Below are 48,883 nucleotides of genomic sequence, written 5' to 3'. Positions count from 1 at the left end.
ATCCCCGAACGCGACGACCAGATCGCCAACCGAGCCCGCAAAGGCTCAGCCGGCGGCCGACCGCCCGCCTTCGACGCCGAGGCCTACAAACGCCGGAACGTGGTCGAACGCTGCTTCAACAAGCTCAAACAGTTCCGCGCCATCGCCGCTCGGTTCGACAAGCTGGCCAGCCGCTACCGGGCAGGGCTACTGCTGGCCATCTCATCTTGTGGCTCCGCCACACCGAATTGTCAGACAGGACCTAGCCCCGCGCCCGATCACCACCCCGGCCGACGAGGCGGCCATCGCAGCACGAGCGGGCCTCGCAGCGCCGAGCAACCAAGCCCGCTGTCACGTCGTCGACCAGGCCCGCGCGATCCACCGCGCGGGCCTTTCGCGATCTACCCCGGACACATGAAACACTGGCGGGTCCCTGGCGATGGCGTGCGAGCAAGTGTCGGCTCTTTAGCGAGCAGGGCTCGGCCCCTCGGGGTAGAGAAGTCAGCGGACGCGAGGTCTGGGGCTGTTTGCTCCTCGTTTGCTCGTATGTCGCGGCACGGTCCGGCAGCACCCGGTACGGCATCGGGCTCATCCACCGGAGTTGGTACGGCGAACGCGGACCAAACGGCACGTACCGGCAGTGCGGAACACGGTACGGTACCGCCATTTTGGCGGAGCTGTGGACTTTTAATCCGCAGCTTTGAAGCTTCAGGTGGCGGCGCGCGTACGAATAAAGACATTTGGAAAGCTGCATGTCAGACGCTTGGTGAAGCGTATGCGCGGCTTCTTCAAGACGGGATCGTCGGCCGTGGCCGATCGGGGGCCACAGCGGCTTGGGCGCTTCATAGGCGATCGATTGGCAGATGCCTGCGCCCGCCCTGTGCCTACGTTCTGCCTAGGCCGCTCGGTTGCTGGGTGCCGCCGTTTCGCGGACCGGTGTCGCCCTGCTCGGGCCAGCAGCGAGAAGCCACCAGTTCCGAGTTCCCGATGATCGGACAACCGCGCCATCCTCAGAGACCAGGCGAACGAGCGAACGCACGGTTGAAGAGCTGGAGGATCCCGGCCAAGCTTCGCTGCTATCGCACCACAGATCAATTCGCCAAAACCATCCACGCCTTACAGAGCTGCGAGGCTTGCACGCGGCGAAAGAGCACCAATTCAGAAACACTCATTAAATTAGCGTGTTGCACCCGTCTGCAAATTCGCACCACGACCGGATAATCTCCATCATTCCATTAGGGGTGTAGGAAATCGCTTCGCCGCCTTGAACCCAATTTTCCCACAAGCCGCCAGGGCGAGTAAATTTTGTTGAATAGTTCGCATGCAACTTAGAATCTATTAGCATTAGCGCTCCCAACGCCCATGGTTGCGCCAGGACATGGCCAAGATGAGGTAGGTATTCACACAGGTACCGATCCAAAATCTCAGCATCGGCGATTTCGCCGAAGCGAGCAAGCGCAAAGGAGTATCCTTTTCCCGCGAACCGTTCGCCTTCCAATATGAGACGCGCAATTACGGGTCGGAACTCAATGCGCTCCGCAAAGCCTACCAGCCAAGCCGCCGTTAGGCGCTCCCTCCAGTCTCCAGCAAAAAGCTCATCTAGCTTTTCGCTGGGTATAGATCGCGCATCGCATGCGAGCGCCTTCCCGAACTCTTCGCGCTCCCCCTGCTGAAGCTGCATAAAGTTTCCGCCCAGCAGCTTTTTGTACCGATTGCCAGGTAGCGCGTAGCGCCCGAAGGCGTCTGCCCGCGACGCCAGACCATCGGGATTTTGCGGCATTTTGCTCCTCATTTCATTCCGGAATTAGTTTGCTATGGTGCCCTGAATGGTCCACCGTTGCAGCTAACCTCGCAGCCTGCTACGGGGCCCCATACTTGGATTTCATACTCCTCGAGCCCTCTATTCCCGGCCACAACCATCCGCTCTTGAGGAATAGAGTCATACGGGACCCTGAGCACAAGATTCGGCCGTGAGCCGAAGCCTTCATCTTTAGAGAATTCCTGCGCTGTTTCGAGATCCGGAGTCCATGATGTCATTCCGCTATTGGTGTCGCCGCCTTGATGAGCCGTCGGTTCCGCATGACCGCCCAAAGGAACAGCCTTCCCTTCAGTAGCTTCGCCATATTTCCAATGGTTGTGAGAGTGTATGCCGCTCTGCGTCGCACGTGATCCAGGCCAGGGCCTCCAGACACTGCGCGATACCGAGGTGATCGTTGTGGGCCGCCTTGAACTTGATCGCTTCGCGAATCATCATCTTGGCGGCGGCGGGATGACCCTGCCGCCATTCGTCCAGTCCGGAAACCCACAGCGCATACGACCGCAACCACGGCAGCTTCTCGCGCTCGCAGATGCTTACGCATTGCTCGCAGAGGGCGGAGGCGCCGGGGTCATCGTTGAAGACGGCCGCCATCGCCAGCTGGAACAAGGTGATCCAGGCACGGTCGGCCTGTCCGATCTGCCGGTGCCGTGTCAAGGCGTCCCGCAACAGGTCGGTTGCGCTGTCGAAATCACCGGCCAGGAGAGCCGCGAAACCACGGATCTGGACCGCGCAGGCCAGCTGCCCTTCGTCGCCGAAACGACGGCAGAGCGAATAGCACTCTTCGAGGAGCGGGGCTGCGGCGTCGGGATCACCCAGCAAAAGCAAGAGCCAGACGTCCACTCACAGCGCTTTGGCCCGAACGGCACCGGGCGACCGGGCGAGCGCGAGCGCTCGCGCCAGCCGCTGATGGCCCTCGCTCGGTGATCGCCACGACATCCGGTGGCTCCACAGCGCTGCGGCGATCTCCAGTGCCGTCGACGCCTCACCAGGCTCGTCCTGGCAGAACTCCAGCGCCGCGGAAAGATTAGGTTGCTCGGAGCGCAAACGAAATGCCCAGTCCAACTGCTGCTCACCGAACCATTCAGCCTCAGCCCGCAACGCCAGGCCACGGCACCACTCGCCGTGTCGGCGCCGCAGCCGCCGCTCTTGCCCGGAGGCCGCCAGCCGGTCCCGGCCGTACTGCCGCAGTGTCTCGAGCATCGCATAGCGGTCGACGCCGTCATGCAGTTCGTGCCGCATGATGGACTTGAGTACCAGGCCGGTCATGGCGTCCAGCGTGTCTTCGGGGGCGATCGGATCCCCGACACAGACTCGTTCGGCCGCGTCGAGTGTGCAACCACCGGCGAAGACGGACAGCCGCTGCCACAACGCGCGCTCTTGGGGTGAGCACAGCTCATAGCTCCAGTCGATCAATGCCTGGAGCGTTTTCTGGCGATCGACGGCGACCGGGCTCTGGGTGCGTAGCAGACGAAACCGATCATCAAGACGGACGAGCAGCTGCTGCGCGGTCATGACCCGCATCCGCACCGCCGCCAGTTCCACCGCCAGCGGAAGCCCCTCTAGCTGCCGGCACAACTGGATCACGGCTGCGACGTTGCTGGGGGATAACCGGCAAATAGATCTAAAACTTAATGCTGATCGCGGTGCTGGGTCCCGGCTTCAACGGCGTCGCATCACTGGAATCCTGATGCCTCCGATCACCGAGAGAGGCACAGGCGTCCAGGGGCTATCCCAATCCCCAGAGTTCCGCCGCAAGATGGTGCATCTGATCAGGTCGGGACCGCCGGTGTCCAGTGGCCGCGGATCGGCAGATGCCCAGCCGAACCATCTGTGTGGCTCAAGCAAGACCGGGATCGACGTCGGACTAATAGCGCTTTGTCACGTTTGTGATCTCGGTGGCGATGATCTTGTGTGAGGTCGCTGAGGTCGCCGTGGTCCGGTCGCGGTTGGAGCAGTTCGCCGCGCAGCTCTTCCGAGCGTGACACGCTCGGGCGGGCGCGTCACGGTCTGCGATCGGTAGTTGTGTGGTCATCTGCGATCTTGGACGCTCGATGGGTGCTCGTAGTGCGCCACGAGGCGCCTGGTTGTATCCCCGGCACAGCCGGGAGGAACTCGGAGGGAGGTTGAGCGTCTGCAGTGCGGCGAGTATCGCGTCGACGTCTGCGTCGGGCATGCCAGGAAGCATCTGTGGCAGCGCCGGTTCGGCGTCTCGGCTCCTGAGGTGCCTCCTCTCGCCCGAACCCGCGGATCAAGAGGTGCGGGTTCGTGCCGGCCTGGAACTCGAGCCGCTACACGCCTGCACTGCACGAATATGAGGATCAGTGAGAGCGGATTCTGCTTCGACCCTGGTGGAACCGTTTCGATCCGACCGGGTCCCCGCTCGGTGTTCCCGCGGGAACATGGTGCCGTCATATCCCTATCGAACTTGCGCGTTGTCGGCTCGGTCTCGTGTGGCGGTCTCGGGGTTCGCGAGTTTGCCGCGGATGACGAGGGCCATCCCGGCCAGGGTGAGTGCCATGGCGGTGAGCTGCTCGGCGGCGGGGGCGCCGGCCAGGTGCAGCAGTGCGGAGGTGACGCCGACCAGCGGGGGTACGGCGAGGCCGAGGAGCGCAGCGTAGGACGGCCCGGCGACCAGCAGGATGCGGTGCTGTAGGAGGTAGGCCGGTACGTAGATGGCGATGCCGAGCAGGGCGAGCATCCCGATCGTCGTCGGCCGGACTGCTCCGCCGACCGCCAGGGACCAGGCGGCGAGCGGGGCCGTGCCGACCGCGAAGATCGGCAGGATGCGCGGCGCCATCGGGCCTCGGTAGCCGCGGTTGACCCGCTCGAAGTAGATCCCGTAGAACGCCATAGACAGCATGGCGGCCGCGGCGGTCACCGTCCCGAGGGCAGTGTCGTGTCCGGGTTGGCCCGCGAGTCGGGGCAGCGCATAGAGCACGGCCCCGGCGACCGCGGCGGCCGTGCCGGCGATGGTGCGTGTCCGGGGCCGTCGGCGCGTCATGATCGCTTCGGCGCACAGCACGACGGCCGGGGTGAGCGACAGGGCCAGGGCGGGCAGCGCGGGACCGGCGAGGTCGATGGCCACCGTCGACAGCACCGTGTAGGCGGTCACCCCGGTCAGCGCCAGGACGGCGACCTGCCACCACCGGTAGTGGGACGAGGCAGTCTCGGTGGAGTGCTTCTGCGCGGTGGGAGTGGTGCGGCGGGTCGACCATCGTGTGAGCGCTATGAGGCCGAGGACGGTGAATCCGGTGCGGCCCGCCGAGACTACGGGGGTGCTCGCCCCGCGCAGTGACACGTCCACGATCACCCAGGTGGAGGCGAGCAGGAGGACCAGCGCGGCGGACTGCCACACCAGCCGCACCGTCAGAGCCTGCCCGTTCTCGCCGGTCCCGGAACCGGTGCGGCACTCTCCTGGGCGTCCCGGGGCGGCATCTGCCTCCGTTGGCCTCCTGTCACCGACGCGGTTCACGGAGCGTGTCCTCGTATACGGCACAGGTGCGCTGCACCATCAGGTCGGCGGTGTACAGCGTGCGATACCGGTCGTGTGCACTGGTTCTGAGCCGTGCCGTGTGGTCCGGCCGCGTAAGGATGCCCAGGGTGGCCTCGGCCAGGTCCTGCCGGTCGTCCGGAGCCACGATCAGCCCATCGATGTCCTTGCGGATCAGCTCCGGGATGCCACCGACGTTAGTCGCCACGATGGGGATGTTCGACGCCATTGCCTCGAGCACGACCAGGTTGGCCGCATCGGCCCGCGAGGGCACCAGGAGCACGTCGGCCCCGAGCTGCGTGGTCAGCGCCCCTGACACGCTGCCGTAGAAGTGGACGCTGCCGGCGAGGCCGAGTGCCGAGACCATTCTGCGGAGAAGTGACTCGTCGGGGCCGGTTCCGATGATGTGGAGCTGTGCATCGGGCGTGGAGCGGAGGATTAGCTCGAACGCGAGTACGGCGGTGTCGGCGCCCTTCTCCGGCGAAAGCCGTCCGCAGTACAGGAGGTTCGGGCTTGATGAGCTGTTCAGCTCGAATCCCGATGGTTCGGGGATGTCTACTCCGTTGGGCACGTGGCGTACGCGCGCCGCATCGCCGAAGAACTTGCCGATGGTCTCCTCGGCGAACTTGACGACCGTGATGACCGGGAACTGCGCATTCGCGGCCGAGGCGGCGCGGAGGAATGGATCGATGGGGTCGTACATGTGTTGGGTGTAGAGCAGGGGAACCTCGAGGGCGGAGGCCAGCTCGTGGCCGCGGAATCCGGCGTGCATCAGGTGTGCGTGGATGAGGTCGGGGCGCCATTGGGACCCTCGTTCGTGAAGGGCCTGAGGGTCGTTGGCCTCAGCGGGGTCCGCACCCGTTGGCAGCAGTGTCGGATCGACGAAGACATCGGCGCCGGCCTCGCGGCACCGCTCGGTGAGGACACCCTCGCTGGCGGCGACCACCCCCACCCGCAGTCCCCGGCGGATCTGATGGGTGACCTGGGTGGCGACATGGCTGACCGTCCCTCCGGTGGTCGGCCCGCACTGCACAAGATGCATGACACGCATGACCATTGAGTCCTAATCGCTGAGTGGGGGGAACCGGTCACTTCGGCGTGCCGGCATCGGTATCTGCGGTCAGTTTCCTTCGACAGAACGTGCCATCACGGAGTTTCCCGCGGTCAGCCCTCCGTCGACCGTCAGCACCGAGCCGGTGATCCAACTGGCGCTGCCGGAGGCGAGGAAGCAGATGGCTGCCGCGACGTCCTCGGGGGACCCGATCCGCCCGAGTGGATACCACTGGGTGAGCGCGTCGAAGACCGCGGGATCTTTGGCTTCCTGCTCGGCCCAGGCGGGTGTGCGGATCGTGCCCGGATTGACCGCGTTGGCGCGAATCCCGAAGGGGCCGTACTCGACGGCAAGGCTGCGGGTGAACGACACCAGTGCCGCCTTGGCCGCGCTGTAGGACGGATGCCCGTAGAAGGCAAAGGCGTTGACCGAGACGACGTTGACGATCGCTCCGGCGCGCCTTTCCATCATCGAGGGGAGGACCGCCTGGCAGCAGTGCACCGCCCCCTTGACGATCACGTCGAGGTCGGTGTTCCAGAGGCTGATCGGCGCCTCGTGCAGCTTCTGCGGAACCGGGCACGCCACAATCGCGTTGTTGATGAGCAGGTCGACATGCCCGAGGGTGCTCGCGGCGGTCGCGACCGCCGCGTCGGCGCTGTCCTTGTCGGTGACGTCTAGTGCGGTGCCCAGTGCCCTGTGCCCTTGCGCTGTCAGTTCATCGGTGAGTTCGTTGCACGCTTGCTCGTCGATGTCGGTCACGACCACCGAGGCGCCTTCGTCGGCCAGCCGCGCGGCTGTCACACGCCCGATGCCTCCGGCGGCTCCGGTGATCAGTGCAACCTTCCCAGCCAGGTTGAAGCGGTCCGCGGTCGTCATGGTGGTATCCACTCCCGTTCTCAGCGGGCCGCCGGGCTGGCCGCCCGCGACTGGCCGTTGTCGAAGTAGTCGAGCAGCATCGGGTCCGGCGCCGGGACCGCGAGCGGTACTCCCCCTCCTCTGAGGGAGCGGGTCGCAAGCTCGCCGGCCGCGACCGCCATCCGGGCCGCGATCGGGGAGGTGGTGGTGGGAACCCCGCTGCGGACAAAATCAACGAATTCCCCGATGGCCTTCAGATCGGCACCGTCGTGCCCTCCGACGCTGTCCGGGATGCGATACTCCGCGTCCCCCCGCTCGTCGTAGTTGCGGCGTCCCTTGTTCCATACCCTGATCGTTCCGCCAGGCCCGTCGTCAAAGTTCTCCACCCGTCCCTCGTCGCCGATGACGGTGAAGTTGCGCCAGTAGTCTGGGGTGTAGTGGCACTGCTGGTAGGCGGCCAGCACGCCGTTGTCCAGACGCATGTTGACCAAGGAGAGATCTTCGACGTCGACCGTGGGGTTGAGGTCGCGCTGCGCCAACGGCGGCCAATTGGCCCCAGAGAGCCAGCCGTCGGTCTTCGGTGCTCCGGTGGGGCGCCGAGGAAGTTTGCCGTAGATGGTCAGGTCGCCCAGCGCCTGCACCGTCTCGGCATATCCGCCGACTATCCAGTGCAGGGCGTCGAGGTCATGGGCGGCCTTCTGCATCAACAGGCTCCCGACCTTGGAGCGGTCGGCGTGCCAGTCCTTGAAGAAGAAGTCCCCGCCGTGGCCGACGAAGTGGCGCACCCATACGCTGCGCGGCCGTCCGATGTCGCCCCGTTGCACGATCTCCCTGATCAGGCGGACAAACTGCATGTGGCGCATGTTGTGTCCCACATACAGCGGTGAACCGGTTTCATGGGCGGCCTGGAGTATTGCGTCGCACTCGGCGAGCGTGACGGCCATCGGCTTTTCGAGGTAGACGGCCTTGCCCGCACGCAGGGCATCGATAGCGATCTCGGCATGGGTGTGATCGGGCGTCGCGACCAGGACCGCGTCCACGTCCGTCCGCTTGAGTAGTTGCCGGTAGTCGGTCTCGGCGGCCGCGCCGTCGAACGAGTCGGCGGCCTTCCGCGCGGCGGCCTCGTCCAGATCGGCAACCGCGGTGACTCGCGATCCCTGGCCCGGCGGACGGTGCGCCGTTTCGGCGAGAGTGCGCCGAAGCCCAAGCCCGATTGCTCCGATTCGTAGATCATCCATGACTCTGCGCGCTCCCGTGATATATCGCGGTTTGGATGGACGTGACCGGACTTGGCCAGCCTCGCCAGCGGGTCGACGGTGGTCAGAGCTGCGACCCTGTTCCCCGGGCCGACAACGGATAGTTGCTGTACAAAGCAAGACTCAGAGCACAAATGAGCCACCATGCTCATCACTTCGATCGCGGCGGTGGCGACGCTGTGGTTCGGTCCCGCGCCCCGGTTCTCCTCCCGGCCCAGCGTGTTTGCCGGCGAGCCCGCTCCGGGTATGCGCCCGGACCGAGTAAGGGCTGTTGCCGTGGCGGTCGAGGAGCGGCCGGCCACGATGGGGCTGGGCCGAGCCGCAGGCGCATGGAGGACCGTCCTCGTTCGTCTGGTGCCTCCTCGGGAGACGCTGGGCAGATAGTTCAGATTCATCTGAGGGAAACGAGGACTCGAGTCGCCTCAAGAGCGATGGTTGACCGCCCAACTGTCGCAACCGGATCACCTCTCTCAGGAGGGATCCTTGCCTGGTTGGCTACATCAAGTGTGCGGATCAATATCCCCAGCGTCAAGACGATAGATCAGATCAAATTCACGTCACTATAGATCTGATCAATCTCCTCATAGCGGCGACATATCAGGGCTGTGTTGCCGTACGTGGGAGCTGGTCCGTCTGGTTCGGGGGCTTGACCCGCGAATGGAGAGACGACAGGCCGCGCCGGCAGGGTTGCGTCCACGGACGTTGTGTACGAGTCTCCACTGATCAGAGGCGTGGCGTCGTGAACTGAGGTGGCGCTGGTTCCAGATCAAAGGTGCGGTCGAGGAGTTCTCGCCGGCAGGTCTGTACCCACCGTTCCATGATCGCGTTCATCCGGGACATCCGGACACCGATGAGCACCACCTCGATCCCCACATCGGCCACCACGGCGTCGAACACCTCGGGGAACTTCCCGTCCCGGTCCCGGATCAGAAACCGGGCCCGGTAGCTTGCCGAGCCCGGGCGCAGGCGGCACACCAGGTGCTCGTCGGTGTTGCCGCAGAACACCAGCAACGGGTCCAGGCCGAAGCCCTTGCAGTGCGGCTCGGCGCCCTCCTTGTCCGAGTGTGCGGACACGAAGGAAGCGTCGACGATGCCGTGCTCCCGCGCTGCGGTCAGGTCGTGCGTCACGCAGGGAAGCCTGGGTGAGGCCCACGGCACCGTCCAACGGGGTCGGCAAGCCTGGCCAGCGCGAACGCTACGAACAGTCAAACGTTGCGAACTTATCGCCTCAAGCCAATGATCACTGATCTGATCTGATCTAAAGTCTTGACGATCGCCCTCATATGCGTACACTCTTGCCCATCTAGTAGAGGATGTTTCAGATCTATATCCTCGGGGTGCGTCTCTCGCAGGCTGTGGCATGGCGCAGGCATCGATCCGAAGCTTCCACCGCAGGAACACAGACGCGAGGATGGTTTCAGGATGATCGACAGGAGACACTGCCTTTTTCTGCTAGCGGCCGCCGGAGTCGGCACGAGGATCGCTCTCGAACCGACGATCTCGCGAGCCCAATCGCTCGACGCAGGGGTTGCCGGAGCAGGTGGCCAAGCTGCCGAATTGAGCCGTTCCCTGCGCGAGTTGCACGGCTCCCTCCAGGTGTCGATTCGGAAATATGAGGGCACGACACTGCGCCAAGTCCAAGAATTTGACGGCGACACGCTGACCGACGGGCCGCGGCAGTGGCAGCTGAAGCGGGAGACGCGACGGGTGCCCGATAATAACGGATGGGAGGTCACCCTGACATGCACTCTGGAGAAGGGGGAAGCGGAGCAAACCGCGATCTCTGTCGATTTCCCATTCGAGAACTGGGAGACCGCGAACTATGTGATGATTCCCGGAATAGTCTACAACGGCAATCGCTATCGCACCATCGGCAATGGATACAATCCAGACTATCCGGCCGACATGTACTACAATCCTCGGACGCCAGTGACGATATCGAATAATCCACGACTGGCCTCTGATGTCGCGACGCCTTCGCTGATCGAACTGGAAACCTGCAGTACTGCCGCCCCGGCGATGAGCTTCTTCTCACCTAAGTTCAGGAAGGGCTGGATCGTCCTCACGGAGCAAGGAACCCGACTAGGCAATAGCGGGCTCTCGGTTGAAGAGAGCGCGAACAGGACAAGCTGCGAATTCCGTATTTCGGCGCCCGTTGTGCGCCAGCAGGTGGCCGGTTTCGGCGACTTTCGGCCGAGCGAGGATAGGGCGTCGAACTGGACCCCCGGTGACGCGGTGTCGATTCGCTTCCAGGTCTTCACCTTCCATGCTGACGAAATTCCGGCAGTCCTCCAAAAATTCATGGATGTGCGGAAGTCGCTTACTGGCCCCACCATGCCTCGCAACCTGCTTCCGATGAGCAAGCTCGCGGAGCTTGGCACCGACATCTGCCGGGGCAATTTCACCGAAACCAAGGCTGGCAGATACTATCTGCCGGAAAATTCTAAGGACTTCCAATTGGGTTGGGTCAGTGGCATGATCAACACCTACCCCATGTTGGCCCTGAATGACCCGACGGAACGCGGCAGGGTCTCCGAGGAGCTTGACTTCGTCTGTTCCAGCATGAAGGGGCGAAGCGGATTTTTCTTCGGCTTCATCAATGCAGATGGCGCGCTCATCTCGGAGAAGGCTCACCCCGACTTTCCGGCTGTGCAGGCGATGGTGCGCAAGAACGGAGACGTACTCTTCTGGCTGGTCAAGCATTTGATGCTCCTGAAGGCACAAGGGCATGGCGGTGCCATCAAGGAATCCTGGGAATTGGCTGCGGGCGGCCTGGCCGCGGCCTTCGCCCGGACCTGGCGAGAGCACGGAGAATTCGGTCAGTACATCGTGCCCGAAACAGGCGATATCGCCGTCTACAACTCGACGGCCGGCGCCATCGCTCCAGCCGGGCTTGCCCTGGCAGCTGAATACTTCCATCGTCCGGACTGGTTGGCGGTAGCCGAGGAGGCGGCCGAATTCTACTATGAGCGCGACATCAAGTCCCGTGGATTCACCGGCGGAGGGTGCGGGGATATTTCACAGGACGCGGATAGCGAAACGGCATTTGGCCTCCTGGAGTCATTCATGGCGCTGTACCAGTACACCGGAAAGAGGGATTGGCTGAATCGCGCGAAAGTCCAAGCCGCACTGTGCTCGTCCTGGACGCTTGCGTACGATCCTCTGTTTCCGGCAGGCAGCGATATCGCACGACTGAATGGAAAGATGGCCGGCGCCGTTTGGGCAAGCAGCCAAAACAAGCATGCCGCGCCCGGTGTGTGTACATCCTCCGCAGATCACCTGTTCAAGCTATATCGAGCGACCGGGAACAAAAAGTACGCTGAACTCATCAGAGATATTCAGCATGCCCATGCCGAGGCCGTCAACATGCCGGGACATATAACAACCGACAACCTAATCGGTTCGAGCATGGAGCGGATCCAGCCCAGCGATTCCGAGGGCAAGGCGGCCGTCGGCATGTTCATCAAGACGAGAAACTCCTGGACGGAGACTGACGGCATCTTGATGACACTCGAACTTCCCGGAATCTACGTCCGGCCTGGGGAAGGAATCCTCTTTCCCTTTGACCATGTCGAGGCGGCATATGTCAGCGATAGCCGTCAAGCCGCCGTAGTCCGCTTGACAAACAACACGGCCTACGCAGCACGGGTGTCGGTGCTGGCGGAAACGGCCCACCAATCGGCCCGCCCCCTTGGGTACACGGCGTTCCTCGGTTGGCCGCGCGTCGAAGTCCCGGCCGGCGGGGTGGTCACCGTGAGGGTCACAAGTGATGGCAAGGTCACACGTCAAGCCTGATCCGGCACTGGCAACTCCCGACGCTACTGGCCGACGTCGGCTTCCAGGTCCTGCGTAATCTCGCCGATAACCGCAGTACCGATCTTCCCCGAGGCCGTGTCCGCCGGCCGACGGTGAACCAAACCATCGCCTGAGGCTACCGCTATCTTTCGTTCGGATACTCGAGGGCCATCTTCCCAGGTAGTGAACGCAGAGTGGGCGCCAGCCGTTCGGATGGCGCCCACTCTGATGTGTACCTCATCTGCTTGCGCGGACCCAGCTCAATGCTGCATCAAACGCAACTCGGCCCTTTGCCGACCTACGCCGGTCGGCGCCCCTAGCGAGGGAACGCCGACCGGGCATCGGTCACTGTGCGGGCGGCACGCATTCCATCAGTACGGCGCGGGTCGACAGTGCGGGGATCTCGACTGGTACGGCTCCGTCCGATCGCCGGGGCAGGGACTCTTTCGGGGAGCCGAGGTAGGTCGCCGAGCGAATCGCGGTCACTGGGAATCCGATCCGCAGATCGCTGGAGACCGGCTGTTCGGCAAAGGACTGCAGTCGTATCAGGATCGCTCCCGGACGGGGAACAGTTAGGCCCACGATGCGCACCCGCGGATCCTCGATCGTGAGGAGCGATCGCGTGGCGGGCCCGTCGCCGTACGGGCCGAGGGCTCGCACGGCGAGCAGGGGACGGCTGCCGGCCGCTGCGGTGCGCATGCCGAGTACCGTGCCCTGAACCTCGTGCGAGGCGGCGACGCTGTAGCGGAACACGAAGTCGAACGCCTGCTCGGACGGGAAGTTGGTGTCCCAGATGTTGTTGTGAACCCACGAGTAGAGCGTGCCCGGCTCATGCTGAGGGACGGTCTGCGGGTAGGGCAGGTACGGCAGGGCGATCCCGCCGTGCTGGACCAGTGGCGCGTCCTGTGTCGCCCAGGCCACGGTGAGATCTGCGGACTCCAGGGTCGCCCATCGGCGGATCGCCCGCATGTGAGGGGCCGAGCCGGGGACGACGGGAAGCCCGTCGCCGGTGACGCCGCCGGTCGCCTCCATGCGCACCTTCGGTGAGCTCATCGCGAACGGGAAGGCGAAGAACGCGCTCTCCTTGCCCATGGTCGCTGACTTGGCGAGACGGTTCTCCACGTCGAGCCGCGCCACACCGTGAGCGAGCCGCAGCGTGGTGCGGAGCCGGGTCGTCCCGGCCGGCACGCATTCATAGACGATCTGTTCTTCTGTCGCCGACGACTGCCGCGAGATGAGTGCGGCGGGCGGTGCCACGTCGCGTGCGGACAGCAGGTGCATCGAGTCGTCGGCCACGATCTTGCCTGACTGGTGGTTGAATCCGCCGGCGGTGGCGTACTGGTCGTAGATGTAGCCGTTGAAGCCGAAGACGGCGTCCTGCCGGACCAGTTCCCGGCCGGTGGCCTTGTCCACGATGGAGGAGATGCACGCCTGGGACAGGTCGACCCGCACGGCCAGATACTCATTCTCCAGCAAGGTCGGATCTGAGACCACCGTGGTAGGAGCGACGGCGGCCGAGTCCGTCGCGGCAACGACGTCCAGTCGCAGGGTTCCCATGGCGGGCACGTTCCGGATGAACACGGCCAGGTACCGCCCCGGAACATCGTGGTCCTCGTCGGTCGGCTTCTCTTCGGAGAATTGCAGGCGCTTTCCGTCGCAAACGACGGCGACCGGCTGATCTCGCGGAACGGTGCTTTCGGGCAGGAAGACCCGCACCACGTCGCTGCGTGACCAGCTACAGGTGTTCAGCACGTGGAAGGTCGCGAGGCAGCCGGGCGTCCGCTCCAACGCCTGCCCAAGCGATGCCGCGGCGGTGTCCAACTGCACCAGGGCTTCGTCGTACGCGTCGATCGCCTGAGCGTATTTCCAGTGCCACTGCCGTGCACCGGACTGCCGCCCGTGGTCGCCGTGCGTCCATGGGTCGGAGGCGCCCCAGGTGTGCTCGTTGAACATGGAGATCGACTCATAGACCGGAGTCGGCGAGAGCTCTGGCGAAGCACCCAGCGCGGTGGCGAAAGCGCTGACGGTCTGGGCGTCCGCGACACCGCTCTGCGCCTGCCGCGTTAGCGCCAGCGGCTCCGCGCCCGCTCCGATCCCGTCGACCCACCAGTCCGTCCAGTCACCGTCGAACGTGGCGATCGAGTCGCCGAGCCGTTCCTCGATGTCGGCGAAGAAGTCCTCGTTGCGGGACAAGCGGAGCCGTGGATAGGCCCATGTCTCGTTCCACTGTCGTACCGTTTCGGCGGCCAGCGAACGCGGCGGGCCGTTGTCGGAGAAGGTGCCGAGCACGCGCAGGTGCAGCACGTCCCAGGGGTACGGTTCGCGGTCGACGGAGGCGCCGAGCACCGGATAGCCGGGGATGCCCTTCTCTGGGAACGGATATGGATTGGTCGCCAGCGCCGTCAGGTACGCCGGCAGCAGGTCGTCCACGTCCTCGTACGACTGGTGGAAGCCGAGGAACGCCCCCTCCATGTACGCGAGGCCGTGCGGAGTGTCGGTCTGCCACACGAGCACGCTGGTACCGCTCGGGGCCCGCCAGCGGAACAGCCGCGGCAGGCGCGCGCCGCCCACCAGATGCGGTACGGCCCGCCCCGCCCAGTTGTGCGCGACCGACAGGTACCGCACGCCGAACGATGTCAGCGCGTCCGGCAGCCCGACCACCTGACCGGGGACATCGGTCTGCATGGCTGTGGCGAACGACACGCCGTACGCGTCCCGCACCCGCGCCGCGGGCCGCAGGAGCTCGTGCAGCTCATCGGTGGAGCATGCTTCGGTGTGCAGGTTGAACGGCAACGCGGTCAGTTCGAACCGGCCCTCACGCACCCGGTTGATGAACTCCTCGACTTGGGTGGCCGGTCGTGCCTTCGCCCAGCGTTCGAAGGAGGTCAGCGCCTCCACGGCCCACCGGAACCGGGCCTCGTCCGGCCAGTCGTCGGTGGCCCGCGCCAACTCCAGGCAGGTGTCGAGGTAGGTACGCCCCTGTGCGAACACCGTTCCCTGCAGGTCGGTGTAGCCGATGTCGAGATGCGACTGGTGAACCAGGTGGATCGTCCACCGCCGCTGCGGTTCGAGCCTCAGATCGACCTGCCGCCCCGGTTCCAGTTCCGGCAGCTCCACGAGCAATCGGGTGACGACGTCCACCATCGGTACCAGGAGGCGGACGGTCCCGCGCGGTGCCGGCAGGACGTCACAGCGCACCGCGGCATCGGTCTCGGTCCGTACCAGCGCGTGTGTGATCGCCGGCGTGTCCGAGCCGCTGATCTCGATCCGAATGGACTGCAGCAGGCCGGCGCCGCCGTCCGTTCTCAGCAACGGCTCCGCGTAGATCATGACATCCCGTCCGCCGAGGCGGATCTCGGCGGTCATGGCCGATCGCCGCAGGCCGTCGCGGGCCAGGTCGACGTCCCACCAGGAGGGAGCGGTCAACTTGGTCATGCAATCCTCCAGAGATCATGGGGTTTCCAGGCCAGGGCGGCGTAGATCTGGACCATCGCCGACTGCTCGAGGGTCTGCGCCGGGGCGGCCGGATCGTAGGCGCCGCCGCCGCTCGGCTGGAAGTGGAACAAGCCGGTGGCGGCGTCGCGGTTGGACGACCATTCCCGGTTCGCGTACTGCTCGATCATCGACCGGGCCTTGGGGTTCGGCCGCACCGAGTCGAGTAGCAGTAGGTTGTTGAAGAAGATCGCGTTGAAGATGGCGGGCTGGTTGTAGAGGTTGTCGCCCTGCGTCCAGTGGTCGAGCGCGCCGTTCGCGTCGGCCAGGGCGTTGTCCAGGTACGACCGGGTGCCCGTCGCCTGGTAGAGGAGCGTGGCGGCGCCGATCATCGAGCCGGAGTTGTAACTCCACAGCGTCTTGTCGACCGTGCCGTCGTAGCCGATGTCGTTCCAGTACAGCCCGGGGCTCTGCTGGAGGCACTTACGGTTCCAGGTGTAGAGCCGGGTGCCCCACGCCAGGTAGTCGCGATCGTGGGTGATCCGGAACAGGTGGGTGGCCAGTTCGGAGGCGAGCCCGGTGACGTTGGCCGCCCGGATGTTGTTGGCGGGGTTGTCCACCCAGGCCATGCCGCCGGGACACGGGCGGCTCGTATCGGTGTCCCACGCCCGGGTGTCGACGCCGAAAGCCTGCTTCGCGCGTTGGAGCAGCGTGCGGTCGCCCGACGCCTCGTATCCGCGGATGAGCTCCAGGCCGATGACCGCGTTGTCGTCGTAGTAGATGTCGCCGCCACCACCGAGCGGCGGCGGCAGGTAGGACTCATAGCCCGGCCGGGCGGAGTCGCCGTTCCAGTAGAGCTGCAGGGTGGCGAATCGGTTCTCCACGTCCTTGCGGTAGCGTCCGGATGTCTCCGCGATGGAGACGGTGGCCGCGGTCGCCTCGCGGAATGGCCAGACGTAGGAATGCTTCTGGTCGGCGGGTTGTTTCGGGTAGTTCTCCAGATATAGGCCGTGCTCGTCGGGTCCCTGATAGAGGTAGCGCTGCAGTGCCTCATACGATTGGCGGGCACGTGTTCCGGCGTCGGATGCCTGTGCGGGAGTGGCGGCTCCGAGAATCGCGGTCGCCGCCGCCAGCGAACTGGCGAGGAACTTTCTCATTTTTTCTCCGTCAGAGGTTGAGCTTGAGGCTTGATACGAAGAAGCGCTGGGCGACGAAGAACAGGATGACGGTGGGCAGGGAGACCACCAGTGCCCCGCCGAGCGCGACCGGAGGAGCGGTTCCGGCGTAGGTGCCCTGCAGGTCGGCGAGCGCGGCCATGACCGGCCGGATGTTCGGGCTGGTGGTCAGGGCGATCCCGAACAGCAGGTCGTTCCAGACAGCGACGAACTGGAAGACGAACGCGGCCACCATCGCGGATTTGGACAACGGTACGTGTATCCGCCAGAACAATCGCCACCATGACGCGCCGTCGATACGCGCAGCCTCGGTGACTTCGCGGGGCACCGTGGCGAGGTAATTGCGCATGACGAAGTAGGCGAACGGGATACAGAAGGCGACGTAAATGATGATCAAGCCGAGTTGGGTGTCGTACAGATTGGTTTTCGCGTACGCCGAGTACAGCGGCTGGATGAAAACCTGAAGCGGTAGCAGGGTCCCGACGTAGATCAGCCAGAACCACAGGGCACGGCGCCTGACGGACATCACCACGGTGGCGAAGGCCGCGAGCGAAGCCACGATGACCGCGAGCAACCCGCCGATCAGCGCGTACAAGAGGCTGTTGAGCATCGCCGGGCCGAGGTTCGCGTCGGACCAGGCGGATTCGATGTTGCCGAGCAGACCGAAGCCGTTCGGGAGCCATTGGGGACTGCCGGAATACTTGTTCGCCGGTGTCGTCCCGTTGACGAGGAGGAGGTAGGTCGGCACGAACCACAGGACGGAAAGCGTGACGACCACGCTGTTACGCATCGCCCTTCGCATGTCGTCTCACGCACCTTCCGGCTGTAGCTGGCGGCGCAGGTAGGTCCATGAGGCGCCGAGCACGATGATGGTCAGGACCACCGCGATGGCCGAGCCCGCGCCCAGGCGCTGCAGCCCAAAGGTCTCCTGGTACATCGACGCGGCCAGCGTCTCGGTGGATCGGCCCGGGCCGCCCTGTGTGAGCACCCAGATGAGGTCGAAGGCCTTCAGCCCGTTGACCAGGCTGATGCCGACCACGACGATCATCACCGGCCGGAGCTGCGGCAAGACGATGTGCCGGAACCGCAGCCAGCCATCGGCACCGTCGAGCGAGGCCGCCTCGATCGTCTCGGGCGGAATGGTCTGCAGACCGACGAGGAAGAGGATGACGGCGACGCCGGTCGACTGCCAGGTGCTGGCGACAATGATGACGAGCGTGTTCCCCGGCCAGTTCAGCAGCCACCCGTGTGCCAACGACCCGAGGTGCAGCGATGTCAGCAGCGCGTTCAGGGCACCGTTCCTGGCCAGCACGAAGTTCCACACCACGGCGACGGCCGAACCGGAGATCGCGTACGGGATGACCACGGCGAGCCTGACGATTCGCGTCCATCGGGCGGCGTCGGTCATCACCGCGATGGCCAGGCCAAGGGCGATGGGCAGAACGAGGGTCCCGGTAACCCACAGGAGGGTGTTCTCAACAGACCTGATCAGCACCGGATCGGTGAAGAGCAACCGGTAGTTCCCCAGCCCAGAGAACCTCGACTGGACGTTGTCGCTGTAAAAACTCCGGTGGACGGTGACCAGGAACGGCACGATCAGGAGGATGCCGACGATGAGCACGGCCGGTGCCATGAACCCACCGGCGTACAGCCTCTCCCGCACCGATCCGTGCACGCGCCGATCCCGTCGTCGGGGCCGGGCCGCGACCCTGCTCACGAGATACCTTTGGACCAGTTGGCCCATTCGGTGGTGGCCCGGCTCGCCATGGACTGCACGATGCTCTGCAGCCTGTCGGGGTGGACCATGAAGGCACCCAGGTCCTGGACGTTCCCTTCGACCAGCGCCGGAGGGCTGGCCTCCCAGTAGCGCACGAGAAGTTCGGGCTTGGTGCGAGCGATGGTCTTCTGCAGCCCCAAGATGACCGGGTCGCTCGCCGGCACCGTCGGGTTGGCCGAGGCGTCCTGAAGGAAGTCCGACCAGACCCTTTGCACCCGCGGGTCCAGCCACGAACTCACGACCTTGATCGCGGCGTCATGCTTCGGACCGCGCACGGGAACGGTGAAGGCGCCCGATTCTGCGATCACCGACGGGCGGGCGGAGGCTTCCACGGTCGGCATGATGAACGCGTCGTAGTCCTCCCCCGACTTGAGTCCTCCCTTGGCGAAGCCCTGGGACTGCCAGGTCCCATGCAGGAACATGCCGACCTTTCCCGCCTTCATCTGGGCGGCTCCGGTCAACTGGTCGAAATCCGGCGGCGTCATCCAGCCCTTCTTGATGAAGTCCTGCCAGATGGTCATGGCGTGGATCACGGGCTCGTCCGTGTACTTGGCCTGGTTGTTCGTCAGCCTGGTGTAGAAGTCGGGGTCGATCTTGCTGAGGATCTCCTGGAACCATTCGAGTGCCGGCCAGACCCCGTTCGCGCTGGCGACGAACGGCGTGACGTTGTTCTTCTTCAGGACGGCCGCGTTGGAGACGAACTCCGCCCAGGTGGCCGGGACCCGCAGGCCGTACTTGGCGAACAGCGGCTTGCTGTAGAAGATCACGTAGTAGGACTCGGAGAGGGGAATCCCGTACACCTTGCCCTGGTAGGACATCGAGTCCTTGAGGCTGGGCTGGACCCAGCCCTTGGCCTCCATCTGCGCCCAGATGGAGCTCAGGTCCGAGATGCCCTTGGTCCTGGCCAGTGACTGCAGCCGGTAGCCGGACCACCATTTGGCGATGTCCGCAGCCCTGGACGTGCTCAGCGAGGCCTTGACCACCTGCTCGTAAGAGACGGTCTGGGCGGTGGACAGCGGCGAGAGACCCGATCCGGCGATCGACTTGAGCACATCGCCGGTCTTGATAAAGCCGCTCTTCCACGTCGGGTTGTCGTTGTAGAGGCTGACCGTGCCGGCTGATGATCCACCGGTCCCCCTGGCACAGCCGGTCAGCAGTGCGGCGCCGATCCCCGCGGCTCCGGTGAGGAATCCCCGTCTGCCGATCACGGCACTGGATGGGCTCACTGGACGCATCTCGTCTCCTTCGTCAGGGTGGGGTTACGTTAACGCTACCGAATCGGCACGGCAAGACCTGAGACGAAATCCCTGTTCATTCGGTCAGTCTCGGCTGGAAACCGCAAACCGCTGACGGTATCGTTAACGTAATCCGCACCGAGGAGCACGAATGATGACCTATGAGGCCAATCCCCGGTACGCCGCCGTCGGCGGCACAGCCGATCAAGGCTGGCCGCCGGCGATCGCCGCGCTACCGGCCGGCCCCATCGTCCTCGCCCTGGACGGGCCGGCCGTCCTCGACTGGAAGGCCGCGATCGACGGCGTCCGTGCTGCCGCCTCGGCGCGCGGCCGGACCGTCGAACCACTCGACTTGCGGACATACTTCACGTCCTGGGAGCGGATCCTGGCTCGCACCGCCTCCGCGGAACTTCCCGACGATCCCGACTTCGCCACGCTGGCCGGCGGCGCTCTCTCCGATCTCTTCGATGAGCTGCCCGACCCGCGGCCCGCCGATGATGGCTTGATCGTCGTGTACGGCCCGGGTGCTGCGCTCGTCCACCACGATGTTCTCTGGTATCTCGACCTGCCGAAACGCTATGTGGAAGCGGCGATCAACGCCGGCACCGGGCGGAACCTCGGCCAGCCGGAGGGCACCGGGCGGGGGACGACCAAGCGCCTCTTCTACATCGACTGGCCTCTCCTGGACCGGCACCGCGACACGATCGCCGGCCGGATCGACCGCTGGTTCGACCTGCAGGACTCGCGCCGGCCCACCTCGCTGTCCGGCGACACGCTACGCCGGACCATTACGGCCCTGGCTCGGCGTCCCTTTCGCACCCGGCCCACCTTCAACACGACCTCGTGGGGAGGGCACTGGGCCCAGCGCGAGCTGGGCTTCAACCCGGACGCTCCCAACACGGCCCTCGGTTATGAGCTGATCGCCCCCGAGTCGGGCGTACTGATCGGTGACGGACCGGGGAGACAGGTGGAGGTGCCCTTCCAAATGCTGGTCGAACGCCATCCGGACGAGATCATGGGCCGGGAGGCACGGGCGAGATTCGGCACCTCGTTCCCGATCCGGTTCGACTACCTCGACACCATGAGCGGCGGTAACCTCTCGGTGCACTGCCATCCGCAACCGGACTACATGCGCCGGGTGTTCGGCTGGCCCTACACCCAGCACGAGACCTACTACATCATGGTGGGCGGGACCGATCGGAAAGTCTTCCTCGGACTTCGGGGCGATGTCGATGTCGATAAATTCCACCGGCAGGCCCACGACGCCCATCACCACGAGGTCCCCATGGACATCGAAGAGCACGTACAGGTTCTCCCGGCCACCCCGCACCAGCTCTTCTGCATCCCGGCCGGTACGCCGCACGGCAGCGGCGAGGGCAACGTGGTCCTCGAGGTGAGCGCCACGCCGTACCTGTACTCGCTACGGTTCTACGACTGGTTGCGCCGCGACTCCGCCAACAGGCAACGCCCGGTCCACGTGGAGCACGCCTTCCGTAACCTCGACACGGACCGGCTCGGCGAGGCCGTAACCCGCGACCTGGTGCAGACCCCCCGGAGCGTGGACGAGGGCGACGGCTGGGCCGAAGAACTGCTCGGCGCGCTCCCGGAGATGTTCTTCCAGGTACGCCGGCTAGTGCTCGATCCGGGTGCACGGTTGCCCGCCGCGACCGGTGACCGCTTTCACGTGCTGAACGTCGTCGACGGTGACGGTGTGCTCGTCACCACGTGCGCCGGGGATGAGCACCATCTCTCCTACGCCGAGACTCTGGTCGTCCCGGCTGCGGTCGGCGACTACACGCTGCGTTCCCTGGGAAGCTCACCAGTCCGCGTCGTGAAGGCGCTGATCTCATGATCCTTCATCCTGCCCTCGAGATCGGCGGCTCCCATGTGACCGCCGCACTGGTCGACGCCTCCTCTGGCATGATCGCGGAAAGGCGGGAGCCACTGCGGCCGGACGGCACCGCGGACGAGATCATCAGCCGAATTCTGCGCTGCGCGCGGACGCTTCCCACCACAAAGGGCAGGTGGGGAGTCGCCGTGCCCGGCCCGTTCGACTACGAGCGCGGAATCGCTCTGTTCGAAGGTGTCGGGAAGTTCGACGCCCTCTACGGGACAGACCTTGGCGCCGCGCTCCTCGACGGCCTGCCCGGTCCCCCTTCATCGGTGACGTTTCTGAACGACGCTGTCGCCTTCCTGCTCGGCGAGTGGACAGCCGGCGCCGCCGCCGGTCATCGGCGGGCGTCCGGCATCACCCTGGGCACTGGGGTGGGTTCGGCCTTCCTAGTGGACGGCAGGCCGGTCACCGACGGTCCGGACGTACCGCCGGAAGGGCGTGTCGACCTCCTCACCTGGGAGGATCGCCCGCTCGAGGACACTGTGTCCAGCCGCGCCATCCGCGCCCGCTACACCGGCCGGCCGGCCGCCGACGTGGCGGAGATCTCCGATCGGGCCCGGGCCGGCGAAACGGCGGCACAGGCCCTCCTGACCGAGACGTTCACGGCCCTGGGACGGGTGCTCGCCCCGTGGCTCACCCGCTTCGGAGCGGAAGTTCTCGTGGTCGGCGGCTCGATGGCCGCCTCTTGGGACCTGCTCGCGCCACCGCTGACGGCCGGACTCGCGGCGGCAGGTTCCCACCCGGTCACGCTTCCCGCGTGTAACCCCCAAGGCGCTGCCCTGATCGGAGCGACCGTCTACGCAATGAAGGATGGAGAGATACCGTAATGACGGCGGAGCGACGATCGGCGAAATCCCCGCCGACCATCCGTGAGGTAGCAGCGCTGGCCAAGGTGAGCCCGATGTCGGTCTCACGGGCGCTCCGCGATCAGGAAGGCGTGTCCCGACAGACCCGCGAGCGGGTACTGGCCGCGGCGCGAACGCTCGGTTACCGGCCCAATGAGATCGCCCGCAGCCTTCGACCGGGCCACAAGACCGGGATGATCGGGTTGGTGGTCACCAACCTCGCCAACCCGTTCTACTCACAGTTGGCCCTCGGCGTGGAATCGGTCGCAGCTACGCGTGACATTCGGGTGCTGCTCACGAACACGAACGAGGACGAGCAGCGCGAACGTGACGTTGTCGGTGACCTCGCCGCCCGCCAGGTCGACGGCATGATCGTCGTTCCCGCCGGATTCGGCCACGACCATCTCGAATCCGAGGTTCCCGTCGTGCTGGCCGCCCGGCCACCGTCCGGCATCGAAGCCGACTGCGTTCTCGTGGACGACTTCGGCGGGGCGCGCGAGGCGACCACACGGCTGGTGGCCCAGGGGCACCGCCGGATCGGCTTCCTCGGCAATCCGCCCGCCGTCTACACCGGAGCCGAACGCTTCCGCGGATTCTGCGCGGCGCTCCAGGAAGCCGGTGTCGACCTCGACGAACGTCACGTGCGGCGGGCCCAGCAGGACGCCGCGTCCGCGGAGCGGGCCACCCTCGAGCTACTCGGCCTGAATGAGCCACCCACCGCGCTTTTCACCGCCAACAACCGGAACACGATCGGTGCACTCAGAGCGATCCACAAGACCGGCCGACGGCTCGCGGTAGGCGGCTTCGATGACTTCGAACTCGCCGACATGCTCGGTGTCCCGCTGACGATCGTCGCCTACGATGCCGATGAGATCGGCCGGCACGCCGCCCGGCTCTTGCTCGACCGCCTCACCGCCGATCCGGACGCCCCTCCACTCGCCGCCCGCCGCACCATCATCCCCACCAGGGTCATCGAATACGGCCACGCTGCCGACCTGGCGCGCCGTACCGAGGAGACATAGCTATGGGTGCCGATAATCGTGTCACAGGGCCTGATCTGGGGTTTTGTCGCGCTCAGCGGCTCGGCCCGGGCAGGATCACGGGATGGCTTTAGTACTGCAGCGACAGGTCGTGATGCCTGCGTCTCTTGTAGTGGCTGATGCGAGCGCGGGTTTGGCTGTCGGTCGCCAATTCGACCAGTGAACGATGTGGTCGATCGTGTAGGTCAGGGGTTCTGTGATCCGATTCCACAGGCGGCGGATCTCGTTGGCGGACAAGGGAATCAGCTCGTTGCCGCCGCTGGATGTAGATCCCCTTTTTTCGCGGGAGCTCACCCGCTACCGGGCCAAGCTGGTCGGTAAACGCACCGGTTACAAGGACATGGTGCATGCCGTGCTGGCCAAGCTCGGCATCGCGGCCGTGTGCTCGGATCTGTTCGGCCGGGGCGGCACCCAGTGGCTGGATGGCCTCAGCCTCCCGCAGCCCTACGCCGGCAAGGTCGCTTCGCTGCGGATGCTGATCGATGTCTGCACCGGGGAAATCGGCATGCTGGACGAGGTCATCGCCGACCTGCTCGCCGGCAACACCGGCTACACGGTGATCCAGCAGCTCTCGGGAATCGGCCCGGTCCCGGCCGCGGTCACCATCGCCGAGATCGGGGATGTCACCCGCTTCGGCCGGCCCGCCCAGCTGTGTTCCTGGGCCGGGCTGACGCCGCGGCACCGTGAATCGGACCTGAGGGTCGCCCGCGGGCACATCACCAAGCAGGGCTCGCCGATCCTGCGGTGGGCGATGATCGAGGCCGTCCAGCACGCCCGCAGGACCACATCAATGCAGGTCAGGCCATGCGCCTGACCTGCATTTCGGTTTCTGGCGCTAACGATCGGTCGGAATCGGGAGCAGATCGGGAGCAGGGTGCTCCACAGCTGATCGGTACTACTCATTCGGTAGGTCGGGGTCAGTACTTTTCGTGGGTCGGGGTCACCGGGAGCAGTGTTCCCGGTGATGCTCCCGGCCCTGCTCCCCCTCGGCACGAGATGGGTCGAGATCACGACGATTGCGTCCGGCGGGCGGTCAGGGTGGTCCAGCGTTGCTGGAGCCGGTCCCCCAGCTTTTGCCGCATAAGGTCGGTGACGTGACTGTAGACGCCGGCGATGCCGTGGCGCTCCATCAAAGGCATGCCGAGCTGGCGCTCCAGCCCGGCGATCTGCCGGGAGATGGCCGACTGCGAATGATTGAGTTCGGCGACCGCCGCCAACAGCGACCCGAGCCGGCACACGGTCACGAAGGTCCGCCACACCGTTAGTATCTGCGGCGCCGCTGAGCGCGGCCTGCGCGGACATTCCCCGGGCGATACGGACCGTGATCCCTCGCCGGTGGGGTGACCCTCACGCGGGGCCCACTGGTCAGGTGGCGGTGACCAGGCCCGTGCGGTAGGCGAGGATCACAAGCTGAACCCTGTCGCGGGCGTCGAGCTTGGTCAGCAGATGGCCCACGTGCGACTTGGCGGTCCCAGGCCCGATGTGCAGCCGCTCGGCGATCTCGCTGTTCGACAGGCCCTCCGCGACCAGCATCAGCACTTCGCGCTCGCGTTTGGTGATGACCGCCAGCACACCGGGTCCGGGAAGTGATGACGTGGCGGGCCGGGCGGCGAACTCCTTGATCAGCCGCCGGGTGATGCCGGGGGCGAGCAGCGCGTCGCCGCCGGCGATGACCCGGATGGCGGCGAGCAGTTCCAGCGGTGGGGTGTCCTTGAGCAAGAATCCGCTGGCCCCGCCGCGCAGCGCCCCATAGACGTACTCGTCCAGGTCGAAGGTTGTGAGCATGAGCACCCGTACGTCACTCGATCCAGGTGAGCCAGCGGTGATCAGGCGGGTCGCCTCGAGACCGTCCATGTCGGGCATCTGAATATCCATGAGCACGACGTCGGGCCGCTCTCTGCGAGCCAGTTCGGCCGCTTGGACGCCCGTAGCCGCCTCGCCGACCACTGTCAGGTCCGGTGCCGTGTCGACGATTCCGCATAGGCCGGTGCGGACAAGGGTCTGATCGTCGGCCACCACCACCCGGATGGTCACGCGACGCTCTCCGATGTCGCGGCGAGGGGCAGCCGGGCGGCGACCTGGAAACCGCCCCCCGGCAGTGGCGCGGCGCGGAACCAGCCGCCATACAGGTGTACCCGCTCCTGCATGCCGACGAGGCCATGGCCAAAGGCGTGGCCGTCTGCGGTCGGACAGCCCTGGCCGTGGTCGGTGATCTCGATGGCGAGTTCGTCCTCTCGATAGTCGATGGTGGTGCGGGCGCTGGTCGTGCCGGCGTGCTTCACGACGTTGGTAAGGGCCTCCTGCACGATCCGGTAGGCCGACAGGTCGATCCCGGTGGGCAGGTCACGGGGGCTGCCGATGATCGTGAGATCAACTCGTACACCCGCTGTGGCGGTCTGTGCGAGGAGCCGGTCCAGGTCGGCGAGCCCGGGGGCGGGGGCGAGCAGGGGACCCCCTTCCCTACGGTCGGAACCCTCCTCGCGGAGCACGCCGAGCAGCCGCCGCATCTCCCCGAGGGTCTCTCGGCCGGTGGTCTCGATGGCGCCCAGCGCGGCGCGGGCCTCGGCGGGCTTGTCGTCGATGACCAGATGACCGAACCCGGCCTGGACGGTGATCACGCTCATGCTGTGGGCGACCACGTCATGGAGCTCCCTGGCGATCCGCATCCGCTCTTCGGCGACACCTCGCCGGGCCTTGTCCAACTCGGCCTCGGCCAGCCGGGCATGGTGCCGCAGGAGTTCCTCGCTGTACCCGCGGTGCTGGCCGACCGCGTACCCGACCGTCCACGCGCTGATGAAGGCCAGCTCGAACGGGATGACGGCGCCCTGGTGGATCGAGAGCATCACCGCTGGCAGTACGCCCAGGGAGACGGCGAGCGCGGCGAGCGCGACACGCCGGCGGCAGGCGGCCGCCACCAGGTAGAGGACGTAGGCCAGAGGAGCCATCGCCATCACGCCCAGCCCCGCCGTCACCGGAGTCGCCAGCAGCGCCGTCAGCAGCGTCCCATACGCGGCAAGCGGGTGGCGACGCCGGAACCCGACCGGCAGGGCGAGGAGCGCGGTCCCGGCCAGGGCCAGTGGCAGACGGGCCGCGCTCTGGTGGTGGGCCAGCATGGCCAAGGTGAACACGGCGTACGCGACGGCGGCCAGGCAGTCCAACGCCAGCCAGTGGCCGGGCCGCAGCCGCTTGACCAGTGGAGGGCGCGGCTCGAGGTGCATACGCCCAAGGTAACGGCGTTCTCCGGGTGATTCATCGGCCCCGTGGCCTATGCCTGCAGGCATACGCCCGCTCCCGATCATGGCCGTGTGGGCTTCTGGGGAGAGCGCGGAAAGTGCCCTGCGGGGAGACGATTGCGACCCCGTACGTCCGGCAGCCTGAGGGCACAGCGCGCTTACCGGGCGAAAGTCCTGGAGGCGGGCGCAGCCAGCACCTCGAAGGGGAGTATCGGATGCACCTGTCCAGAAGAGGCGCGGTCGTCGCCGCCGTGGTCGCGGCCGCGGCCACGCTCTGTGCCAGTGTCACGACGGCGGTCGGAGGGACCGTGTCCACGCCGCCGCAGCACGGGTTCCAGTGCGCCCTCGACGCCGCCGTCCAACCGCCGGTCCCCGGCGCGATCCTCGACGTCAGCGGGCCGGGTACGCACTTCAACGGTGCGAGCGGAAGGTTCGCGTCGGGCGGCCGGAACCTTCGGCCGACCGACACCTTCCGCACCGCGAGCCTGACCAAGACGTTCACCGCCGCCGTGGTCCTCAAGCTCGTCGAACAGCACGAGCTGCGGCTCGACGACCGGATCGGGAAATACCTTGACGCGGGCCCGGTGAATCGCCTGAGCGTGGTGAACGGAGTCTCCTACGGCTCGCGGATCACCGTCCGGCAGCTGCTGAACCACACCGCGGGTTTGTACGACTACGCCAGCGACCCCCGATGGCAGGACGACGTGCTCGGCCACCCGCACAAGACCTGGGCTCCGCGGGAACTCGTCGAGTGGGCGATGGTCAACGGCACGCCGTACTCCCGGCCCGGCGCGGGCTACCACTATTCCGACACCGGCTACGTCCTCGCCGGATTCATCATCGAAAAGGTCACCGGCAGGCCGCTCGCACACGCCTACCGCACCCTGATACTCGATCCACTGCGCATGAGGGACACCTATCTGGAGCACTGGGAGAAAGCGCGCGGCGGCCCCTTGTCGCACCCCTACTGGGGCACGGTGGACACCCGCTCCTTCAACCCCACCTTCGACACCTTCGGCGGTGGCGGCCTCGTCTCGACCAGCGCGGACCTGACCACGTTCATGCGGGGCCTGTTCGGCGGCATGGTGTTCCGGCACCCCGCGACCCTGCGCACGATGCTGACCACCACCCCGCAGAGTCGCGGGACCTACGGGCTCGGCATCCAGACCGGCACCGGGGCCGGCGGGGAGAGGTTCTGGTTCCACAACGGTGCCTTTGGGGCGTTTCAGATGTACTCGTCGACCCGCCGGATCTCCATCACCGGCACCGTGAACCAGGCGGCTCCTCCTCACCCGCTTCTCCAGAACGCCTTCTCACTCGCCCTCGGCAAGCCGGTCCCGCCCTGCAGCGCGCCGTAGCCCCTCTCACCCCACGCTCGAGGAAAACCTGATGATCAAAGCTGAACAGCTCACCAAACGGTACGGATCGGCCCTGGCCGTCGACCAACTGTCCTTCGAGGTCCTTCCAGGGCGGGTCACCGGCTTCCTCGGCCCCAATGGGGCGGGCAAGTCGACCACCATGCGGATGATCCTGGGTCTGGACACACCGGCCGGGGGGCGGGCGCTGGTGAACGGCCGGCCGTACCGATCCCTGCGCAAGCCGCTGCGCGTGGTGGGGTCGCTGCTGGACGCGGGCGCGGTCCACGGAGGCCGGAGCGCGCGCAGCCACCTGGAGTGCCTCGCGGTGACCAACGACCTCCCGCGCAGCCGCGTCGGCGAGGTGCTCGAACGGACCGGGATGCAGAGCGCCGCCCGCAAACGGATCCGCGGGTTCTCCCTCGGCATGAAGCAGCGGCTGGGAATCGCCGCGGCACTGCTGGGCGACCCGGAGATCCTGATGTTCGACGAGCCCGTCAACGGGCTGGACCCCGAGGGAATCCACTGGATCCGCGGGCTGATGAGGTCGCTGGCCGCCGAAGGCCGCACTGTCTTCGTCTCCAGCCATCTGATGAGTGAGATGGCGCTCACCGCCGACCACCTGATCGTGATCGGCCGCGGTCGCCTGATCGCCGACACCGGCATGGCCGACTTCATCCAGGCCAGCGCGCTGAACGACGTGCTCATCCGTTCCCCGCAGAGCAGTCATCTCGCCGAACTGCTCACGGCCAAAGGCGCCGCCGTCGTTCCCGAACCCAACGGCGGACTGGCCGTCACCGGCCTCACGCCCGAGGCCATCAGCCGGCTCGCCGCCGCGAACGGAGTCGCCGTGTACGAGCTGGCCCAGCGGCAGGCCTCGCTGGAACAGGTCTACATGGAGCTCACCGAGGACGCCGTCGAGTACCAAGCGGCCACCCCCACCACCGACAACGAAAGGCACGACCGTTGATGACCGCGATCACCATCCCACCAGGCGTCATCGTCTCCGAATGGATCAAGCTGCGCTCGGTCCGCTCGACCTATCTGACAATGCTCGGCGCGATCCTCTTCGCCGTCGTCCTCGGAATGTTCAACACCTCCTCCGTCGCGAGCAACTGGGCCACAATGACCGCCCAGGACCGAGCGTCCTTCGACGCGGTGGGCGACTCCCTGGCCGGATTCCAGCTCGGCGAGCTCGCCTTCGGAGTGCTCGGGGTGCTCGCCATCAGCTCGGAGTACGGGACAGGCATGATCCGTGCGACGCTCACCGCCGTACCGCGGCGCGGGACCGTCTTCGCGGCCAAAGCGCTCGTCGTCGGTGCCATCACGCTGGTCCTCGGGGAGCTTTTCGTCTTCGCGACGTTCTTCCTTGGCCAGCTGATGCTGTCGGGCAAACACCTGGACGTGAGCCTCGCAGACCCCGGCGTGCTGCGGACCCTGGCCTCCTCCGGCCTCTACCTGCTCGTCGTGACGATGGTCGGGTTCGGGCTGGGCGCGATCATCCGGCACAGCACCGGCGCGGTCGCGGCCCTGTTCGGCTTGGTCTGGCTTGTCTACCCGGTCGGCAGAGCCCTGGAAAGCTGGTCGTACGTGCCCGACCGGCTGCTGCTGACGAACGCCGCAAATGTGCTCGGCCAGGTGAACACACCGGTGGGGAACGCGGCACTTCGCGTGCCGTCTCTCGGCCTGGCCTATCTGAACCTCGCGATGTACCTCATCGTGTTCCTCGGCCTCGGCGCCTGGCGCGTCTCCCAAGACGTCTGACCCTCGCATGCGGGCCCCATCGACCTGCTGGACATCTCGAAGTACGCCGAGTTCGACACGGACTTCATCGCCGAGTTCACCTCGGTGGCCACCAGCGGAAGTCGGTGTGCATCTGCTCCCCCCTGAAGTCCTGTTCGGCCTCCGAGGTCGCCTCGATGATCGAGGGACACCCTGCCGGCCGACGAGGAGGGCCTGACTGAACGCCGAGCGCAGCCCGCGAGGCGGAAACGGAGGTGGAGGCTCCGGAGGTGGAGGCGGAAGCGGCGGAGGCTCTGGTTCCGGCGGAGGCGGCGTCAGCCGCCCCAAACCACCGCCCCCGCCCGCCGACCCCTGCATCCACAACCACCACTGCAGCGTCCCCAAGGCACCCACGCCCAAGCCGAACTTCACGCCGCCCAAAGCCCCGACACGGCCCGACAAACTCCCACCCGGCACACCCTGTGGGTGCCGAATATCGCGTCATAGGGGCCGATCTAGGGCTTCGTGCGCTCGGCAGGCTCGGTTCCGGCAGGATCGCAGGATGGCACTGCGGTTGTTGTACTTGATCGTCTTACGGGTGTTCGGCTGGATCGCGCTGCTCGCCCGATCACGGATTCGAAAGACGCTGAAATCTTGGTACTGCGCCATCAGCTCGCGGTGCTCCGCGCCAGGTCGCCGCTCCCCGGCCATCGTGGGCGGACCGGGCGATCATCTCCGCGCTCGCGCGGCTCCTTCCGCGACACCGCCGAAACCACTTGCTCGTCACACCGCGGACGCTCCTGCGGTGGCACGCCGACCTGGTGAAACGACGCTGGACCTACCCCAGGCGCGGGCCGGGACGACCACCGATCCGACCCACCATCCGAGCCCTGGTACTGCGTCTGGCCGCCGAGAACCCAGACTGGGGATACCGGCGCATCGCTGGGCAGATCGCTGGCTTGGGCCCGAAGGTGTCTCCGGCCACCGTGTGGGCGATCTTGAAGAAGGCCGGGTTCGATCCAGCGCCCCGGCGCAGCGACCCGAACTGGGCTCAGTTCCTCAAAGCCCAGGCGTCCGGGATCTTGGCCTGCGACTTCTTCAGCGTCGAGACGGTCACGCTCACACGGCTGTACTGCTTCGCCGTGGTAGAGCACGCCACGCGGCGGGTCCACGTCCTGGGTGTCACGGCGAACCCAACCGCCGCCTGGGTCGCGCAACAAGCCCGCAACCTGATGCTCGACCTGGGCGATCGGGCCGGCGACTTCCGATTCTTGATCAGGGATCGGGACAGCAAGTTCACCAGACTGTTCGATGAGGTGTTCATGACCGAGGGCATCCGCGTGGTGCTCACCGCACCACATGCCCCCCGGATGAACGCGATCATGGAACAGTGGGTGGGCAGCGTACGCCGCGAACTCCTTGACCGGATCCTCATCATGAACGCCTGCCACCTGCGCAAGGTCCTCGCCGAGTACGAAACCTACTTCAATGGACACCGTCCGCACCGCGCGCTGAAGCAGGCAAGTCCGCTCCGGGCATTACCCGATCCCGTCGACGCCGACATCAAGGTCACCCGACGAGACCGAGTCGGCGGCCTCCTTCACGAATACGCCCAGGTCGCATAAGGCGACACGATATTCGGCACCCACAGGCTCGCGCCGGGTCGGCGGAGTCGAGGATGCCGCGCCTTCGACTCACTGATCACTTCGGAACTACTCGTTTAGTCTTACCAAACTAGTTTTTCGTGACTACTATGGTCGCGAGGAGGAGTGTTCATGAAGCGGGCCGCGCACAATCTGCTGAGGTCGGCGGTGCTGTCATATTCATTGAGGAACCCATACAGGGGCTCATCGCGGCCACCCCGGACTTCGCCCCGATGACTCCCATCCACACGATTCCGCACCTGAGCCGCTGGCACACCGATCGCGTGATCGTCGTCGGGGATGCGGCGCACACTCCTTCCCCACCTCGGGGCAGGACGCGTCCTTGTCCATCGAGGACGCAATCGTGTCGGCCACCTCGTTACGCGACCTCGACGGCCCGGATCAGGCGTTCGCCCGGTTCGAATCGAGCCGACACCGCGACACTCTTTGGTCGATCTCGCCGATACTCGCGACCACGCGAGGCAGGCTCTGAAGCTTCCGTCCCGACTGGTGCCGTAGCCTGACTTGAAAGGATCGAGAATGAGCTATCCTCCGCCTCCTCCGCCTTACGGCGACCCACGGCAGTTTTATGCCACCATGCCGCCGTCCACGCCTGCGGCTTATAGGCTGCCTGCCAGGCCGAGCTCGGTCAGGACCGCTCGTGTAATCCTCTGGTTGCAATTCGCGTTCTGGTCAGCGCTGTTTCTTTGGTGTGGCGGTCTGGTAGTCGCGAGCGTGGTCGATGGTTCCTCCAGGTCGCGGCTGACACAGTTTAGCGTGCTGGTCGGGGTGGCGGTCGTGCATGCGGTAGGGGCGATTTTGCTGGCGCTGGCGATCGGGCGTTATGGAAACAACGGAGCGCGGACGGGTGCTCTGATCTTCGAGGGCGCGTTGATTGTGATCGCGTTGCTGGCGCTGGGGGATGGCTTTCTCGTTCCAGCACCTGGTCAGATCGCCGCCGGGGCCCTAGCTCTCGTCTGGCCAGCCATCTGCTTCGCTTGCCTTCTCAGCCCAGCAGCAAGGATCTATTCGACCGGGTCTGCCGCGTAAGCATGTCGGCATAACCACGATCCGAAAAGACTGATCAGGCCGGCTGTACCACCACTTCGTGACCGCCGGGCAGTTCGGAGCGGACACTCCTCACTGTGATGACCTGCGGTGATGCTTCTACGGAAGCTCAACGCGGTATCGGGTAGGGGGCTGACGCAGGGGTGCGCTGTGCCACATTCGACCGCATTACGGCGAACCCGACTCCAGACACCATGACCGCCACTCCGAGGAGGACGAGCCCGATTGCCGCAGTCGACTGGCTGTCAGCCTTGGCCCTGGCCATATCTTCTTGGCGAGCAATACAGAGAGCCGTTTCGTTGGAAGTCGGGCCATCGATTTTCCTGGCATCTTGGGCCTGGTTGCAGAAGTCGTCGGTGCCCTTGATGTTGACTGCGGTCAACAATCCAGCGCCAGTGATCAACATACCTACGATGAAGCAGACCAGGAATCCTACGGAAAATCTCGACGAAGTCGGCATGATCCTAGATCATGACGGTGATCCCCTAGATCGGTCAACCTCGAAAGGCCCCACGTTTCCACGCTTGGATGCCCTGCGCTCGCGGAAAGAGTTCGGGAAAATCGAGCCTGGGGGCAGTCGCGGAATCGAACCTAGACTTCGGAAACAGCGTCGGCGTGGCATCCAGGTCGGCGTCGGCGGGATGAACAATGTCGGCTTCCATCACGGTGGTGTCGATACGCGGCTTACGTGGCTGCGACAGCCTGTAGGTGCCGGAAACTCGGCCACCGTTCGTGACCAGTGCTTCCTCGTTCGGCAGGCGGGCGGTGTCCGAGACGAGCAGGATCGATACCTGTGGCGCTATGACTGCTTATCTGATCTTCGTTCGCTTTTTCGGCCGGCTCGCCTTGCTACGCGGTCGGAGGTGTCCAAGGAAGCGGAGATCTTGGTGTTGCGGCATCAGCTGGCGGTGCTGCGCCGGCAGGTCGCACGGCCTCAGCCATCGTGGGCCGATCGGGCGGTCATCGCAGCGCTGGCACGAGTGCTGCCCCGGTCCCGGCGGTCGAAGCGGGCCAGAGCAGGCTGACGGGGCAAGCCAGACCCTCCGAGCTTCACGAAAGCAGCAGGTCAATGGCGATCTAGGCACTGTTTAGGCAAGCCGTCGGCAGAGGTTCCGCGCGGCAGAGTCGAGCGAGCCTGCTGTCTCAAATCGATGACGTTCATGTCCTTTCTTCACGGCAGGAATAGCTGCGCTGGTTGATGTTTGGAGTTCGATCACTCGCCGGAAGAAGACACAAGACCGCGAACGTGTTCGTCACCGTCAGTAGGCCAATCACAACAGCACAGTCGCCCATCACGCCGTGACGACCGCTTCGCCGTGACCGTTCCCGGGATGCACCGGGGCGACAGGAGCCGGCATCTGGGTCGCCCCGCGACATGTTGCTCACCTGCGCGGATGAAGTTTTCGGCACGCGGCGTCTCCCACACGCTCCTCCGGACACTTCCCGAGTACCTTAGGAGCCAGTAGTTTTGCAAAACTAGTTTCACATGACTATCCTGCTCGTGAGGAGGAACGTCCATGAAGCGGACTGTGAACAATCTGCTGGGGTTGGCGGTGCTGTCGTACCTGACGGAACGTCCGATGCATGCCTACGAGCTGAATCGGTTGCTGAAGGACCGCGACGCGGCCCGGACGTTCAAGCTGAGTTATGGCGCCCTGTACGGGGTGGTGCGTCAGCTCACGGCGGCCGGCATGATTCAAGCCGCCGGGACGGGTCAGACGGGAAATCTGCCCAGGCACACCGTCTACGAGCTGACCGACGACGGCCGCACTGAGATGCGTGAGTGGCTCAAGGAACTCATCAGCGAGCCGCGCTATGAGTACCCGGCGTTCGCGGCCGCGCTGTCACTGGCGGTCGTGCTGTCTCCCGCCGAGGTGCTGGAGATGCTCCGCGCGCGGTCGCGTCGCGTCAGGGCCGACATCGCAGCGGTTCGTGACCAACGCGACGCCACCCTGGCCGAAGGCCACCATCCGGTCTTCCTCATCGAGGACGACTATCGGATCAGCCTGCTGGAGGCGGAGTGCTCCTTCATTGAGGAACTCATGCACAAGATCGAAGATCCCGAGGACGGCTGGGCCGGTCCCTGGGAGGCATATCACGCCGGGAGCCAACCCGGAGCGGCAGAGGGCACACCACGCGACACTGACGGGCGGCACCAGTGAGAACTCCACGCACAGCAATCATCATCGGGGGCGGCATCGCGGGTCCGGCCACCGCAATGGCCCTGACCAAGGCCGGGATCACGGCCACGGTCCATGAGGCGCGCCCCGAAGGCGCAGACGGCAACGGCATCATGCTCACGCTGGCCACCAACGGGATCGACGCGCTACGCGCCATCGACGCCGATGGACCCGCCATCGCCGCAGGCTTCCCGACACCCGGGATCACACTGCGCACCCACACCGGGAAGCGGTTGGGCGTCAGCACCACCGGCGGGGCCCTGGCCGATGGCACCCTCAGCCACACCATCCGACGGGCCGACCTGTATGAGGCACTGCACAACCAGGCAGTCGCACGCGGAATCGACGTCGCGCGCGGCAAACGGCTGGTGAGCGCGCAGGAGAGCACCGACGGCGTACGCGCGGTGTTCCAGGACGGCACCGAAGCGCACGCCGACATTCTCATCGGCTGCGACGGCGTCCACTCCACGGTGCGGCGGCTCATCGCACCCGCAGCCCCGGTTCCGTCCTACACAGGACTGCTGACCACCGGCGGCTACGCCACGGGAGTGAAGGTTCCGGCAGCGCCCGGCAGCTACGAAATGATCTTCGGCAAGCGGGCCTTCTTCGGGTACGCCCTCGCGCCCGACGGGCAGGTCTGGTGGTTCGTGAACATCCCCCATAGCCGCGAGCCCGCTCAAGGGGAGGTGGAGACGATCAGCACCGCGCAGTGGCGGGAACGATTCGCCGAGGTTTTCGCCGAGGACACCGGACCGGCACTCGAGCTCATCGCGGCCACCCCGGATTTCGCCCCGATGACTCCCATCCACACGATCCCGCACCTGAGCCGCTGGCACACCGATCGCGTGATCGTCATCGGGGATGCGGCGCACGCACCGTCCCCCACCTCGGGGCAGGGCGCGTCTCTGTCCATCGAGGACGCCGTCGTACTGGCCACCTCGCTGCGCGACCTCGGCAGCCCGGATCAGGCGTTCACCCAGTTCGAAATGGTGCGCCGCCCCCGAGTGGAGAAGATCATCAAGGCCGCGGCCAGAATCAACAACAACAAGGCGCCCGGCGCGGCCGGCCGGCTCATCCGCGACCTGATGCTGCCGACCATCCTCAAACTCACCGCCACCGCCAAGGGCGTGCGCGAGGTCTACGAACACCACCTCGACTGGAGCACGCCCGCATCCACCACGCGGACAGTGCGGTCATGAAGACCAGCGTCACCGACACCGAAGTCCGGCTGGGATGGCGCGTGATCGACGATGCCAGCCGACGCGACTACCCGGCCACCGGCCTCGCACGCCACCCCCAAGCGGCTCCCCGGACCGCTGGCCGCGATCTGCCCTGGTGACGGCCGGGACACTGACACGGTCGCACGCAAGCGCCCTACGTCCAACTTCGGTGGCCACGCGATGACGAAGGATCCGGACCGGCCATGGAAGGTACCGGCGTGGCCGTAAGCGATGAGGAGCGCGGACGGTCACTCGGGGTACGGACCCTCCTGGATCTCCCTGAGCCCGATGGTGCCGCACGTCAGGGGTCAGGTCGATTCACCAAGAATATTTGATCTTAGTACGCCAGATGGATGGCCTCCTGTCTGGATCGCGCTCGTCATCACGATGAGAGCCGTTGCTGCGTCTGGCTGGACGGCCCTCCGTCCTCGTGACCACCGGGGGCGTCCGGCCGGCCTGTGAGCTTGCGGAAAAAATTTCTCGCCTTATGTGTCGAGCCCGTCGGCGGTCGTTCGAGGCATAGGTGAGAGGGCAGATCGAGCAGCCGATCGGCTCCGACCGAAGGGATGAACATCATGACCCCCACGACCATCACCAGCACGGGTACCGAGACCTGCACCCCCGCGCAGCGGATCACCAAGTCGCTGCTCGGCTACGGCGTCCTGGCCGGAGTCGTATTCGAGGGCTCGGTCATCATCCAGGGGCTGACCCGGCACGGGTTCCGCATCGCCCACGACGACGCGAGCCTGCTGGCCAACGGCCCACTCGGCTGGATCCAGGTCACCACATTCCTGGTGGCCGGGGCGATGACGATCGCGGCTGCGGTGGGGGCGCACCGCGCGATGGCCAGCCGGTGGGCCCCGAGACTGCTCGGAACCTACGGCGCCGGCCTGCTGGCGGCCGGGCTGCTCCGCGCGGATCCGGCGGACGGATTCGGCCCTGGTGCCCCGGCCGGCAAGGCCACGGACATCAGCTGGCACGGCTACGGGCACCTGATCTCGGCGAGCATCGGATTCACCGCGCTCATCGCGGCCTGCTTCGTCGTCGCCCGCTACTTCTCCCGCCGCGGCCACCGCGGCATGGCGATCTACTCTCGCCTCACCGGCGTCGCTTTCCTGGCCGGATTCGCCGGCGTCACTACCGGGTCAAGTTCCAGCGCCATCGTGCTCCCGTTCTATGCCGCCGTGCTGGCCGCTTTCACCTGGCTGGCGATCGTGTCCATCCGCCTTTACCACGACGTCGCCCGTATCGCTTGATATAGGACGCCGCCCGCGCCGCTTGATATGAGTTAGACAGACGAGACAGGAGAAAAGTCAGATGCGTTACATGATGCTGCTTTCCGGTACCAACCCGTCGACCCCGCCGCCCCCGGAATTGTTCGAGGCGATCATGAAGCTCGGTGGCGAGGCCACCGAGGCCGGCGTCCTGCTGGACACCGCCGGCCTGCTGCCCAGCTCGAGCGGCGCGCGAGTCTCGCTGGCGGGGGGCAACCTGGCCGTGACCGACGGTCCGTTCACCGAGTCCAAGGAACTGATCAGCTACGCCCTGTACGACGTCCGGTCCAAGGAAGAGGCCATCGAATGGGCCTCCCGCTTCGTCAAATTGCACCGGGACCTGTGGCCTGGCTGGGAAGGACAGACCGACATCCTTCAGGTGATGGGGCCAGAGAACGTTGGATGACTACGAGGCCACGCGCTCCGCGATCGAGGCGGTCTGGCGAATCGAATCGCCGCGCCTCATCGCGGGCCTGGCCCGGATCACTGGCGATGTCGGCGCGGCAGAGGAACTCGCGCAAGACGCTCTGGTGATCGCGCTGGAGCAGTGGCCCGCCCGGGGTGTCCCGGACGGGCCCGGCGGTCCCGGCGCCTGGCTGATGGCGACCGCGAAGCATCGGGCCATCGACCTGGTCCGACGCCGCGCCCGCTACGACCAGAAACTGCAGGAAGTAGGCCGCGACATGGAAACGCAAGCACTGACGTTCGGGGAACCCGATGTGGACAAGATGGACGACCACATCGGCGACGACCTGCTCCGCCTCATCTTCATCGCCTGCCACCCCGTCCTTTCCGCCGAGGCTCGCACAGCACTGACCCTCCGGCTGATCGGCGGGCTGACCACGTACGAGATCGCCCGGGCGTTCCTGGTCCCGGAGCCGACGATCGCCCAGCGTATCGTCCGGGCCAAGCGGACCCTGGCCGACAAGAAGGTCCCTTTCGAGATCCCCGCGCCCGGCGAGCTCGCGGGCCGGGTCGACTCGGTTTTGGAGATCATCTACCTGATCTTCAACGAAGGCTATTCCGCGACCTCTGGCGAAGACTGGATCCGCCCCGAGTTGTGCGCCGAGGCGCTGCGGCTCGGCCGGCTGCTGGCGGGCCTGATGCCGCGGCAGATCGAGGTGCACGGGCTGGTCGCGCTGATGGAGCTGCAGGCGTCCCGGATCGGCGCCCGCACCGGGCGGGACGGCGAGCCCATCCTGCTCGCCGACCAGGACCGGCTGCGCTGGGACCGACTGCTGATCCGGCGTGGTCTGGCGGCACTGGAGCGGGCAGAACAGCTTGACGGCCCCCCCGGCCGGTACGCGGTGCAGGCCGAGATCGCCGCCTGCCACGCCCGGGCGACGTCGGTCCAGAACACCGACTGGGAACGCATCGCGGCGCTGTACGTGGTCCTCGCGCACCTGACTCCGTCCCCGGTCGTCGAGCTGAATCGTGCCGTGGCCGTCGGCATGGCCTACGGACCGGAAGCCGGCCTGGAGATCGCCGACGACCTCGTCGGCCGGCCGGCCCTGGCCGGCTACGTCCAGCTCCCCGCCGTCCGCGGCCACCTGCTGGCCGAGCTCGGCCGCCGCGCCGAAGCCCACGCGGAGTTCACTCGCGCCGCCGCGCTGACCAGCAACGCACGCGAGCGCGCCCTTTTCCTCACCCGAGCCGCCGAATGCGAGGAACCCTGATCGCCAGAATCTGGCGCGGTGTCATCCGCGCCGAGCACGTCGAGGAATACATCGCCTACATCAAGGCGACCGGTGGCGGTGAGTACAAACGAACCCCCGGAAACCGCGGCGCCTGGACGATGTCCCGGACCGGCGGTGACCGGGCCGAGATCATCGCTCTGAGCCTCTGGGACTCCCGCGAGGCCATCGAGGGATTCGCCGGGCCCGACATCGAGAAACCCGTCCTCTACCCCGAAGACCACAAGTACCTCATCGAACCGTCCACCATCACCCACTACCAGATCGCCCCCGCCCCGGAACCGTGAGGCAAAGTTCATCGCCGCCCAGAGGAGCCGGTATGGGATCTCGCACGCGACCTCGCGCCGAGCGCTGGGGGTGTCCCAGTCGTGGTTTTACAAATGGCGGTCCCGTGGCCACTCGGCGCGGCAGCTGCGGCGGCGCCTGCTGCGGTTTCAGATCTGTGTAGAGCTTTCCGGCTCGGGCGGCATCTACGCCCTCTCTGTCAGACTGCTGTGAGACATGGGGCGGACGAATCTTTCTGCTATGAAGCAGGACGAGACGGGACGATCGGGACAGTGACGATGACCCTCGCCGACCAGGCCGCGATGACGGGGCAGGATGGTCGGGTGACCGAATAGCAGCCGGGCCGGGCCAAGCGGCGGACGTTCACCAAGGCCTACAAGGCTCGGATCCTCGCGGCGTTCGACGCGCTGCCCAAAGGCAGCCCTCAACGTTCTCGGGACGGTTGAGTTCCACACAGGGCGACCCGGTTAGGAGTAAGTGCGGTGCATAGTCACCCAAGCCCAACGGCCGGTTTGGGTGCTCCGCGGGTGCTCGTAGTGCGCCACGAGGCGCCTGGTTGTATCCCCGGCGCAGCCGGGAGGAACTCGGAGGGAGGTTCCTGGGCCCGATGGCTTACCTGGATCCGAAAGGCGAAGGGAACAATAGCATGCGAGGAAAGCAGCGGTCATGTTCAGGCGTATGAAAATGAGGTGCTGCGGGGCCCGCGTGATATGGCGAATAGCTGGATTGCCTGATAGCCGAATCTCCAGAAGATGAAAAACCCGCATCCGCCGGAAAGACGCATGAAACCGGTGCCACGTCCTGTGTCGACATCATGCGAGGATCGACGCAACCTCCGGGACGTGGAGCGATGCCCAGTGAGGGCATTCAAGGAGATGAGTCGGCCACCTAAGTCACGCTCGATACGTACAACCAGGACGAACGTGGGATCGCCTAAGGGGCGCGAGTCCTATGGCGACGGAGGCTTCGTAGTAGTCGTGGGAGTAACGCCCCACCAAGGAGGGCGGGAAAGCCGCCCGCAGGGCAAAGGAAGCCAGATGATCGGACACCGCAAGGCCAGGAGGTACGCGTGATGCGGAACGCCGAATCGGTCTTGGGTGTCCTGCGTGACCGCGGGAGGCGTGGCCTGCCGTTGGAGCGACTGTATCGACAACTGTTCAACCCGCACTTGTATCTGCTGGCCTACGGGCGTCTGTACTCCAACCATGGGGCCACGACACCCGGGGCGACAGGAGAAACCGTTGACGGCATGTCACTGGGTAAGATCGGGCGCATCATCGATGCACTGCGCCACGAACGCTACCGATTCCAGCCGGTAAAACGCGTCTACATACCGAAAAAGACCGGGGAACCAAGGCCGCTCGGCCTGCCGTCCTGGTCGGACAAACTCGTCGGTGAAGTGATCCGCCTGATTCTTGAGGCGTACTACGAACCACAGTTCTCCGGCCGCTCACACGGTTTCCGTCCCCGCCGGGGCTGCCACACCGCACTCACCGAGGTAGCCCACAACCGGACAGGGACGACCTGGTTCATCGAAGGAGACATCTCCGACTGCTTCGGATCGCTCGATCACGAAATCCTGCTATCCGTGCTGGCGGAGAAAATCCACGACAACCGATTCCTGCGGTTGCTGCGTAACATGCTGCAAGCCGGATACCTAGAGGATCGGGAATGGAACGCCACGCTGTCTGGAGCACCGCAAGGCGGAACCACATCCCCGATCCTGTCCAATATCTATCTGGACCGGCTGGACAAATACGTCGGAAACGTCCTCATCCCTGAATACACCCGAGGCGGACGACGGGCCCCCAACCCCGCCTTCCGCAAGGTGCAATACGCGATCACCCGTGCCCGCGACCGCGCCGACCGCGACGCGGTGCGGCAGCTGCGCCAGCAGCTGCGTCAGCTCCCCAGCAAGGATCCTCAAGATCCCACGACACCATCCACTCCCGGCAACCAACCACGATACCCACGCAGTAGTCATCGGAGAGCCGGATGATCGGAAACGATCACGTCCGGTTCGGGCCGGAGGCCGTTGGAAAAGGACCCACAGGCACCTCGCCAACGGCCTACCGGAACTGCCGCGAAACAGGCCGTCACGTGGCAGCACGATCCGGCATCGGAAGCGGTGGAGTCGCGGACGAACCAGCATTAACTGACACTGAGAGCACCGATCTGACACGAGAGCAGCGGACTCTTAATCCGCGGGTTCGGGGTTCAAGTCCCTGACGGCGCACCCGTCGTGACCTGGGCGTTCTCGGTTCCGCCGAGAACGCCTAGTGTCTGTTTTGGGACAGTTTGGCGACCATGGCTGCTCCGTGGTTGCTCGCATGCCTGATCTTGGTACATCCGCCCGGCACCGCCGGAACGCTGCGCGCCACCTTTGGGGTGCGAGAACCCGGTTCCGGGGCTTTGACCTGTGGTTCCTTCCGTTGAGCTATGCAGCGTTCCGGTACTCGCTGATCAGGCCGTCAACGGCCCGGCGTCGCTTCAGCCGGACATGACCGACGCCGACAGGAGCCGCTGGTAGCGGTTGGGGCGGGCGCTGGTCTCGTGCTCGGTGCGGGCGGTGGGTGTTGTAGTGACGCGCCAAAGCACCACGACATCGCGCTCGTCGATGAGCCGGCGCCCTGGTCGCCAAACGCCGCATCACCGAGAGCGTCGAGGGCTTCAGCGAGCTGCTGACGAGCCGCTCCCCGCGTGCCGTCTGTGCTTGTGAGGTGCCGCGAACGGGAATCAGGTCGTCGCTATGCCATACGGGCTGTTGCCGACGTTGACGGTGGCGGTGACTTTCAGAGAGCCCGGGTCGATAACGGTGAGAGTGCTCGCTGCCTGGTCGGCGACGTAGATCGCGGTACGGGTGACCGCGATGCGGAACGGGTCGGTTCCCGGGGGCCCCACGTTGACCGAGCGTGAGACGTGGTGGGTGCGGGTGTTGATCTCGGAAACGTTGCCGGGGCCGAGGACGGCGGCGTACACCGCCCGTCCGTCCGGTGCGAGTGTCACATCGAACGGGCCCTGTCCAGTCGGCACGATTGCCGCAATCTTGCCAGTACTGGGTGAAACGACCGAGACACTCGCGTTCACCTCGTTGGCGACATAGGCCGAGCCTCCGTCCGGAGCGACCGCGACGGCCACCGGGTAGCGACCCGCGGGCAAGGTGCGGACGACCCGGTTGGTGCGGGGGTCGATGACTGACAGGTTCGCCGATCCTTGGTTGGCGACGTAAACGGCGGTGCCGTCGTGGCTGACGGCCAGGTCCACCGGTGAGACGCCGACCGGGATGGTCGCTGTCACCCGGTTAGCCTGGGTGTCGATCACCGACACGTCGTCCGAGCCGCCGTCGGCCACATAGAGCTGCCGGCCGTCCGGGCTCAGCGCGACGCCCGTGGGGTCCTTGCCGACGGGAACGGTATCGGTGATCTTGTTGTTCGCGGTGCTGAGAACCGACACCCGGGCTGATCCGTTGTCGGCGATGTAGAGGTGGCCGTGGTCTGCGCTGATCGCGACGCCTTCGGGCGCGGTGCCGGCCGGCACGGTGGCGGTGACCTTGTTCGTCCGGGCGTCGATCACCGACAGCGTGTCGTCGAGTTGGTTGGTGACGTATATGCGCCCGTCGGCTGGCGTCGGGGCGGCCTCCATGACGGGTGCCGGGGCCGCTACGGCGCGGATGTCGGACACGGGGCGTACGGACTGGTGCGTGGTGCACACGGCGAGCAGGCCGGACGCCAGCAGCGCTCCGGTACCGGCGCCCAGTACCGGCCGGAACGCTTTCCTGTGATGATGATGCATCGTGGCTCCGGTACGGGGTGACGTCAGGTCAACATCCCGCGGGCGTAATAGTCCTGGCGATCGCGTACGCCGGGCAGGACGAAGAAGTAGCCGCCGCCTCGCGGAGTGATGTAGGGCACGAGCAGTTCGTCTTCCAGCCGGGTCTGCATGGCGATGTAGGTATCGAGATGGCGTTGGAAGCAGCAGAACGCGTGTCCGACGTCGGGGGCCCCACCGGTATCGGGGCTGTGCTGGTATTCGTAGCTGCGGCGCAGGATGGTGCTGGTGGACGCGGTCTGGGGGGTCTGGGGGTTGGCGAGCCGGATGTGGGAGTTCAGCGGGGTGATCAGCCCTTCCGGGTCGTTGGTATAGATGGGGTCGAGGGTGTCCGGGGCGTTCGGGTTCAAGGCGTACATCGGCGCTCCGCTGACCTTGCGGCGGCCGAAGATCCGCTCCTGCTGGGCGAGCGGGACCCCCCGCCACTTCTCAACATCGAAATGGACGATGCGCACGGCCTGATAGGTGCCACCCGCCGCCCAGGCGGGTTCTTCCGTGTGCGGCTGCACCCACACCCACTGGTTCATCTGATCGGGGCTCGTGGGGTCGGGACTGGCAATGCCATCTTTGAAACCGAAGAAGTCCCGCGAGATGCCGACCGGGCGCGGCGGGCTATGCATGCCGTTGATACTCCAGCGCGGCCGCATGGCGCCCTTGGTGTGGAAGATGATTTCCAGCAGCGCGTGGATCGCTGTGTCGCGGCTCCCGGCGCACAGCTGGAGCAGCAGGTCGCCGTTGGACAGCGCGGAATTGAGATCGTCGTGGCGGAAGGGTGTCATGGTGACCAGTTGGACGGGCTTGCGCGCGGCCAGGCCGTAGCGGCCGTCGAACAGGCTGGCGCCGACACCGACGGTGATAGTGAGAGCGTCGGCGGGAATGTGTGGGCCCATGACGCCGTCGTCCGGCTGCGGTGAGCCCGGCGGCGCGGTCGGCGCCTTTCCGCCCGCGGTGAGGAAGGCGGCCTGCGCGGTCAGCGTGCGGAACAGGTCGGTGAGTTCGTTGCGGTCGGCAGCGATCACGTCGAACGCGGCGAAGTTCCCGGCCGCCTGCCGAGCGTTCGGAGTCGGGTTGATGATGCCCGCCTGATGCTCACCGTAGAACGGGACAGCGCCGTCATTGCCTGGCTCTCCGGCATACGCCGGTGCACTCTTCTTCGTTCCGCCGGGGGGCGAGGGGCTGCTCCCGGCCGCGGTCGCAGCAATACCCGTAGCGGCCATCCCCTGTAGGAAGAAACGCCGCCCGAAACCCCCCGGGCAGCCTCCGCCGCCCCAGCTGTCCTCCGGCGCCAGCGGCCTCTCCCCCGCCATACCTGCACCCCCGAAAGACTCCCCGAAACCGCTCTGGCGGTAATTAAATGCTTCCTCCGGCGTTGTTTGGCGTCAACCTCCCGATAGGAGATCTTCTTCATCGACGCGCACAAGGCGGATACAGTCACGAGACGATGGGCATCAAATCGGCTGGTGCCTGCCAGGGCCTCATGAGGCCGGGCCGGATTGATGGGTGCGAGGCGCGCCTCCCCGCTACGGCCCGGGCAGGGCGGCGAGAGCATCCGTGCCATGTGCTGCACGAGGCCGCGCGCCCCGTAGAGGAAGGGTCACGTCCACGCGAGCCGCCGGATCTCCTTGTCGGATCCGCGGACTGATGGCCGAGGAGCCGATGGTGTCCCTGCATCCGGTTGATGATCAGACGATCTGCGAAAAGACCGCCCACGTCTGCAGGGCGGCGTTCCCGAAGGGCAGCCTGCCCGTCCGGCTGCGGGATGAGCTGGGGCCGTTGTTCGAGGATGCCCAGTTCATCGGCGTGTTCTCCCGGCGTGGTCGCTCCGCCTTGTCGCCAGGGCGGTTGGCGTTGGTCAGCGTGCTGCAGTTCGTGGAGGGCCTGTCTGACCGGCAGGCCGCGGATGCGGTGCGGGGCCGGGTCGACTGGAAATACGCATTGGGGCTGGACCTGACCGATGCGGGCTTTGACTTCTCGGCGTTAAGCGAGTTCCGGGCCTGGCTGGTCCAAGCCGACGCTGACCGCCTGCTGGATCTGATGCCGCAGCGGCTACGGGAGGTGGGGCTGGTCAAGGCCGGTGGCCGCCAGCGCACCGACCCCACCCATGTGCTCGCGGCGATCCGCACGGTCAACCGGCTGGAGTTGGTGGGGGAGACGATGCGGGCCGCACTCGGTGCCCTGGCCGCAGCCGCCCCCGACTGGCCGGCCCCGCTGATCGAGCAACAGTAGGCCGAGCGATACGGACATCGGGTCGAGGAGTACCAACTACCCAAGGACGACACGAACGGCTCGCCTACGCGCAGACGATCGGCACCGACGGCACCCGACTGCTCGTCGGCGCTGACGGCCGAGGCGATCCCGAAGCGGCGGAAACAGCCTGACCGGCACTCACCGGGCCTCCTCGTCAACACCAAACGATGCCGCAGGCTTCGCTTCACGCTACGGACCGCACCGTCGTTCCCTCTCAAAAGGACCTATGACGCTGGGCTTCGACCCGCCCGTTTCCCGACGGGACCGCCGGCCTGCTACCGGGCCTCCTGGCGGACCGGAATCACACCGGCAAGCGACGACGAGCTTACGAACAACAAGATCAGCCGCTCACGCGGCATCACCTTCCCTTCGGCTGGGGCAAAACCCAAGCCCGGGACACGAAACTGAGTTTCCGAATGGGACAACCTGTGCCGTAGTCACCTGGCGACGTGATGCAGTGCGAGAGGCCAACGACGGTCGGGGCAGACGTCGATAAAGTTGCTGGTCAGGTGCGGTTCGGCGCCGTCCCCGCCGGGTAGCCGGACCTTGTCGGTCTTTCCCGCCTCGCTACCTTGCCTGCTTTCGCCGGTCGGCGACGAACGCCGGGGGACGGCATCGGGGTCTGCGGACGACGCGCGGCCGGACGGTCGAGATTCAGGAGTCGGCGATGAAGATCGGGATAGGCCTGCCGAATCAGGTACGGAACGTTCGTCCCACTGTCATCCCCGAATGGGCCGCACAGGCGGAGAAGGCCGGGTTCTCCACGCTGGGGACGGTCGGCCGCATCGCCTATCCGGGGTTGATGGATACCGTCGCACTCGCCGCCGCGGCCGGCGCTACGAGCACCATCAAACTGATCACCAACATCCTGATCGCGCCGGTGTGGCCCCCGGCACTCCTCGCGAAAGAGATCGCAGGCATCGACGGAATCTCGGGCGGGCGCCTCACGCTGGGCATCGGCACCGGCGGGCGTCCGGACGACTTCGTGGTCAAGGACCTCGGGCCGCAGGGACGGGGCAAGAGACTCGACCACAACCTGGCGATCTATCACGCCATCTGGACGGGAGAGCCGGTCGGCGGAACCAACCCCGCGGTGCCCGCAGGCACCCGGGAAGTACCGATTCTCTTCGGTGGTTTCTCCGATCCTGCCTTCGAGCGGATGGCCCGCTGGGGCCAGGGGTACATCGGCGGGTCCATGCCGGCGGCGACGGTCACCGACGCGTTCGCCAAGGCCCGGGCGGCGTGGGCCGGCGCGGGACGGGAGGATTCACCTCGGCTGGTCGCAATCGCCTATTATGCGTTCGGGGACATCGACGCTGGCCGTGCCAACGTCCACCACTACTACAGCGCGCACGGTGCGGAGGTCGCCGACTTCACCGCGTCCGGGGTCAACGGCGGACCCGATGCGGTGCGGTCCGCCGTCCAGGAATTCGCTGCGATCGGCGCCGATGAGCTGATCTTCAACCCGGCACTGGACGACCCCGACGAGATCCTGCGGCTCGCCGACGCCGTCCTCTAGAAGCTCACTGGCCGACGCCGCCGCTTGACGTACGTGGACCGACTCACCGCGCGGGGGCGGCCTGCCCGGATAGCACGAGATCACCGAAGCGAACCGGGTGGACCCGTGTAGTGCTTCAAAACTCGTCGCACAGGCGCTGAGCTGGGTTTCTCCTGAGTGGTTATGCGGCCCTGTGGTACTCGTTGATCAGCCCGCCGAGCACCTTACGGCGGCGGATCCCGCCCTCCATCGGTATGACGGTCCGCTCCCGATGAGCACGCAGCCTCGTCGGCAGCCACCCAGCCAGCGCGGCCAGCACCGCCCGGTCAGCCCAGTCCGGTTTCGGCCGAGACCGTCAAACCGCAGCTCAGCCACTATGCGACGAGTATTGAAGCAGTACAAGGTCAAACCGAAGCTACTGGCTGGTACCGCTAATGGCTGTCCCTGGGTTCCTGGCCACCCGGGCCGGGCGGCCCCGGTTACCTGCCCGGCCCGCGACCGCCCGGCCCGCGACCGCCCGGCCCGCCCCGGCCCGTCCCGCTGCTGCTGATCGGCGGTGCTGGCGCTGCCCTGATACTCCTCGCCGTCGTGCTGGTGACCGCGCTGGTCTGGCCCGGCTGGCTTGTCCGCAACCCGGGCCCGGGAAAGGACAGCGCGATCTCGACCGCGACCACGCTCGCGGACGGGATCCAATCCCGGGACGCCGTCACCCTGCACGCCGTCACCTGTCCGGACGCTGATCCGTACGTGACGGACTTCGAACAGCGAGTCTTGCACCAGTACTACCTCGCCAACGTCGAGGGCACGCCAACGGCCAACGGCACGAAGGCCCAGGCGAAACTGTCCTTGGAGAACGATGGACAGACCAGCACCTGGATCGTTGAACTCGCCCCCCGCAGCGCCCGCGCATGGTGCGTCGCGGACGTTCACATGTGATGTGCCGCCAGCGTCGTAGTGACCAACTCGTCCAGCCTTCTGCGGCGTGACTCGTCGACCAGACATGTCCGGAAGCCGCTGGCACCGAACCAGCCCGAGAGTATCGGTGCCGCTCCCTACCGTGACGCGTGGCCAGACGACGGGCGCAGCGCACTGGAGACCATCGCCTATCGCAGAGCGTGCCGAGACGTCACTCCATCTCTGTTTCATAGGCGGTCTATGAAACACCTGTGCTGAGCTCGCGGGACGTGCATTGGCACCGATGGTTGCAGATGAGAGCGGCCTGGCCGGCCTCGTGCATGGCGAGCAGCTCGCGCAGCGTCGGAACCGACTCACCGCGGTTTAAGCCGTAAAGCAGTTTGCAAACCTCTGCCAGATGATCGATGGCCGTGCGGACGGCCTGGCGCTGGTCGACGTCGAGGTCACGCTCGTCCAGGCCGACGGTCAGGCTGTTGATCGTGATGCCCATTGCGCCGGCGGCCTCAGCTTGACTCTGTCGGGGATCTTGAAGGTCTCGTCAGCTGGTGGCGGTCCGCCAGGACTTCGGGCGGGGGATTCCGCGCTGGTCAAGGAAGTCCTGGAAGGCGGTGGGCGGCCGGGACTCGCCCAGCATCTGCGGGGCGGTCCTGGCGAGCTCCTCCAACGCCGCTCGAACCGCCTCGGTGATCAAATCCAGCCGGGTCAGGTCGCGGACCGCGGCCCGGACATGGGTCGAATCGGTGCGCTGCGTGGTGCGCTCACGCACGAGCCCTGCGTCCTTGAGACGAGCCAGCGCGAGATCGAGCAGCCGGTCGGCACGATCGCCCTGGGCGAGACGGTCGCGGAAGTCGGCCAGCACGCACTCGGCCGCCGCCGGACCGCCTACTTGCCTTACGTGGCTGCACAACCTCTACGCGGCTGACTAGCGAGGACGAGCGACTACCCCAGATAACGGTGGCACCATCGGCGATTGCTCCGGGACCCTGGAACCAGAGCGCATGGACTCCGCGTCGCATCCGGCGAGGAGGTTCCATGCGACATTGGAAGGCATTCACCGCCGTCATCGTCTCGGCACTGG

General features: G+C 66.0%; 41 protein-coding genes and 2 pseudogenes. 22 read left to right on the top strand and 21 right to left on the bottom strand.

Annotation, left to right across the window (positions count from 1 at the left end; genetic code table 11):
- Positions 1-204, top strand: a pseudogene (locus AB0I04_RS50200) (IS5/IS1182 family transposase); the annotation flags it as partial.
- 946 nt (positions 205-1,150) lie between these two features.
- Here AB0I04_RS50200 and AB0I04_RS50195 read toward each other — a convergent pair.
- The 8 genes from AB0I04_RS50195 to AB0I04_RS50160 form a co-directional block, all read right to left on the bottom strand.
- On the bottom strand, positions 1,151-1,759 hold the full coding sequence (locus tag AB0I04_RS50195) for a DUF6000 family protein (protein WP_360902313.1): 609 nt from the start codon (positions 1,757-1,759) through the stop codon (positions 1,151-1,153).
- 327 nt (positions 1,760-2,086) lie between these two features.
- A complete protein-coding gene (locus tag AB0I04_RS50190; protein ID WP_360902310.1) occupies positions 2,087-2,638 on the bottom strand; it encodes a hypothetical protein in 552 nt (183 codons plus the stop codon).
- Positions 2,639-3,382: a hypothetical protein gene (locus AB0I04_RS50185; RefSeq protein ID WP_360902307.1), complete on the bottom strand. Its 744-nt coding sequence runs from the start codon at positions 3,380-3,382 to the stop codon at positions 2,639-2,641. It lies immediately after the preceding gene.
- Between the two features lie 832 nt (positions 3,383-4,214).
- Entirely contained in the window at positions 4,215-5,162 is a 948-nt protein-coding gene (locus tag AB0I04_RS50180; RefSeq protein ID WP_360902304.1) for a DMT family transporter, read from the bottom strand.
- Positions 5,163-5,253: 91 nt separating this feature from the next.
- The gene (locus AB0I04_RS50175; RefSeq protein WP_360902301.1) at positions 5,254-6,330 is read right to left on the bottom strand and encodes a glycosyltransferase family 4 protein; all 1,077 of its coding nucleotides are present in this window, start codon (positions 6,328-6,330) and stop codon (positions 5,254-5,256) included.
- 78 nt (positions 6,331-6,408) lie between these two features.
- Entirely contained in the window at positions 6,409-7,215 is an 807-nt protein-coding gene (locus AB0I04_RS50170) for a glucose 1-dehydrogenase (protein WP_360902298.1), read from the bottom strand.
- Between the two features lie 20 nt (positions 7,216-7,235).
- A complete protein-coding gene (locus AB0I04_RS50165) occupies positions 7,236-8,432 on the bottom strand; it encodes a Gfo/Idh/MocA family oxidoreductase (protein ID WP_360902295.1) in 1,197 nt (398 codons plus the stop codon).
- A gap of 741 nt (positions 8,433-9,173) precedes the next feature.
- Positions 9,174-9,578: a hypothetical protein gene (locus AB0I04_RS50160; protein ID WP_360902322.1), complete on the bottom strand. Its 405-nt coding sequence runs from the start codon at positions 9,576-9,578 to the stop codon at positions 9,174-9,176.
- Positions 9,579-9,872: 294 nt separating this feature from the next.
- On the opposite strand from AB0I04_RS50160, the gene AB0I04_RS50155 reads away from it, so the two are divergent.
- Entirely contained in the window at positions 9,873-12,245 is a 2,373-nt protein-coding gene (locus AB0I04_RS50155) for a hypothetical protein (protein ID WP_360902292.1), read from the top strand.
- Positions 12,246-12,590: 345 nt separating this feature from the next.
- Here AB0I04_RS50155 and AB0I04_RS50150 read toward each other — a convergent pair whose 3' ends face one another.
- From AB0I04_RS50150 to AB0I04_RS50130, 5 genes are read right to left on the bottom strand one after another with little or no spacing between them, the layout of a single operon-like run.
- Positions 12,591-15,680 carry a hypothetical protein gene (locus tag AB0I04_RS50150; protein ID WP_360902289.1) on the bottom strand — a complete coding sequence of 1,030 codons (3,090 nt, stop codon included), beginning with the start codon at positions 15,678-15,680 and terminating at the stop codon, positions 12,591-12,593.
- Positions 15,677-16,834, bottom strand: coding sequence for a glycoside hydrolase family 76 protein (locus AB0I04_RS50145; protein ID WP_360902286.1), 1,158 nt, complete (start codon positions 16,832-16,834; stop codon positions 15,677-15,679). Before AB0I04_RS50145 ends, AB0I04_RS50150 begins: the two co-directional genes overlap by 4 nt.
- 10 nt (positions 16,835-16,844) lie before the next feature.
- On the bottom strand, positions 16,845-17,654 hold the full coding sequence (locus AB0I04_RS50140) for a carbohydrate ABC transporter permease (protein ID WP_360902283.1): 810 nt from the start codon (positions 17,652-17,654) through the stop codon (positions 16,845-16,847).
- A gap of 6 nt (positions 17,655-17,660) precedes the next feature.
- Positions 17,661-18,569, bottom strand: coding sequence for a sugar ABC transporter permease (locus AB0I04_RS50135; RefSeq protein WP_360902280.1), 909 nt, complete (start codon positions 18,567-18,569; stop codon positions 17,661-17,663).
- Positions 18,566-19,864, bottom strand: coding sequence for an extracellular solute-binding protein (locus AB0I04_RS50130; RefSeq protein ID WP_360902277.1), 1,299 nt, complete (start codon positions 19,862-19,864; stop codon positions 18,566-18,568). The genes AB0I04_RS50135 and AB0I04_RS50130 overlap by 4 nt, the downstream gene beginning before the upstream one ends.
- Before the next feature lie 151 nt (positions 19,865-20,015).
- Between AB0I04_RS50130 and AB0I04_RS50125 the strand changes: the two genes are divergently transcribed.
- The 4 genes from AB0I04_RS50125 (at position 20,016) to AB0I04_RS50110 (ending at position 24,457) form a co-directional block, all read left to right on the top strand.
- Positions 20,016-21,716 carry a hypothetical protein gene (locus tag AB0I04_RS50125; protein WP_360902274.1) on the top strand — a complete coding sequence of 567 codons (1,701 nt, stop codon included), beginning with the start codon at positions 20,016-20,018 and terminating at the stop codon, positions 21,714-21,716.
- A complete protein-coding gene (locus tag AB0I04_RS50120) occupies positions 21,713-22,585 on the top strand; it encodes an ROK family protein (protein ID WP_360902271.1) in 873 nt (290 codons plus the stop codon). Before AB0I04_RS50125 ends, AB0I04_RS50120 begins: the two co-directional genes overlap by 4 nt.
- Positions 22,585-23,625 carry a LacI family DNA-binding transcriptional regulator gene (locus tag AB0I04_RS50115; RefSeq protein WP_360902268.1) on the top strand — a complete coding sequence of 347 codons (1,041 nt, stop codon included), beginning with the start codon at positions 22,585-22,587 and terminating at the stop codon, positions 23,623-23,625. The genes AB0I04_RS50120 and AB0I04_RS50115 overlap by 1 nt, the downstream gene beginning before the upstream one ends.
- A 244-nt stretch (positions 23,626-23,869) precedes the next feature.
- The gene (locus AB0I04_RS50110) at positions 23,870-24,457 is read left to right on the top strand and encodes a transposase (protein ID WP_360902265.1); all 588 of its coding nucleotides are present in this window, start codon (positions 23,870-23,872) and stop codon (positions 24,455-24,457) included.
- 193 nt (positions 24,458-24,650) lie between these two features.
- Here AB0I04_RS50110 and AB0I04_RS50105 read toward each other — a convergent pair whose 3' ends face one another.
- The 3 genes from AB0I04_RS50105 to AB0I04_RS50095 all read right to left on the bottom strand — a co-directional run bounded on the left by AB0I04_RS50105 (position 24,651) and on the right by AB0I04_RS50095 (position 26,861).
- Positions 24,651-24,902 carry a LysR family transcriptional regulator gene (locus tag AB0I04_RS50105; RefSeq protein ID WP_360902262.1) on the bottom strand — a complete coding sequence of 84 codons (252 nt, stop codon included), beginning with the start codon at positions 24,900-24,902 and terminating at the stop codon, positions 24,651-24,653.
- Positions 24,903-25,008: 106 nt separating this feature from the next.
- Complete coding sequence (locus AB0I04_RS50100) at positions 25,009-25,677, bottom strand: response regulator transcription factor (RefSeq protein ID WP_360902260.1); 669 nt, start codon at positions 25,675-25,677, stop codon at positions 25,009-25,011.
- Entirely contained in the window at positions 25,674-26,861 is a 1,188-nt protein-coding gene (locus AB0I04_RS50095; RefSeq protein ID WP_360902257.1) for a sensor histidine kinase, read from the bottom strand. Before AB0I04_RS50095 ends, AB0I04_RS50100 begins: the two co-directional genes overlap by 4 nt.
- A gap of 230 nt (positions 26,862-27,091) precedes the next feature.
- Here AB0I04_RS50095 and AB0I04_RS50090 point away from each other — a divergent pair, with 230 nt between their 5' ends.
- The 5 genes from AB0I04_RS50090 (at position 27,092) to AB0I04_RS50070 (ending at position 32,646) form a co-directional block, all read left to right on the top strand.
- A complete protein-coding gene (locus AB0I04_RS50090; RefSeq protein WP_360902254.1) occupies positions 27,092-28,234 on the top strand; it encodes a serine hydrolase domain-containing protein in 1,143 nt (380 codons plus the stop codon).
- A 31-nt stretch (positions 28,235-28,265) separates the two neighbouring features.
- Complete coding sequence (locus AB0I04_RS50085; RefSeq protein WP_360902251.1) at positions 28,266-29,201, top strand: ATP-binding cassette domain-containing protein; 936 nt, start codon at positions 28,266-28,268, stop codon at positions 29,199-29,201.
- Positions 29,201-29,995 carry an ABC transporter permease gene (locus AB0I04_RS50080; RefSeq protein ID WP_360902248.1) on the top strand — a complete coding sequence of 265 codons (795 nt, stop codon included), beginning with the start codon at positions 29,201-29,203 and terminating at the stop codon, positions 29,993-29,995. Before AB0I04_RS50085 ends, AB0I04_RS50080 begins: the two co-directional genes overlap by 1 nt.
- Positions 29,996-30,774: 779 nt before the next feature.
- Positions 30,775-31,578 (top strand): integrase core domain-containing protein, encoded by an 804-nt coding sequence (locus AB0I04_RS50075; protein WP_360902319.1) that lies wholly within the window; start codon positions 30,775-30,777, stop codon positions 31,576-31,578.
- A 693-nt stretch (positions 31,579-32,271) separates the two neighbouring features.
- The gene (locus AB0I04_RS50070) at positions 32,272-32,646 is read left to right on the top strand and encodes a hypothetical protein (RefSeq protein WP_360902245.1); all 375 of its coding nucleotides are present in this window, start codon (positions 32,272-32,274) and stop codon (positions 32,644-32,646) included.
- A 127-nt stretch (positions 32,647-32,773) separates the two neighbouring features.
- Here AB0I04_RS50070 and AB0I04_RS50065 read toward each other — a convergent pair whose 3' ends face one another.
- Positions 32,774-33,124 carry a hypothetical protein gene (locus AB0I04_RS50065; RefSeq protein ID WP_360902242.1) on the bottom strand — a complete coding sequence of 117 codons (351 nt, stop codon included), beginning with the start codon at positions 33,122-33,124 and terminating at the stop codon, positions 32,774-32,776.
- A gap of 1,057 nt (positions 33,125-34,181) precedes the next feature.
- Here AB0I04_RS50065 and AB0I04_RS50060 point away from each other — a divergent pair.
- The 8 genes from AB0I04_RS50060 (at position 34,182) to AB0I04_RS50025 (ending at position 41,316) form a co-directional block, all read left to right on the top strand.
- On the top strand, positions 34,182-34,826 hold the full coding sequence (locus AB0I04_RS50060) for a PadR family transcriptional regulator (protein WP_360902239.1): 645 nt from the start codon (positions 34,182-34,184) through the stop codon (positions 34,824-34,826).
- Positions 34,823-36,043 carry an NAD(P)/FAD-dependent oxidoreductase gene (locus AB0I04_RS50055; RefSeq protein WP_360902236.1) on the top strand — a complete coding sequence of 407 codons (1,221 nt, stop codon included), beginning with the start codon at positions 34,823-34,825 and terminating at the stop codon, positions 36,041-36,043. The genes AB0I04_RS50060 and AB0I04_RS50055 overlap by 4 nt, the downstream gene beginning before the upstream one ends.
- Positions 36,040-36,183 carry a hypothetical protein gene (locus AB0I04_RS50050; protein WP_360902233.1) on the top strand — a complete coding sequence of 48 codons (144 nt, stop codon included), beginning with the start codon at positions 36,040-36,042 and terminating at the stop codon, positions 36,181-36,183. Before AB0I04_RS50055 ends, AB0I04_RS50050 begins: the two co-directional genes overlap by 4 nt.
- Positions 36,184-36,639: 456 nt before the next feature.
- Entirely contained in the window at positions 36,640-37,320 is a 681-nt protein-coding gene (locus tag AB0I04_RS50045) for a DUF998 domain-containing protein (RefSeq protein ID WP_360902230.1), read from the top strand.
- A gap of 61 nt (positions 37,321-37,381) precedes the next feature.
- The gene (locus tag AB0I04_RS50040; RefSeq protein ID WP_360902227.1) at positions 37,382-37,744 is read left to right on the top strand and encodes a YciI family protein; all 363 of its coding nucleotides are present in this window, start codon (positions 37,382-37,384) and stop codon (positions 37,742-37,744) included.
- Complete coding sequence (locus AB0I04_RS50035) at positions 37,737-39,014, top strand: RNA polymerase sigma factor (RefSeq protein WP_360902224.1); 1,278 nt, start codon at positions 37,737-37,739, stop codon at positions 39,012-39,014. Before AB0I04_RS50040 ends, AB0I04_RS50035 begins: the two co-directional genes overlap by 8 nt.
- Positions 38,999-39,319, top strand: a complete 321-nt coding sequence (locus AB0I04_RS50030; protein ID WP_360902221.1) for a hypothetical protein — start codon at positions 38,999-39,001, stop codon at positions 39,317-39,319. The genes AB0I04_RS50035 and AB0I04_RS50030 overlap by 16 nt, the downstream gene beginning before the upstream one ends.
- A 1,070-nt stretch (positions 39,320-40,389) precedes the next feature.
- Complete coding sequence (locus AB0I04_RS50025) at positions 40,390-41,316, top strand: reverse transcriptase/maturase family protein (RefSeq protein WP_360902316.1); 927 nt, start codon at positions 40,390-40,392, stop codon at positions 41,314-41,316.
- 737 nt (positions 41,317-42,053) lie between these two features.
- Here the strand turns inward: AB0I04_RS50025 and AB0I04_RS50020 are convergent.
- Entirely contained in the window at positions 42,054-43,109 is a 1,056-nt protein-coding gene (locus tag AB0I04_RS50020; RefSeq protein WP_360902218.1) for a beta-propeller fold lactonase family protein, read from the bottom strand.
- A gap of 23 nt (positions 43,110-43,132) precedes the next feature.
- Positions 43,133-44,362 carry a Dyp-type peroxidase gene (locus tag AB0I04_RS50015; RefSeq protein WP_360902215.1) on the bottom strand — a complete coding sequence of 410 codons (1,230 nt, stop codon included), beginning with the start codon at positions 44,360-44,362 and terminating at the stop codon, positions 43,133-43,135.
- A 439-nt stretch (positions 44,363-44,801) separates the two neighbouring features.
- Here AB0I04_RS50015 and AB0I04_RS50010 point away from each other — a divergent pair.
- From AB0I04_RS50010 to AB0I04_RS50000, 3 genes and pseudogenes are all read left to right on the top strand, one after another.
- Positions 44,802-45,350, top strand: a pseudogene (locus tag AB0I04_RS50010) (transposase); the annotation flags it as partial.
- Positions 45,351-46,059: 709 nt separating this feature from the next.
- The gene (locus AB0I04_RS50005; protein ID WP_360902212.1) at positions 46,060-46,911 is read left to right on the top strand and encodes an LLM class flavin-dependent oxidoreductase; all 852 of its coding nucleotides are present in this window, start codon (positions 46,060-46,062) and stop codon (positions 46,909-46,911) included.
- A 567-nt stretch (positions 46,912-47,478) separates the two neighbouring features.
- Positions 47,479-47,826: a hypothetical protein gene (locus AB0I04_RS50000; protein WP_360902209.1), complete on the top strand. Its 348-nt coding sequence runs from the start codon at positions 47,479-47,481 to the stop codon at positions 47,824-47,826.
- A gap of 217 nt (positions 47,827-48,043) precedes the next feature.
- On the opposite strand, the gene AB0I04_RS49995 is transcribed toward AB0I04_RS50000, so the two are convergent.
- On the bottom strand, positions 48,044-48,295 hold the full coding sequence (locus tag AB0I04_RS49995; RefSeq protein WP_360902206.1) for a hypothetical protein: 252 nt from the start codon (positions 48,293-48,295) through the stop codon (positions 48,044-48,046).
- A gap of 48 nt (positions 48,296-48,343) precedes the next feature.
- The gene (locus AB0I04_RS49990; RefSeq protein WP_360902203.1) at positions 48,344-48,664 is read right to left on the bottom strand and encodes a hypothetical protein; all 321 of its coding nucleotides are present in this window, start codon (positions 48,662-48,664) and stop codon (positions 48,344-48,346) included.
- Positions 48,665-48,883: the final 219 nt, after the last annotated feature.

Origin of the sequence: Actinoallomurus sp. NPDC050550, from assembly GCF_040655075.1 — a bacterium.
Taxonomy (GTDB): Bacteria; Actinomycetota; Actinomycetes; order Streptosporangiales; family Streptosporangiaceae; genus Actinoallomurus.
Note: the sequence above shows the minus strand (reverse complement) of the source record. Positions and strands in the feature narration are given on the sequence as shown.

Bases quoted from the DNA above. Each gene is read 5' to 3' on its own strand.
- AB0I04_RS50195 (WP_360902313.1), bottom strand. From the start codon at position 1,759: ATGCCGCAAAATCCCGATGGTCTGGCGTCGCGGGCAGACGCCTTCGGG.
- AB0I04_RS50175 (WP_360902301.1), bottom strand. From the start codon at position 6,330: ATGCATCTTGTGCAGTGCGGGCCGACCACCGGAGGGACGGTCAGCCAT.
- AB0I04_RS50170 (WP_360902298.1), bottom strand. From the start codon at position 7,215: ATGACGACCGCGGACCGCTTCAACCTGGCTGGGAAGGTTGCACTGATC.
- AB0I04_RS50165 (WP_360902295.1), bottom strand. From the start codon at position 8,432: ATGGATGATCTACGAATCGGAGCAATCGGGCTTGGGCTTCGGCGCACT.
- AB0I04_RS50155 (WP_360902292.1), top strand. From the start codon at position 9,873: ATGATCGACAGGAGACACTGCCTTTTTCTGCTAGCGGCCGCCGGAGTC.
- AB0I04_RS50150 (WP_360902289.1), bottom strand. From the start codon at position 15,680: ATGACCAAGTTGACCGCTCCCTCCTGGTGGGACGTCGACCTGGCCCGC.
- AB0I04_RS50145 (WP_360902286.1), bottom strand. From the start codon at position 16,834: ATGAGAAAGTTCCTCGCCAGTTCGCTGGCGGCGGCGACCGCGATTCTC.
- AB0I04_RS50140 (WP_360902283.1), bottom strand. From the start codon at position 17,654: ATGCGAAGGGCGATGCGTAACAGCGTGGTCGTCACGCTTTCCGTCCTG.
- AB0I04_RS50130 (WP_360902277.1), bottom strand. From the start codon at position 19,864: ATGCGTCCAGTGAGCCCATCCAGTGCCGTGATCGGCAGACGGGGATTC.
- AB0I04_RS50125 (WP_360902274.1), top strand. From the start codon at position 20,016: ATGATGACCTATGAGGCCAATCCCCGGTACGCCGCCGTCGGCGGCACA.
- AB0I04_RS50120 (WP_360902271.1), top strand. From the start codon at position 21,713: ATGATCCTTCATCCTGCCCTCGAGATCGGCGGCTCCCATGTGACCGCC.
- AB0I04_RS50115 (WP_360902268.1), top strand. From the start codon at position 22,585: ATGACGGCGGAGCGACGATCGGCGAAATCCCCGCCGACCATCCGTGAG.
- AB0I04_RS50095 (WP_360902257.1), bottom strand. From the start codon at position 26,861: ATGCACCTCGAGCCGCGCCCTCCACTGGTCAAGCGGCTGCGGCCCGGC.
- AB0I04_RS50090 (WP_360902254.1), top strand. From the start codon at position 27,092: ATGCACCTGTCCAGAAGAGGCGCGGTCGTCGCCGCCGTGGTCGCGGCC.
- AB0I04_RS50085 (WP_360902251.1), top strand. From the start codon at position 28,266: ATGATCAAAGCTGAACAGCTCACCAAACGGTACGGATCGGCCCTGGCC.
- AB0I04_RS50080 (WP_360902248.1), top strand. From the start codon at position 29,201: ATGACCGCGATCACCATCCCACCAGGCGTCATCGTCTCCGAATGGATC.
- AB0I04_RS50065 (WP_360902242.1), bottom strand. From the start codon at position 33,124: ATGCCGACTTCGTCGAGATTTTCCGTAGGATTCCTGGTCTGCTTCATC.
- AB0I04_RS50060 (WP_360902239.1), top strand. From the start codon at position 34,182: ATGAAGCGGACTGTGAACAATCTGCTGGGGTTGGCGGTGCTGTCGTAC.
- AB0I04_RS50050 (WP_360902233.1), top strand. From the start codon at position 36,040: ATGAAGACCAGCGTCACCGACACCGAAGTCCGGCTGGGATGGCGCGTG.
- AB0I04_RS50045 (WP_360902230.1), top strand. From the start codon at position 36,640: ATGACCCCCACGACCATCACCAGCACGGGTACCGAGACCTGCACCCCC.
- AB0I04_RS50040 (WP_360902227.1), top strand. From the start codon at position 37,382: ATGCGTTACATGATGCTGCTTTCCGGTACCAACCCGTCGACCCCGCCG.
- AB0I04_RS50030 (WP_360902221.1), top strand. From the start codon at position 38,999: ATGCGAGGAACCCTGATCGCCAGAATCTGGCGCGGTGTCATCCGCGCC.
- AB0I04_RS50025 (WP_360902316.1), top strand. From the start codon at position 40,390: ATGCGGAACGCCGAATCGGTCTTGGGTGTCCTGCGTGACCGCGGGAGG.
- AB0I04_RS50020 (WP_360902218.1), bottom strand. From the start codon at position 43,109: ATGCATCATCATCACAGGAAAGCGTTCCGGCCGGTACTGGGCGCCGGT.
- AB0I04_RS50015 (WP_360902215.1), bottom strand. From the start codon at position 44,362: ATGGCCGCTACGGGTATTGCTGCGACCGCGGCCGGGAGCAGCCCCTCG.
- AB0I04_RS50005 (WP_360902212.1), top strand. From the start codon at position 46,060: ATGAAGATCGGGATAGGCCTGCCGAATCAGGTACGGAACGTTCGTCCC.
- AB0I04_RS49995 (WP_360902206.1), bottom strand. From the start codon at position 48,295: ATGGGCATCACGATCAACAGCCTGACCGTCGGCCTGGACGAGCGTGAC.